The organism is Hamadaea sp. NPDC051192 (assembly GCF_040682475.1).
GTDB classification, from domain to species: Bacteria; Actinomycetota; Actinomycetes; order Mycobacteriales; family Micromonosporaceae; genus Hamadaea; species Hamadaea flava.
This window is the reverse complement of record NZ_JBFBAZ010000024.1, coordinates 1-55,889: the sequence shown is the minus strand read 5'-3', so window position 1 is coordinate 55,889 and position 55,889 is coordinate 1. Positions and strand designations below refer to the sequence as shown.

Here is a 55,889-nt window from a genome sequence, read left to right as displayed (position 1 = left end):
TCGCCCGGGTCCGCGCGCTCGGCCGGCGGTCCGTCGCGCCGGTGCCGCCGGTGTTGCGGGTCGCCGACGTCGAACTCGACCCGGCCCGCCGGACGGTCACCCGGTCCGGCCGGCCGGTGCCGCTCACCGCCAAGGAGTTCACGCTGCTGGCGTACCTGATGGCCCGGCCCGGCCGGGTGGTCTCGGCGGAGGAGCTGCTCGACCACGTGTGGGACGAGGCGGCCAACCCGTTCACCACCACGGTGAAGACGACGCTCGGCCGGCTGCGGGCCAAGCTCGGGCCGCCGCCGATCATCACCACGATCCGGGAAGGCGGCTACCGTGCAGGCTGACCGGCCGCGACTGCGTACGCGGCTCGCTGTGCTCTATGCCCTGACCGCGATCGCGCTCGGCGCGGGACCCTTGGCCGTGGTCGGCCTCGGCGCCTGGTCCGGTGGATCCACAGAGGAATACGGCGCGCCGCCCGGGCCGCCGGACAACACCCTGGCCGTGCTCCTCGCCGCGCTGCTCGGACTGCTCGTGGTCGCTCTCGCCGCCGGTCCCATCGGGTGGCTCCTCGCGGGCCGCGCGGTCCGCCCGCTCCACGAACTCACCACCGCTGCCGGGGGTGCGGCCGCGGATCGGCTGCCCGGCCACGGCGAACTCGGCAAATACCAGGAGTACGCCGACCTGTCGGCCACGTTGACCAGCTTGTACGCCCGCCTCGACAGCGCGTACGCCGCCCAGCGGCGGTTCGTCGCCGACGCCTCCCACGAGCTGCGTACGCCGTTGACCGTCCAACGTGCCCTGATCCAGGTCAAGCTCGCCGACCCCGAGGCGGACGCGACGTCCCTCCGCGCGGTGTGCGAAGAAGTGCTCCGCCTCGGGGACCAACAGGAGCGGCTGGTCGGGGCCTTGCTGGCATTGGCGCAGGGGGAGCAGCGCCCGGTGGCCGCCGAACCGGTCGACCTGGCCCGGCTCGCCGCCGACGCGGTGGCCGCCCGCCGCTCCGCCGCCGAAAGCCGGGGCCTCACCGTACGTGCGGACATCCAACCGGCACTGGTGTCCCGGGCCGATCCGACGCAGCTGTCCAGCCTGATCGGCAATCTGCTCGACAACGCCGCCACCTACAACGTGGATGGTGGCCGGATCGACGTCGCCACTCGCTTCACCGCCGGGCGTACGGTCCTCACCGTCGCCAACACCGGACCGATCGTGCCGCCCGACGCCGTCGGCCGGATCATGCAGCCGTTCCAGCGCCTCAGCCCCTACCTTCAAGCCGATCAGCAGCCGGCCGACCATCCGCAGACGAACTCTGGGCTGGGACTGGCGATCGTCCGTGCCATCGCGGGCAGCCACGGCGCCGACCTCCACGTTCGCCCCAATGTGGACGGGGGACTCACCGTCACGGTCGGCTTTCCCGCAACCTGAGCACGCTTGGTGACAAGACGTCACTCGACGCGCGGGTGCACCCGGCAGTTGGTGTGCAGGTACTGCGCGCTACCGGTACCGCCGGCGAAGTCGTAGATCGCGACCGTCTGGGTGTCCTCCAGCTCGTCGGTCGGCGGCACCAGGAAGTGTGTCTCGCTGACGGCCAGCAGCTCGTACGTGACACGATCGGGCTTGCCGAGGAACTCCGCCTGCATCGGATCGATCCCGAGGGTCAGGTGGAGCTTGCCGTCCTCCGCGGTCACCTCGAACCGGGCGCCGGGGCGCTCGTAGACCCCGGCGTACCGGGTCGGGTCGAGAGTCAGCGCCGGGTCCGGGGCCGGGAGATCCGGCACGCCCGGCAGGCCGAGGTCGGTCAGGATCTCGGTGAACACCGTGCGGTAGAAGCTTTCCCGGGGTCCGCCGTTGGTCAGCAGCACGATGGCCGTGTTCGCCTCGGGCAGGATGCGCAGCCGGGAGTTCTGCCCGATCGTGCTGCCGTCGCTGGCGTACACCGTCTGGCCGTGCCAGTCGCACACGATGAGCCCGAGTGCCCACTCCGGCCCGAACATGTAGGGGTCCGGCACGGGCACCCGCGACTCCTTCATCTCCCGGACGCGCTCCGCCGAGAGGATCCGCTTTCCGTTGGGTGCCAACCCTTCGGTGAGGATGACGTACGCCATCGCGAGCACCTCCCGGACCGTCGAGGTGACGTTGCCGCCGGGGCCGAAGGCGCGCGGCAGGTAGTCCACCGGCGTGACGATGGGGTCCTCCGTCAACGACACGGTGAGGTGACCGGTCGCCGCCCGGCTCTCGTCGACCTGCTCGCGCCGGCTGCCGGTACTGGTCAGCCCCAGCGGGCCGAAGACGCGGTCGCGCATGACGTCGTCCCAGCGTTTGCCGTCGTGGACCTCCAGGATGCGGGCGAGGACGGCGTACCCCAGGGCCGCGCTGTAGCCGTGCGTGTGACCGAGCGGGAAGACCTGCGGCGCGTCGGCGACGGCGTCGACCATCCGCTCGTAGACGTCGTCGTCCTCGCCGGGATCGCCGTACGCCTCCTCGATCCCGTTGGTGTGCTGGAGCAGGTGCCGCGGGGTCACCGTGGCGCTGACCTCGGGATCGGCGACCGCGAAGCCCGGTAGGTAGGTGCGTACCGGGGTGTCGAGGTCCACCGCACCCTCGTCGACGAGTTGCAGGAAGGCCAGCGCGGTCCAGGTCTTCGTCATCGATCCGCACTGGTAGACGGTGTCCGTCGTCGCGGGCTCCCCGGTGACCACGTTCGTGACGCCGACCGCGAACTCGGTCAGCTCGCCGTCGCGGAGTACGCCGATCGCCGCGCTCGGGATGGCGTACGCCGTGAGCAGGTCGCCGATCCGGGCGGACAGGCCGGGCACGTCGATCGTCATCGGGGGAGCCCGACCGCGTTCGCGGCGTCCGCCTCGGCATACTCCGTCGTCGCGTACGCACCGGTGAAGCTCTCGAAGAAGTCGCGTACGCCGGCGACGGAATCGTGCGTGATCACGTTCACCGCCTTGGCCCCGTCCTTGCTGGCGACCGCCAGCACCCACTTCGCACCCTTGGGCAGCTTCGAGTGCGCCTTCTTCAGCGCGCCCCAGAACTTGGCGTCGTCCGAGACGGTCGACACGGCCAGCACATGCATCACGGTTTCCTTTCCGACGTTCCCTCCGGAGGTCTCCGGCTACGGAAAAGCTACGTTGCGTTTCGGTATAAGGCAACGCTGTGAAGTGAGAAAACCCTTGCCAGAGGCCAATCATTGCAACAGAATTGTCGGTGAACGCAACATCCGGCCACGGACGTTGCACTGTACTGTGAGTGAACGCAAGAGAGGAGACGCCGGTGCCGGGAGCCAGGCTGACGCCGGAGGACCGCAGCCAGATCGCGCGCTGGCTCGCCGACGACCTCGGGTACGCCGAGATCGGCCGCCGCCTCGGCCGCCCGACCTCCACGATCAGCCGCGAAGTCGCGCGCAACGGCGTACCCGGGGATTATCTGGCCGACCACGCGCAGGAGGTCGCCGGCGACCGGGCGCGGCGGCGCAAGCCCGCGCGACCGCCCGAGCCCACCGCCGCCGGGACGGAACCGGCCCGCGAGTTCGTGGACGAGTTCGCGGTCCTGCTGGCCGCGACCGGACTGCCGCGGATGACCGCGCGGGTGTTCGTCTGCCTGCTCACCGCGGACGCCGCCGGTCTGACCTCGGCGGACCTGGTCGCGCGGTTGCACGTGAGCCCGGCCTCGGTGTCGAAGTCGATCGCTTACCTCGAAACCATGGACCTCGTCGTCCGCCGACCGGACGTGAGCGGCCGCCGCGAGCGGTACGGCATCGACGACGACGTCTGGCTCCGGGCGTGGCAGGCTGACACGGGCGCGCACACCGAGATCGCGACCGCCACCCGGCGCGGCATCGAGATCTTCGGCGAAGGCACGACGGCCGGGGCCCGGCTAGCCCGGATGGGCCAGTTCTTCGGCCGCCTCAGCGAGCACATGAGCGGCAGCACGCTCGCCGAATCCGTCGTCTACGACGCGCTGACCGTGCTCGCCGCCCTGATGTACGCCGCCCGCCCGCTCACCCCGGCCGACCTCGCCGCCGCGCTCGGCTGGCCGCCGGAGCGGGCGACCGCCGCCCTCGACGCGATCGACGGGCAACCCGCGATCGCCGATCCCTTTGCGCTGCAAGCGATCGGGCCCACCTATTCGCTCATCCCGCGGCCGGACCGCCTCACTCCCGCCCAACGCCAGGCGCTCGTCCCACACTGATCATGCGAGGTTCGCGAAGGCGTAGACGATGAGGATGAGGAAGGGGAGCGCGCCGCAGATCCAGCTCACGGCGGCGACTCCGGCGACGATGCCGTGAGTCTTACGGGAAGCGGGGCCGGGGAACAGCCCGCCCGCGAGCGCGACGGCGGCGAAGGCGGGGAGCGTCGCGATCAACCAGGTCAGATATGCGCCCTTCGCGCCACCGCCCCGGCCGCCGCTGAGGTAGTCGGGCACGACGTCGCCGAAGATCCCGGCGAGCGCCGCCACCACCACCCCGTGCCCCAGCACCAGGCCCGCGTTCCGCCAGCCCAGCCGCACGGGTCGGCCCACCCGGCGCGCCCACCCCGACAACGCGAGCGTGCCGACCGGCACCGCGATCGCGTACCAGCTGATCAGCAGGAAGCCGACGTCCTGCCATCGCTCGCGCGCCTCGCGGAGCGCGGTGACGTCGTCGGCCGCCAGGGCGACTCCGACGGTGGCGGTCACCGACGCGGCCAGGGCCGCGATGCTCAAGCCGATGCGCAGGTGACGGTACGCGGGCGTGGGGGTCTCGCTCACGGCAAGATCGTACGCAGCCGGATCGCCTTACGGGACGCGAGTGGCGAGGGTGCCGGCCAGCTCGTCCATCTGCCGGGCCAGAATCGTGGGCTGCTGTGTGGTCAACCGCGTCTCCAGATCCATGAGTAGGCCGGGTCAGCGGCGCAGGGTCTCCAGCGTCCGCCGGGATGCCGTCAATTCCGCGTCATAGCGGACCGAGTCTCGTTCGGCGAGGATGCGGTGGATCTCGACGGCCCGCCGGGCCGCGTCGCGACGGTCGGGCAGGGTCTTGCGGCCGGCGCGCACCTCGGCGAGGTTGCGCAGGGCCACGGCGTGATCGTGCTGGTACCGCCGGTCGTCCCGCGCCATCGAGTCGTAGAGCCCCACGAGGCGCAGGGCCACCTCGTACTGCCGTTCCTTCTGGTGCAACTCGTTCAGGCACAGCGCGGCCTGGAGGAGGATCTGGCCGAGCCGTGCCCGGTCGGCGACCGTCGCCGGTGGTACGCGCTCCAGGGCCTCGGCGGCGGCCTCGGCCGACAGCAGGGCGTCCGTCCACGCGTCGAGCCGGGCCTGCCGGTGGGACAGGTCGAGCAGCGCGCCCGCGTACTCGGGGAGGTAGCGGGCCGCGTCGTCGGCGGCGAGCATCCGGTACTCGTCGGCGGCTTCGCGCGCGGCGTCCGCGGCGGCGTCCCGGCTGGCCGCTTCACGGCCGCTGTTCGCGAGGTACTCCGAGAGGTCCCGCAGGCACTCCGCGATCTCCGCCATGCCGTCGATCCGGGAGAACTCCTTGAGCAGCCGGGCCTGCGCCACGGACTCCTGCGCCGCCGGCAACGCCTCCTCGGCCCCGGCTGCCTCGGCCTGCCGCTTGGCGAACCGGCGCAACGCCCGGACCAGTTTGCGCATCTGCTCGGGATTGCCGCCCATCGCGACCGGTCGGCGGTGCGCGACCGCCTGTTCGGCGTACGAGCGGGCCAGGTCGCGGCCCAGCGCGCCGATCGGCAGATCGGCGACCGCGTCGAGGGTGTCGGCCAGGTCGGCCGGATCGCGGGCTTCCCCGTCGCCGGTCGCCTCCCGATGCAAGGCGACCGCCCGTTCGGCGGCGGCCGCCGCCTCCGCGCCCCGGTTCGTCTCGGCGTAACAGGTGCACAGGAGCATGGCGACCGCGGTCCGCTCGTCCAGCCACGGCCGGGCCGGGCGCTGATCGGCGGCGTACTCGGTGGAGGCCCGGCGCGCGTACGCGATGGCGGTATCCCAGTTGCGGAAGGCGGCGAAGCAGCGCGCGGCCTCGTGCAGGGCGACCGCGTACGGGCCTCGGTAGACGTCCGGTTCGCGGGGACCGAACTGGTCGTACAGGACGACGATCCGGGCCGCGACGTCCGCCGCGTCCTTCGGCCGGTTCGCGCCCATCAGCAGGTCCCGGTGCAGGCTGAGGGCCCGGACCTGGTCCGTCGCCGGGATGTCCGCCGGATCTGTCTCCACCGCCCGGGAGACGAGGGTGAGGCTCTCGTCGCGCCGGCCGAGGTGGCTGAGCGCCACGGCCGCGTTGGTGTAGGCGGCGGCCAGGACCCGGTTCGCCGCACCGCCGTCGCCTGGCTGTCGCGGGGCCGGCTGCGTCGACAGCAACCCGATCGCCTGCTGCGCGATCTGGGCGGCTTCGGTGTGCTGGTCGCGGGTGGCGTGGATCGCGGCCCGGTTGACCAGTGCGGCGGCGAATTCGGTCCGGAGATCAGTCCGTCCATCGTGGAGTGCCCGGGTGTACGCCGTCAGCGCCTGATCGGCGGAGTGGGCGGCTTCCCGCCAGCGACCGGCCTCGGCCAGCCGCAGGCTCAAGGTGTGCTGGGCCAAAGCCAGTTCGGCGAGGACCGAACCCGGGGCGGCCTTGTCCGCCTGGGTCAGCGCCTCGATGGCCTCGGTCGCGGCGTCGAGCGCGGCGGCGGGCTGCCCGGCCTCGCTGAGCCGGACCGACAGCGCCATCGCCGCCGAGGCCAGGGCCGGCAGCTCCGAGGCGGGGTCTGCCTCGGCCGCTTCACGGCACAACCGCAGCGACCGCCGCAGCGCGTCGAGGGTGGCTTCGGCTCCCCGTAGCTGGAACTGTGCCTGAGCGACCGCGTCCAGGCAGTCGATCAGCAGCGGCCGAGCCGTGGCGGGTTCGACGGCGTACATGCGCTGGGCGGCCCGCACGGCGTCCTCGCGCGCGGCCAGCGAGGCCGTGGCCTGCCCGTCGTCCCAGAGCACCTCGGCGAGCTGGGACGCGGCGTCCACGAGCCGGCCCGACAGGTCGAACCGTGCGTCGGCCGTCGACTCGCCGTCGACCAGCACGTCCAGTACGCCGACCGCCTCCCGCAGCGCCGCCAGCGCACCCGGCAGATCGCCTGCCTGGACGGCGTACGCGGCCTGCTTGGTCAACGCGTCCGCCAGCTCGGGGCGCCCGTGCGTACCGGTCGCCTCGGCGAGCGTGCGGTAGACGCCGGCGGCCTGCCCGGCGAGGTCGGCCGCAGCGGTCGGCCGCCCGGCCCCGGCCTGCAGCCGGGCGTACAACTGACGGCTCTCGGCCAACGAGATCACGTAGCCCGCGCCGCGGTCGCCGGATTCGACGAGCCACTGATACTGCTCGACGGCCCGACCGGCGAGATCTGCCGCAGCCGTCGCCGAACCGACCTCGGATCGGAGCACGGCGTACGCCGCCAGCTGCGCGGCGAGCGCGGGCCGAACCCGATCCTGGCCCTCCTCCACGGCGACCTCGTACGCCGTGATCAGCCGTTCGTGCAGCCGCCCGGCGACCTCGGCGAGCGGCCCGGCGGTCGCCGGCACCCGGTCGAGCAGCGTCCGGCAGAGGTCGTCGGTGAGATCGCTGTCCGGGTCGTCGACGATCCGCTCCACGATGGCCAGTGCGGCCGGCTGTGCGTACGCCGCCTCGATCAGTGCGGGGCCGAGTTCGCGTACGCGGTCGCCGGCGAGCTTGCCCACCCGGTCGAGCAACGCGGCGTCCTCCGTGGCCGACAGCAGGGACAACGCCCGGCGGGCCTGCTCGGGTTCCACCGAGGGCAGCATCGCCTCCAGCAGCGACGACCCCGCCCAGCTCTGCGCGATGTGTTCCAGCAGCAGCGGCCGGGGCCGCAGCGTGCCCCAGAACGGTCCGTCGGCGTCGTCGGGCGGAAAGAGCCCGCGAATCCAGGCCGCCGTGTCACCGATCACCGACTCCGCGACTCCGCGCATCGTCATCCGCAGGGTCTGCACTGCGGTCGCCTCGTCGGCCGCGCCGAACAGCAGAGCCGCCGCCAACCCCGCGGACCACGACGTCTTCGCGTCGGCCGGGAGCGTCTCGGTCGCCTGCCGCCACCGGAACTCCTCCTCGTCGAGCAGTACGCCCACCGCCGACCGCCGGTCGTCCGACGCCCCGGTCAGCAGGCTCGCGAGCGCGGCCATGTGGAGCTGGAGCGCGTCGCCGGCGTCGGGAGTGGCGGCGTACCGGCGTGCGCCGGCGACGAGCCAGCCGTCGGGTCCGGGCAGCCACGGCTCGGGCGGTAGGGACAGCAAGCCGCCGAAGGCGATGGTCGCCTCGGTGAGCCGCTGCGCCATCGCCTCCGCGTCGGTGGCGAGCGGGCCGAGCCGATGCACCCGGGCCTCGAACAGCAGGTCGAGGGCCGGATCGGGCGGCAGCGACGGATCGGCGGCCAGTAGGAGCACTCGCACCCTGCCGCCCGTCGGCAGCACCGTCCGGGCGAGCGCGGTGATCGCCGGCAGATGCCGATCCGCGTCGGCGATGAGGAACACCGGTAACCGGGAGTGCGCCACGCTCTCCAGCCAGTCGCCGGCCAGCCAGTCGCCGGCCAGCCAGTCGCCGGCCGGACGGTCGGCGAGTTCGCCCACGGCCCACCCGGCGTCGCGCAGACTGTCCGCGACGTGGCGGGCGAGCCGCCGCTTGCCCTGCCCAGCCGGCCCGACCAGCAGGGCGCCGGAGCTGGGACGCCGTTCGCCGCACCACTGAAGGATCTGATGCGTCAGCAGTTCCCGGCCGTGCATCGGGACGACCGCGTGTTCCGGCAGCAGCAGCGTGGCGGGCCGGCTGATGTCCAGGTCAGGTCGCCAGCGCCGGATCGTCCCGGCGAGTTCGACGGGTTCGAGGCGGATCCGCCGTCCGGCCGCCTGGTCGACGATCGCCCGGAAGTCTTCGTCGGCCAGCAGCGGGGCGACCGGCCGCACCAGGGGCCGGCGTCTGGGCTCACCAGGGCGGGCCAGCACGCCCACCAAGATCTGTCCACTATATACAGCAGAACCGGCGGGCAATTGGTCGGAGAGAGCGGGCCGGCATTCTCGCGAACCGTCCGGAAGGGTGGCTGAATTATTGATCTCGATCGCGACCGGATGATCTCCGTCCAGCACCGACGTGATCCATTGGTCGCTACTCGTGAGTACGCCCCATCGGGTGATGAACGCGCTATTCACCCATTCGTGATCGATGATCTCTAATAGCGCGACCGCGGATTCCGCGCCGTTGCGCGGCCAGATCCGTTCGGCGGCGTACCGGTGGTCCGAGCCGGCCGGCGTGACCGTCGGCGAGGCGCCCGGAGGACAGACGTCCGAGCTGGTCAGCACCATGCGAGGGGCGATCAGTACGCCCGCTCCGGCGTATGGGGAGCCGTCGGCGGTCCCGATCCGGACGCGGCCGCGGTCTGCTTCGGACATCGAGAACCTGCTTCCGAGAGAACGTCGGTGACTCTCATGCCGACGCGTATGGTAGACCGCGTCACTCGTCCCGGCGGTGCGTCGGCGAGTCGTGATGACGACTGATGGGAATACGGAACTCTGCTCTAGAGTGCGGCGCATGCCTCGCCAGCCGGGAGATGTGCGCGCGCAGACAATCATGATTCCGATTGACCCGCCCGGCGTCGCGGCCCGAGCCGGGCGACGCCGGTACGCCGACCGCCGAATGGACGGCGTGGATCGCTTGCGCGATCCGGAGATCCGCCGATTGCAGGCCCTGCTGAGCACCGAGTCGACCGGGCAGAGCGGCGGCGGCCCGGGTGGCGACGGTGCGGCGGCCGATCTCGTCCACGGGCTCACCCAGCAGCTCGCCGAATCCGCCAGCCGCGGCGACCTTCCGGTGCTCCAGCGCTTCCTCGGCGCGGTCGTAGAGAACGACTCGCTGGCCAAGGCGCTGGCCGAAGTGGAGGGCGCGACCAGGTTCGGCAGCCTGATCGAATTGGCCCGCCGCCGTAAGGGCGCCAAGGCGCTGCATCAGGCGGTCAACGACGGGACGCGGACGGCCGACGAGATGCGGGCGGCGATCCGCGCGCAGCCCTGGGTCTTCGGCGGTCGCTACATGCCGCCGGTCGACCTGCAGGACATCGAGATCCTGACGACGGTCGACCTCGCGCTGATGCGCTCCGATGGCGCGATCCACCTCGTCACCATCGGCCCGGCGAACGTGCCCGACCTGATCGGCCGCGCCGACGACGGTCTGCGGGTCGGGCCGCTGGTGGACAGCCTGGTCCAGAAGACGATGAACTACCTGCACACGGTGGAGGCGCAGGAAGGGCTGATCCGCGAGAAGCTCGGCGTCGAGTCCAAGCGGGCGCTCGCGACCGTCCTGATCGGACATCCGGCCTACGCGACCGAGAAGGTCAAGGACGGCGTCCGCAACACCCTGCGTACCTTCAGCAGCCGGCTGGTGGGTCTGGAGATCATGACCTACCAGGAGCTGATGGCCAGTGTGGACCAGACCCTGGACCTCTACGAGCGGGGCGAGCTCGACCCGTTGGAAGGCTAGCGGCGCAGATCCCACCGGCGCACGGCCGCCTCGGCCCGCACGGTGACCTGATGGTCCGCGCCCAGCACCGCCCTGGCCCGCACGAACACCTGCTGATAGCGCCGCAACGCCAGCGCGGCGTCGGTCGCCTCCAGCCGGACCGCCTCGTTGAAGAGCGCGACGAGTCCAGCCTCGTCGTCCGGTTCCGGCATCTTCCGGTCGTACGCCGAAAGCGGCGTACCGGTCTGGTCGGTCGTGGTCTCCCTCTCCGGGAACGGGTTCGGCACCAGGCGAGCGGTTCTCGGCGCGACGCGGCCGGGGGCCAGCACCCGCGACGCCGCGCCCGCAGCGTGGGCGGCCAGCTGGAAGAACCACCAGCGGACCGCCGGGCGGAGCCGCGCGTACGCGGTGAAGGCGAGCCCAAGCGCCTGCAGGCTCAGCCAGTACTGAAGCTGCCATGCACCGGTGGACCCGGTCCGGGTCCGCGACACCGTCCGGGCGAAGGTTTCACACAACGCCGTCGTCACCGCGAACGGCGGTTCCGGTCCGTCACCCCGCCCGAGGTCCAGCAGATGCCGGATCAGCGGTCGCCAACGGTCCTCGTCCAAGCCGTCCAGCCCGCCGCCGACGGCCGAGAGCAGCATCGTCACCAGATCCCGGGTCAGCGACCCTGTCTCCCGGGCGGTCGCGAGATCGATGATCCGATACGCCCCGAGATCGGGTACGCCGCCCGGCGTCACCGGGATCAGGACGTTCAGCAGATGCAGGTCGCCGTGCGTACGCCCGCTCAGCACGTCGATGCGGGGCGGGGCGCCGTCCCACCAGTGCCCGGCGGCTGACGGCAGTGGATTGGGCAGGACCGGTCCGGCGGGATCGACCATGAGCCAGGCGTCGCGGATGTCCAGCAGTCCCGCTCGCCGGGCCCAGCCGTTCAGCGTTCCGCCGGACGCGACGGTGGCGCCGACCTCGTCCTGGAGGAACCGGCTGACCGAGACCGACGGCCGGGACAACCGGTGGTCGTTCCAGGACCCGGTCACTCCGTCGAGCACGAGCGCGCAGGCGTCGGCCAGGCGCTCGGGTGGGACTTCGGCCAGCGGGACGGTCGTGCCGCCGTCGGCCGCCAGGTCCTGGAACATCAGCACGTGGCCCGACTGGGTCGTGAGCGCGTCGAACCGCTGCCCCACCAGGTGGTCGCGGGCGAAACCAGTGGGGTCGTCGTCGAGGAAGAACCGATGCCGGGCGGGTTCGCCCGTCGGCCAGCCCGGCGAGGACGGGTTCTCCGGCCACGGCGGGATGCGTTTGACGAGCACCTTGTAGGAGACCCGGCCCCGGTCGACCAGGAGGCTGTGCAGGGACGCGCCGGAGTAGCCGTCCGACGACCGCCAGGGCGGCCGCGGCACGCGTACGCGATGGCCGTTGGCCCGGCACCAGCCGCGGACGGCGTCGGCGCTGTCCCTCCCGAGATAGTCGGCAAGCTGCCGGAACTCGTCCGGTTGCTCCATGGCGGGGACCTTAGCCGACCGCCGGGATTCCACTATCGGCAATCCGACGCTCCGTCCGCCGCCCGGGGGATGGCCGCGTGGAGGACGACGGCGTTCGATGGCTCGCGTGACAGTGCTTTCGCGGACGTTCGGGAGGATCGCGGCGCCGATCGTGATCGGCTACAGCTGGCTCGTGCTGGTCTACCTCATGGCGCGGCCCGGCCTGCCGTCGTTGTCGGCGGCGACCGGCGTCGTCGGCGTCCTCTACGAGGTCGCCCAGACGATGGGCAAGTACCTCGGCTTCGTCGCCGGGACGATCATCGCGTTCGGGCTCGGCTGGGCGACGATCTGGCTGGTGATGATCGGGCTGCGGGTGCTGCCCGTGCCGAAGGAGGTCCGGGAGATCCAGCTACGCCGGCCGGAGCTGGGCGACCGGCGACCCTCCTACGGCAACTTCCGCGAGGAGCCGACCACCGAATACGTGGTGCACGGGGTGGTGCCGCCCGAGCTGTACAGCCTCGGCCCGTTCGTCGACGACTTCCGCTGGATGTGCACGCAGGTCCAGATCTTCGTGGCGGCGCCCTGGCCGCTGGCGGCGCTGGCCGGGTACCTGTCGGCGGTCCAGTCGCGGTGGTGGCTGGTCGCGGTCCCGATCATGCTCGTCCTGCTGTTCTCGGGGTACCGCCGCTACATCCTGGCCTGCCGCATGCTCAGCCGGGCCGGGCTGGCGTACGCCGAGCAGATGCACGCCGAGGCCGAGCGGCGCTGGTTCGAGGGGCGCGAACGGGCCGCCTGATCCTCAGCTTTACCGTCATAAGCCGCATACCTCCTCATATGCTGACCCATCTGCTGAGAAGATACGGGGGTGACCGACCCCAGCCGACGACGCCGCTACCGCGCGGGCGCCCGCGACGTACGCGACGCGCTGCTGGGCCTGGTGCCGACGGCGGTGGCGCTGCTCGTGGCGTCGTGGCTGGTGGACGGCTTCGAGCTGACTCCGTGGTGGGCCGCGATCGTCCTGGCCGCCGCGACGGGCGTGGTCGACGCGGTCGCCCGGCCGCTGCTGCGCCTGCTGGCCGGCCGGGCCGGGGCGGTCATGGCGCTCACGGTCGGCCTCGTCGTGCAGCTCCTCGTGCTGTGGGTCGCCGTGCTGATCGTCCCGGGCGCGTCCATGAGCGGCGTGGGCGCGTTCCTCGGCACGCTGTTCGTGGTGGCGATCATCCTCGCGGTGACCCGCTGGCTGCTCGGCGTGAACGACAGCTCCTATCTGGTTTCGGACCTGATCCGGCGCGGTACGCGACGTCATCCCACCGACGCCGGTGACGGCACGGAGGGCGTCGTCGTGGTGCAGATCGACGGGATGCCCTATCCCGTCCTGCGGTTCGGTGTGCTCTCCGGCGACCTGCCGACCCTCGCCCGCTGGGTCCGGTCCGGCAGCCACGACATGGCGCAATGGTGGGCGCGCGTACCGTCGACGACGCCGGCCAGCCAGGCCGCGCTGCTGCACGGCACCAACGACGGCATCTGTGCCTTCCGCTGGTACGACAAGGAACTGGGGCGGCTGGTGGTCACCAATCGCCCGGCCGACGCGGCGCTGGTGGAGTCGCGGCTGTCGGACGGGCGGGGACTGCTCGCCGGCGGCGGCGTCAGCGTGTCCAACATGTTCAGCGGCGACGCCGCCACCTCGCTCATGGTGATGAGCCGCGTCTCCGGTACGCAGGGCCTCGGCCCCGGCCGGGCGTACCTGCGGTTCTTCGCCAGCCCGTTCGTCTTCGCCCGGGCGCTGGTGCTCACCGTCGGAGAGATGATCAAGGAGCTGTACCAGGGACGCCAGCAGCGCCTGAGGGGCGTCGAACCACGCATCCGCCGGCACGGTTCGTACGTCGCGCTGCGAGGTGCGACCAACGCCGTGCTGCGGGACCTGAACGTGGCGCTCGTGGCCGAGCACATGATGGCGGGCGCGCCGGTGATCTACGTCGACTTCGTCGACTACGACGAGATCGCCCACCACGCCGGGGTCGCCCGAGCCGAGTCCCTCGCGGCGTTGCGCGGGGTGGATCGCGTACTGAGCACATTGGAGCAGGTCGCGGCGGCCGCGCCGCGTCGCTATCGGTTCGTGGTGCTCTCCGACCACGGTCAGAGCCAGGGCGCCACCTTCCTCCAGCTCACCGGCCGAACCCTCGAAGCCGCCGTGCGGGAGCGCATCGGGGCCACCCCGGCGGCCTCGGTGGACGAGACGCAGGCGGTGGAGGCGTGGGGCCCGGTCAACGCCATGCTCACTCAGGTGCTCAGCGTCACGCGTACCACCTCGCAGTGGAGCGCCCGCCGCGAACAGCAGGCGGGCGGCGCGGGCATGGTGCTCGGACCTCGCCACGATCTCAGCGCCATCGGCCGCCCGGAGCTGGTGGTGGCCGGGTCCGGCAACCTCGGGCTGGTCTGGTTTCCGCGGCTGCCGGGCCGCGTGCCGTGGCGGACGCTGGAGCGCGAGTTCCCCGGCCTCGTGCCGGGACTGCTCACCGAGCCCGGGATCGGATTCGTGGTCGTGGACAGCGAGCGCGGTCCGCTGGCGATCGGACCCGCGGGCGTCCACGTGCTGACCGACGCGGTGATCGAGGGGACCGACCCGCTGTCGCCGTTCGGGCCGCGCGCCGCCGCGGACCTCGCCCGGGTGGCGGCCATGTCGACCGCGCCGGACATCATCGTCCACTCGACCTTCGACGACCGGACCGGCGAGGTGCACGCCTTCGAGGAACTGGTCGGCTGCCACGGCGGCCTGGGCGGCTGGCAGAACCGGGCCGCGCTCGTGCACCCGGCCGACTGGCCGCTGGACGACGACCTGCTGGACCGGTCCGTCGACGGCGAGGCCGTCCTCTACGGCGCGGACGTGGTGCACCGGCAACTCGTGCGCTGGCTCGAACGGTGCGGAGTACGCGCCGCCAAGCCGGACGAGTCATGAGGATCACCTGGCTGGGGCATTCGGCGGTGCTCCTCGAAGTCCCCGGTCTGCGCCTGCTGGCCGATCCGCTGGTCCGCCGCCGGATCGGCGGACTCGTCCGAGCCAAGCCGTTGCCGGAGGTGGCTGTGCACCTGGCTCGGCGTGATCCGCCGGTCGACGCCGTGCTCGTCTCCCACCTGCATCACGACCACTGCGACCTGCCGTCCTTGCGGGCACTGCGCGCACCGGTCGTCCTCGCGCCGCCGAGAGCGGGCGCGTGGCTGCGCAGCCAGGGCGTCGACGGCGTGATCGAGGCGACCGTGGGCGGCAGTACGCATCTCGGCGCGGGAGTCACCGTGACCGCCGTTCACGCCGAGCACCAGGGTCGCCGCGAACCGCGCGGGCCGTCCGCCGTGGCCGTCGGCCATGTCGTCGACACCCCGGACGGGTCGGTCTGGCTGGCCGGCGACACCGGGCCGCATCAGTCCTTCCGCGATCTCCGGTACGCCACCCGGACCGGACGGCTCGACGTGGCGGTCGTCCCGGTGTGGGGCTGGGGTCCCACCCTCGGGCCGGGCCACCTGGATCCGCGTACGGCGGCTCGGGCGGCCGTGCTGTCCGGAGCGTCGCAGGCGATCCCTGTGCACTGGGGAACGCTGCATCCGTTGGGACTGCGGCGATTCATGGGATCCGTGCTGACTCAGCCGGGGCCGCTGTTCGCCGAGGCGCTCTACGGCACCGGAGTCCGGCCGCACGTCCTACGCGTCGGCGAGCACCTCGACGTCCAACCGATCAGCTAGCCGATCACTGCGGGGGCGGGGCGGTGCTTTCGCGTACGGTCAGCGTCGTACCGAGTTCGAGCCCGACCTGCGGCGTGCGTTCCCCCCGGCCGAGCGCTAGCGCCAACTCGGTCGCGGCGACCGCCATCTCCGTCAGCGGCTGGTGGATCGTGGTCAGCGGGGGATCGGTCAGCGCCGCGATCGGCAGGTCGTCGAAGCCGACCACACTGAGATCCGCCGGTACGCGCAGCCCCGCCACCCGGGCGGCCTGGTAGACGCCGAGGGCCTGCAGGTCGTTGCTGGCGAAGATCGCGGTGGGCCGGTCGGGCCGGCTCAACAGGGTCTGCGCGGCCGTGTAGCCGCCTTCGCGGGTCAGCTCGGCGTGCACCACCAGATGCGGCACGAGCAGCCGTCCCGCCGTCTCCAGCGCCGCGCGGTAGCCGTCGAGCCGGGCGCGGCAGTAGAGCTGGTCACCGGGCCCGGCGATCATGCCGATCTGGCGATGGCCCAGTTCGAGGAGATGGCGCGTCGCCGTACGCCCGCCGTTCCAGTTGGTGGCTCCCACGAACGGCACGTCCTCGGGCAGTTCGCCGCTCGGGTCGAACACCACGAACGGGATGCCCTGCGCCTTGAGCTGACTGCGTTGCTCGCCGGACAGCTGCGCCACAGTGACCACACAGGACGGACGGCGGGCCAGGGCGTCGTCGATCCAGTACCGGATGGCGCCCCGATGCGGCCCGAACTCGGTCAGCACCACGCCCATGCGGTGCTCCCGGGCGACCCGCTGCACCCCGTGGATGATCTGCAGGCCCCACTGGTGTTCCAACTCGTCGAAGACCAGCTCCATCAGCTTGTTCGGGTTCGGCCCGGTGCTGGGCTTGCGGTAGCCGGTCTCGCTGATCACCGCCTCGACCCGGGCGCGGGTGTCGGCCGCGACGCCCCGGCGGCCGTTGATGACCTTGGACACGGTCGGGATCGACACCCCGGCCGACTCCGCGATGTAGGAGATCGTCACCGGGCGGGCGTCGTCGTCGGCGTCGGGCACCTGGCTCTCCTCCTTCCCGCGCCGTGCGCCGGTCCACCCGGCCGGCGTCCTCGTGAACGCGGCTGCGCGGCGGACCGGCGTACGGCGCAAAGGATACTGCCAAGCGGTCCCCGCTAGGCCGCTTCGGCGGTGGGCTCGGCGGCGGGCTCGGCGGTGGGCTCGGCGGGCTCGTAGTCGAACCAGTCGAACCGCACCGTGCCGGCGGCCGCGTACATGCCGATCACCCGGCCGGTGAAGCCACCGGCGACCTCCGTCGACAGGTAGCGGCCGTCCAGCTCGGCCAGCACGTCGAAGGCGCCGTCGGCGTACTCGACACCCAGGCGCAGCCGATCCGGCTCCTTGCACGGGTTCCAGTCCGCCGGGTCGGTCGCGAGCACGTCGACCCGCAGCCGGACCTTCTCACCTGGCACGGCCTTCTCACCTGGCACGGCCTTCCCACCTGGCACGGCCTTCTCACCTGGCAAGGCCTTCTCACCCGGCATGGCCTTCGACGCGACGGTGGTGCGTACCGAGCCGAGCCGGGCGAGCACGCTCACCTGGCCGTCGCCCGCCTCGATCTCGTAGTGGTGCCGCTCGTCCAGGCGTACCGCCAGGCCGCCACGGCCGTCCGCGGTGTCGATCAGGGTCCGCGCCCGGCACGACAGGTGCTGCTGGCGACGGCCGACGAAGATCACCTCCGGGTGGTCCAGCGAATCGCCTCGGGCCCGCAGCGTGAGCCAGCCGCTCCGTTCGGCCAGCGACCAGTACGGCGCCGGCCGGGAGCGTACGGACACCCAGCGCGGATGCAGCCGCTCGGCGTCGAAGTCGTCCCGGACGGGCGGTGCGGGGACGGGCGACGGCGGCCATGGCGGGACGGCCGTCGCCGGGGCGACCTCGCCGACCACGGGCCAGCCGTCGACCCAGGTGACCGGGGCGAGGAAGGTCTCCCGGCCGAGCACATGCCAGCCGGGTGTCCCGCCACGCGGGCGTACGCCGAGCAACACCAGCCACCACGACCCGTCGGCGGCCTGGACGAGGTCGGCGTGGCCCGTGTTCTGGATCGGCCGGTGGGTGCCCCGGTGCGTGAGGATCGGATTGGCCGGGCACGGCTCGAACGGCCCGTCCGGCGCGGGGCCCCGGGCGATGGACACGGCGTGTCCCCGCTCGGTGCCGCCCTCGGCGATCATCAGATACCAGTAGTCGCCGACCCGGTAGAGATGCGGGGCTTCCGGCGCCTGGGCTCCCGGCGTACCGGACCACAAGCGGACCGGCTCGCCGATCGCCTGCCCGGTCGCCGGGTCGAGCTGCACCTGCGTCACCCCGGCAGTGGTACAGAAGCAGCGGCCATGCTCGTCCCAGGCCAGATCGGGATCGATCCCGACCACGCCCGGCAGCAGCGTCGGCTCCGACCAGGGTCCGGCCGGATCGGTCGCCGTGACGAGGAGGTTGCCGACCCCGACGTTGGTCGTGATCAGCCAGAACCGGCCGTCGTGGTGACGCAGCGTCGGTGCGTACACCCCGGCCGACGACGGCATGTCCGCCGTCAGCACGAGTTGGCTCGGCCGGTCCAGAGCGTTGCCGATCTGCTCCCAGTGCACCAGGTCGCGGCTGTGAAACACCGGTACGCCCGGGAAGTACTCGAAGCTCGAGCACGCCAGGTAGTAGTCGTCGCCGACCCGGCAGACGCTGGGATCGGGGTGGAACCCGGCGATGACCGGGTTCGCGAAGGTCTCGTCGGGCCAGTCGCTCGCGGTGGCGGCGACGGCCGGGGCCGGCTGGGGAGTCGAACTCACGCGCAGGGTTCCTTTCACTGTCCGGTGCCGTGCTTCTCGCGGATGCCCTCGTAGAACTTCCGAAGGTCGTCGCCGCCCTGCTTGCGCCAGGCGGCGACGGCGGCCCGGTAGTCGTCGATCGACTTGCGACCCGACCGCACATCCTTGATGGTGTCCTCGACCTGCTGGCCGATCGAGGCGTACTGGGCGGGCTCGGTGACGTTCATCGCGAAGAACATCGGCCGGACCGCGTGCTTGACCGCGTCCGCCTGCCAAGCGGCGTAGTCCCTGACGACCTGGGTGAACCCGTTCTTGACCAGCGACACCTGCGGCCCGCTGACGAGGAACTGGTAACTGGTCGCCACATCCTTGGAACCCTGCTGGGTCAGCACCGGATTGCCCCCGGTCATCGTGTAGTCGACGTCCGCCGCGCCGAAGTTGACCAGCAGATACTCCTTCGACCCGTACGGCGCGGCGAGGAAGTTCGCGATGGCCAGCGCTTCGCGGATCTGCTTGTCCGACAGCTTCCTGTTCAGGTAGCTGAACCAGCCCGCGCCGGGGCCGAGCTGGATCTGCGGCGTACCGCCGGTGGCGCTGAAGACCTTGACCAGCTGGCGGCTGTACGCCGGATTCGCCGCGGTGCCGCCCTTGTGGTCGTCGCCGTCCATCGCGCCGGTGCCGCCCGCGCCGATGGCGACCTTGCCGCTCCAGAACCGTTGCTGGCCGTTGCCGGTGTTGCCGGCGAGCGCGTCCGGGTGGACGTAGCCGGCCTTGGCGAGCCGGGCTGCGAACGACATCGCCTCGACGATCCCGTCGGTCTCATACTGGTGGACCAGCTTGCCGTCCGGTCCGGGATTCCAGGTGCTGACCACGCCGTACGGGAAGAGCAGGAACGGCCACAGGTCGTCGAAGGCCCAGCGGCCCGCGTTCGCGTCCGTCAGCAGTTTGCCGGCCGAGAACAGGTCATCGGCCGACTTCAGGTCCGGCGAGACTCCGGCGGCTTCGAGCAAGTCCTTGCGGTAGAACAGATATCCCGGGAAGTTGTTCGGCGAGGAGAACGACGGGATGCCGTAGAGCTTGCCGTTCCACACCCCGGCCTGCCACGCCGCCGACGGGATGTTGGCCAGGTTCGGATACTGGGCGACCTTGTCGCCGGACAGATACGGGGTCAGGTCGACGAACTGCTCGACCGCCGTGCCGAGGTTCAGCTTCTGGTTGCCCCAGGACGGGATCTGGAGCCAGTCGGGCAGTTTGCCCGCCGCGAACAACGCCGGAAGGGTGTCCACATAGGTGTTTCCGTCGGCGGGCTGCATCGTCATCGTCGAACCGAGGGCGGCGTTCACCGCGTCGTAGTAGGTGTTACCGCTTGACGGTGGAATGGCGCCCCACAACGGCGTACGCGTGGAGAAGACACCGCCGGACCCGGGTATCGCGGCGACCGTCTGGGCCGGAGTGGCGGGATAGCTGAGGAAGGCCGGATCGGACGCGGCGCCGGTGGCGCCGGTGACACTGGGGATGTCCGGCGTGACCGAGGTGCTCGGGATGTACTTGGGCAGGGCCCGCTTGAGCTCGTCGGCGCCGGTCGTGCCGGGGGCGTTGGTCTTGTCGCCCGGACCGCAGGCGGTCAGACCGCCGGTCGCCAGCGCTCCGGCGGCGGCTGCCGCACCGGTGAGGACGGCCCGCCGGGAGAGTCGCGTTGCTTCGGGAAACGACGTCATGGAAACCACCTTGAGGAAGAGGGGGAGCCGGTGGCGGCCTGGCAAGACCCAAGCCGGGCCGCCACCGGCAGCTGCGGAGGCCGGCCCGCCCTGGCTGGGTTTCAGCCGGTCGCGCGGGCCGAGCCGTTGAGGCTTCAGCCGGTTGTGCAGGCGGAGCCGTTGAGGGCGAAGCTCGTCGGGCTGGCGTCGTTGCTGGACCAGGTGCCGGTGAAGCCGATCGACTGGGAGCCGCCCGCCGGGATGGTCGCGTTGTAGGCGGCGTTGACGGCGGTGACCGCGGCCCCGGACTGGGTGACCGTGGCGTTCCACGCGTTGCCGACCCGGGTGTCGCCCGGGAACGTCCAGGTGAGCCGCCACCCGGTGATCGCGCTGCTCCCGGTGTTGGCGACGGTCACGTTCGCCACGAGACCGCCCGGCCACTCGCTCGACTTCACGTACGCGACTCGGCACGAGCCGCCCTGACTCGGACTGGTGCTCGGACTAGTGCTCGGCGACGCGGATGCCGAAGCCGAGGCGGAGGCAGACGCCGACGCGCTGGGACTGGTGCCCGTCCCCGGGTGCAACTGCACCACGACGATCGAGTACGCCGGCACGGTCTGCGTCCCGGAGCTGCCGGTCGTGGCCGATCCGATGCCGGACGCGTTCTTCAGGTACGAGTAGACCGTCGGGCTGCCCGCCGCCGCGGTGAATCCGCTGTAGGAGAGGCCCACCGACACATCGTTGTTCGGGTCCTTGTTGATCAGCATGACCGACAGGTCGGCGTTGACGCGCTTGACCGCGTGCGCCGACAACAGTGACGACGAGCTGGTGGCCTGGACGAGCGAGTCGCCCGGACTGAACAGCTTCGTCATCAGCTGGATGCCGTAGTACGGCGCGAACGGCGTGTTCGCCGCCGGCTCACAGGACGCGCCGCTGGAGACCACGCCTCCGTCGTTGTAGTCGGTCGCGCCCTGGATCGTGGTGACCTTGCTGCAGTCGGTGCCGTTGCGCAGGTTCCACCAGTCCATGGTGAACGCGCCGTTCTCGAGCCAGGACAGGTAGGTGTCCGGGGCGTACAGCCCGGCGGGGGAGGTGTCGACGGCGTACTGCGAGTTGCCCTCGGTCACCGCGATGCCGACGTTGGGCGCGTTCGTGCCCGCGTACTGGGTGATCAGCGTACGCAGGGTGCTCGTCATCGCCGGGATCTCCGCCTGCGGCTTGCCCAATAGCTCGGCTTCGCTGGTGCTGTACGGGTAGTGGTGCACGATCACGTAGTCGATGCGGGACCCGGCGATCGACAGGACGGTGTGGTTCCAGTCCATCGTGTCGCCGGACCCGATCACGCCGTCGGGCCAGTTGTTGGGCGTCGTCAGCACCGCACCGATCTTGATCGTCGGGTCGACCGCCTTCATCGCGGTGATGAACTGCAGCAGGTTCGTCGCGTACGCCGCCGGGCTCTTGTCCGCGTGGTTGTCGGTCTCCCACTGCGCGCCGTAGTGGCCGTTGCCGTACAGCTCGTTGCCGATCTCCCAGTACTTGATGCCGTAGCCCTTGGTGACGTTGGCGTAGCGCACCCAGTCGGCGGCCTCCTGCGGCGTGCCGGAACCGTAGTTCGCGGTGATGATCGGCTGCGCGCCGGCCGCCTTCACGGTGGCGACGTACTTGTCGAACTCGGTGTTCGGCGCGACGTAGCCACCGCCTTCGACGGTGTGCGTCTGCCAGTGATATCCGTCGGCGTACCCGCCGCCGGGGTAGCGCACCAGTTTCATGCCCGCGTTGGCGAGCAGCTGGGTCGTCTCCGGATCGTTCATCCGGCCGTCCCACACGGCCACGTTCATGCCCACGGCTTCGGTGGGAATGGTGGCCAACCGCTGGCCGGCGTTGACCGACACGGTCGCGGCCGTCGCGGCGGCAGCGGGCAACGTGACCGCGGCAGCGGCGCCGGCGGCGATCGTCAGGACGGCGAGGGCGGGAGCGAGGGACCTTCGGAGGTTCGTGGAGCCGGACATGGGGCCTCCCAAACGAGAAATGGGCGTTTCTCGGCTTCGGACGATCGAGGGGGCACGACGTTGTGTCCAGTTAGGGCAGAATGCCTGGAAACTTTCTCGACATCGGTCCGATAGTTTCTGGAGACTAGTGTCGCCGGGCCGCTGCGTCAACGAGTTCGATATCAGCGAGTTCCATTCAGGACGCGCGCGGAAATCCTTGGCACGGCGTGGTCCGCGTACCTACGCTGCGGCTATGACGCCCTTCGATCTGACGACCGGCTCCGACACCGACTGGGCGGACGTCTACCGGCTGCACGCGAACCATCGCACCCAGGCGGCGCCGGCCGAGTCCATCACCACCGAGGCCGACTACCGCGCCCGGCTCAGCCACCTGCCGCCCTCGGCCCACGCCGCCGCCTGGGCCCATCGGGCCCCCACCGGCCACATCGTCGCGTTCGCCTGGGCCGTGCTCCACTCCGCGCGTACCGTCTGGGTCTCGGACCTGATCGTCGCGCCTGAGCACCGCCGCCAGGGGCACGGCCGCGCGCTGTTCACGCTCGTCAAGGGGTACGCCGAAAGCAGGGGCTGTCGTTCGGTGGCCGGTTCGGTGCTCACCGAGCCCGGCCGCGCCTTCGTCACCGCCCTCGGCGGGCGCGAGTCCAATCGCAGCCGCCGCAGCGTCTGGCACCCGCCGCTGGACGCGGACCTGCGCCGCGACCTGCCGGATGGTTACCACCTGCGATCGTGGATCGGTGCGACCCCGGACGACCTGCTCGACTCTTTCGTCCGCGCCCGGGCGGCGATCAACGACGCGCCCCGCGACGCCGCGATCGACGACGAAGTCTGGACGCCCGAACGCCTCCGCGAAATCGAAAAAGCCGCCGCCGACCGGGGCAACGAAGTGCGGGTCACCGCCGCCCTCACCGCCGACGGGACGGTGGCCGGCTTCACCGACCTACGCGTGACCGGCACTCAGGCGATGGTCGACGACACCGCCGTGCTCCCCGAGCATCGCAACCGACGGCTCGCCCAAGCCGTGAAGTACGAGTCGCTCCGTCTCCTCGTTGCCGACCATCCAGCGGTCGCTACCGTCTCCACCAGCAACGACGCAACGAACGCGGCGATGATCGCCGTGAACACGAAGCTCGGCTTCGTCGAGACGGCGACCTGGACGCACGTCCTCGTCACCGTGTGATCGCCATCGTTTGATCGTCACTGTGTGATCGTCACTGTGCGATCGTCACTGTGTGATCGTCAGTGTGCGATCGTCATCGTGTGATCGGCAGCTCGCCGATCAGCTTCTCGACGCGGTTGCGGATGTCGTCGCGGATGGCGCGTACGGCGTCGAGTCCTTGCCCGGCCGGATCGTCGAGCACCCAGTCCTCGTGCCGCTGACCCGGGAAGTAGGGGCAGACATCCCCGCAGCCCATGGTGATCACCACCGAGGACGCCTCAGAGTCCTCGGGCGTGAGGATCCTCGGCCGCTGGCCGGTGATGTCGATGCCGACCTCGGCCATCGCTTGCACCGCGACGGGATTGATCTGATCGGCGGGCGCGGACCCCGCCGACCGGACCTCGACGGCGTCCCCGGCCAGCGTACGCAGAAAGCCGGCGGCCATCTGCGAGCGCCCGGCATTGTGGACGCACACGAACAGCACACTGGGCCGGTTGGTCATGACGGGCTCCTCACGGGAGATGCGTTCGCGGTTTGGCGGTCGGCGAGAGGTTCGACGGCGGGTGCGGCGACGACGGCGCTCGGCTGCGGGTAAAGCACTGCTACGACCGCAAGCCCAACGGCGGCGCCGATGATCTGGAACGTGACGAAGGCCGGGACCGAATTCGGGCTGATCCCAGCGAAGGTGTCGGTGAAGGCGCGGCCGACCGTGACGGCTGGATTCGCGAAGCTCGTGGAGCTGGTGAACCAGTACGCGGCGCCGATGTAGGCACCGACCGCGACGGGGGCGAACTGCGTCCGACGTGAGCGGATCAAGGCGAAGATCAGCACGATCAGGCCGCCGGTCGCGACCACCTCGCCGAGCCACAGGTGCGGCGCTGTCCGGGTCGTGGTCGCCCATGTCACCGCCGGCAGGCCGAACATCAGGTTGGCCAGTACCGTCCCACTCACCGCGCCGAAGACTTGCCCGACAACGTATGCAGCAGCCTCGACCGTACCGATCGCGCCGATGTCCCGGCGATGCGACCACCAGTCGGCGAGGGTGACGACGGGATTGAAGTGGGCTCCGGAAACCGGACCGAGGACGAGGATGAGCACCGCGAGCGCGAGCATCGTGGCGATCGAGTTCTCGAGCAGCCGCAGTCCGGCGTCGCCGGGGGAGAGGCGGTCCGCCATGATGCCGGATCCGACGACGGCCACCACGAGGAGCATCGTCCCCAGGTATTCGGCGATCAGCCGGCGAGCCTGGACGGGGCGGCTGATCATGGGTGGTGCTCCTCGACCGTGGGGGCGAGTCGTCCGATGCGGTCCGCGAGATCCGCATACGCCGCCTCGAAGGCTTCGGCGGTTCCGACCGGCACAGGGTCGGGGACCGACCAGTGCAGCCGGGTTCGGTCGGCGGGCAGCGTCTCGTGGACGTGATCGCACACCGCGATCAGCAGATCTCCGTCGGCGGCGACCTCGTCGAGCCGGTGCGTCGCGGTGGGGTCGAGCCGGAGTCCGTGACGCCGGGCGGTGCGTACCGCCTGCGGATTGACGCGATCGGCTGGCTCGGTCCCGGCCGAGGCCACCGGGATGGCGCTGTGCCCGCCCCACAAGGCGGCGGCCAACTGGGATCGCGCGGAGTTGCGCGTACACACGAAGACGACCCGTGGTGGGGCCGCCAGCCGAGGAGGGTGGAGCGCGGTGAGCGCTGCCGGACGCAGTTGCAGGTAGCTGCGCCGGCGATCGTGTTCCGACCGGCGACGCTCGATCACCCCCGCGTCGGTGAGCACACCGAGGTGGTGCGCGACGAGGTTGGTGGGCATCCCCAGGTGGACGCCGATCTCGCTGGGAGAGGCGTCGCCGATGGCGAGGATGTCCGAGATCGCGAGGCGAGCCGGATCACCGAGGGCGGCGTGGACCTTCGCCCGCGCTTCGAGGGAAGGAAGCTCAACGTTCATTGCCTCAAAAATTACTGAGGTAATGTGCTGGTGTCAATGAGCCCCGGTGTCGATCGGCCGGGGTCAACCAGAAGGCCCGGCCTCCCCCGAGGTGGCCGGGCTCATCTGCGGTGTGTCGGGCGAACTGGTTGCCATCTCAGGCGACCTGATCGGGTGGGTCCGGGCGGACCGGGTTGGTGTGTCAGGCGACGTCGAGCAGGGCGGACAGGGCGCCCAGCTTGGCGCGATCGGCCCGGTAGTACACCCAGGTGCCGCGCCGGTCGGACGAGACGAGGCCCGCCTCGCGCAGCGTCTTGAGGTGGTGGGAGATCGTCGGCCCGGACAGCTCGAACGCCGGAGTGAGGTCGCAGACGCAGATCTCGCCGTCGGCCGCCGAGGCGATCATCGACATCAGCTGCAGCCGGACCGGGTCGCCGAGCGCCTTGAACGCCGGGGCGAGTTCGGCGGCGGCTGCCGCGTCGACGGGCTGTGCCGCCAGCGGTGCGCAGCACGTGCCGTCCTCGGCGACCTCGATGAGCGGAAGCAGCTGTTTCGACATACCTCTAGTTTGACAGACGTCGAACGGTCCTGCCAGACGCGGTGGCCGGGGCCACATCGTCAGCCGCAGCAGGATCCGCCGGACGCCTTCGCGCCGACCTCGACGAGGGGCAGCGTCGCCAGCCCGCCGCTGACTCCCGTGGCGAGGCCGCGTTTGATCTCGACCGCCGTCGGGGCGGGCGAACTGCCGCAGCAGCTCGCGCCGTCGTCCTCGCCGAGGGCGGCGCTGGAACTGCATACGCCGGTCTCGGGCAGCTCGAGGTGCACGTCGCGGGCCGCCTCCCAGTCACCGGCGAGCGCGGCGACGACCGAACGGGCCTGTTCGTAGCCGGTGGCGAGCAGGAAGGTGGGCGCGCGACCGTAGGACTTCGCTCCGACGACATAGAACCCCGGTTCCGGGTGGCTCAGCTCGTCGACGCCGTGCGGCGGGACGGTGCCGCAGGAGTGCTTGTTCGGGTCGATCAGCGGGGCGAGCGTACGCGTGGAGCCGAGGATCGGGTCGAGGTCCAGGCGTAGCTCCGACGCCGCGGTGTGGTCGGGCCGGGCGCCGGTGGCGTTGACGATGACGGCCGCGTCGACCTTGCGCCCGTCCGCCGACACGAGCCCCTGCTCGGTGACCTCCGCGACGAGGAACCCGGTGTGCACGGCGAGCTTCCCCGCGTCGACCAGCGCGCGTACGCGGGTGCCGATCGCACCGCGGGCGGGCAGCTCGTCCGCGGCCCCACCGCCGTAGGCGCGTGACGGGTTGGGGGCGCGCAGCAGCCAGTGCACGGTGGTGCCCGGCTCGGACTCGGCCAGTTCGGCGAGGGCGAGGAGGGTGCCGGTCGCGGAGTGCCCGGCACCGATTACGGCGACGGTCTTGCCCGCGAACTCGCCACGCAGCCGGCCGAGGACGTCGGGCATGCCGTCGAACACCCGCCCGGCGGCGTACGCGCCGACCTCCCCGTTAGCCGGGATTCCGTTGCCGCCCACCGGGTTCGGCGTACGCCACGTGCCGGACGCGTCGATCACCGCCGACGCTGTCAGCTCGGTGCCGTCGGCGAGCCGGATCAGGTACGCGGACGTCTCGCGGCCGGTAGTGCGTACCTTGTCGAAGCCCTGTCGCGCGATCGCCGTGACCGTCGCGCCGAACCGGAGGCGCGGCGCGATCGCCGGGTGCGCGGCCAGCGGCGCGAGGTAGCTCGCGATCAGCTCGCCGCCGGTCGGCAGCTTCTCGGCGTCGGGCGCCGTCCAGCCGGTGGCTTCCAGCAGGACGCGGGCGGCGGGGTCGGTGTCGAACCGCCACGGGGAGAACAGCCGCACGTGCGCCCATTCGCCGATGGCGGCGGCGACGGTGTCACCGGCTTCCAGGACGACGAAGTCGAGTCCTCGGGTCGCGAGGTGGGCGGCGGCGGCCAGGCCGACCGGCCCGGCCCCGATCACGGCGACTGGGGGAGGTGTGGTGGTGCTCATGAGGTCCCCTTCCCGGCACTTCGGCCGAGCTGTTTAGAAAATTCTCGAACCAACGTTGTTTAGAGTGCCCCCTAATTAGGTGTCTGTCAAATCAGAAGCTCAGATCGGCGGCTCAGCCGCGCGGGGCGTACATGATCACGGCCACCCCGACCAGGCAGATCAGGGCGCCGATGAGGTCGTACCGGTCCGGCCGGAACTTGTCGACGATGACGCCCCAGGCCAGCGAACCGGCGACGAACACCCCGCCGTAGGCGGCCAGGATGCGGCCGAAGTTGGCGTCGGGCTGGAACGTGGCCACGAACCCGTACGCGCCGAGTGCGACCACGCCGGCGGCGATGAACCACAATCCACGATGTTCCCGCCAGCCCTGCCAGACCAGCCACGCCCCGCCGATCTCGAACAGCGCGGCCAACACGAACAGGGCGATGGAGCGCGTGATCGTCATGGGCGCAGGATATCCGCGCAGATCACGAGGCTGGCGTACGCCAATCGGCGGTCAGCATCGGGGCTCGCCTCGGACGAGATCGGCGAACGGCAGGGGACAGCAGTCGGTGGTGGCGCAAGTGGCCAGGTCGTCACAGCCCGCCTCCAGCGCCGTACGCAGGCTGGCCGCGATGACCTGGAGGTCGGCGATCTTCGCCTCGATCTCGGTGAGCTTGGCCGACGCCCGGTGCTGCAGACTGGAGTCACCGCGACGGCTGTGCCGATGCGTACCGAGGTCGACCAGATCGGCGACTTCGTCAAGGGTGAATCCCAGGCGCTGCGCGGTCTTGATGACGCGCAGCGTGGTCAGCGCCTCGCGTGGATAGAGCCGGTGGCCGCCGGGGCTGCGGCGAGGTTCGGTCAGCAGGCCCCGGCGCTCGTAGTAGCGCAGCGTCTGCGGGTTGACCCCGGCGGCGTCGGCGAGTTCGCCGCTACGCAGACCCGGGCTCATGCCCGGCTCCGGACGGCGGCCGCCCGTGCTTCGAGCGCGTCCAGCACCTCGACGTGCCCGGCCGGGACTTCGACGTCGAGGCGTACCACTCCTGGCTCGGGTGTGCCGACGGTGAAGGTGAAGAAGGAACAGCATCGCGTCTCGCGGTCGGCGAGATCGCGTACCACTTGGGCAAAGCCGGCATCGCCGGCCAGGACGACGCGCAGGCGCCGAGGCGCGAGCCGTTCCCCGGCGCGGACCGAGGCGGTGAACAGCGCGTCGAATTCCGCGAGGCGCAACGGCTGCTCGGCGGTCGGCAAGGTGCACGCCTCCGGAACCCACCCCAGGTCAGCGGGGATCTGATCGGTCATGGTCCCACGGTAAACCCGTACCTGGGTACCGGATGCAAGAGCGGCGCCGAACGAATCCGTTCGCCCGCGTGTCGGCCGGGTCGGCCGTGTGGCCGGGGCGCATGCTGGCCCTGGTGGGCGCGTCGTGATGCGCGCGAGCGGACTTCGGGGGACGGATGCGCGCCGACGATCGGCTGTTGTGGCGGACCGAACGGTGGTTCCTCCGGCAGGGCCTGCCGCAACTCATCGAGGGCTACGACTTCCGCCAGGTCGTCGCGCGGATGCTGCCGTTCCTGGCGTTCACCGCGCTGCTCTGGCTGGACATGTTCGCCGCGATCAGCCCGTGGACCGCGGGGCTCATCGGCGCGATCGTGGCATTGGCGGTGTGGGGGTGGCTGACCCGGTTCGGCCGGCGGCCCTCGCCGCGACTCTCCACCCGGACCGCCGTCCTGCTGCTGGCGGCCCACGCCCTGATTCCGCCCGCGATGTTCCTGCTCGCGGCGATGCTCGGCTGGATCGACGTGAACCTGTACCTGCTCGGCGGCCTGGTCGAGGTGTCCGTGGGGGCCGGCGAGGACTTCACGGACGCGGACTTCCGGGCGATCGTGCTCACGGTGACGGCCACCTGGGTGCTCCTCGACGCGGCGCTCATCGCGATCGGCTACGTGATCACCAGCAACGGGTTGTTCGCGCTGACGCTACGGGCTTTGCGGCACGCCGGGCAGGACCTGCGCCAGACGGTTCGGCTCCAGGGCCGGGCGCTGCCGGTGGTGATGTTCGCGACCTTGTTCCTGTTCTTCACCAACGAACTCTGGCAGGCCTGCAACCGCCTCGGCTGGGCCCGGATCGGCCTGCTGGTCGGGGTGTTCGCACTGATCGCCAGCCTCGCCGTCGGCGTACGCCTCAATCAGGAGGCGGCCCGGATCGAACACGACTTCACCCCGGCCGGAGTGGCCGACGCCTGCCGGGGTACGCCGCTCGCCCATCGCGCGACGAGCATCAGCGGCCTGGCCCCGATCCCGCTGCGTCCCCGGCAGCGCATCAACGTGCTGTTCGTCCTCGCCGTACGCCAGCTCGTCCGGGCGGCGATCGTCGGTGCGGGCCTGTTCGCGATCCTCATGGTCTTCGGCCTCGTCGTGGTCTACCCGGCGATCGCCCAGAAGTGGATCGACGCGCCCGTGGCGTACTCGAAGCTGTTCCCGGGGCAGCCCCTGGCGATGTTCAAACTGGCGATGCTGCTGGCCGGGTTCGGCGGGATGAACTTCATGGTCAACGGGATGAGCGATCCGGACGACCGCGCCGAGTACTTCGCCCCCAGCGTCGACGAGCTACAACGAGTCCTCGGCGTGCATGCGGCGTACACGGAGCTGCGGCATCAGGCCCAATAGCGCGTCAAGCGCTTCAGGTCCGCTAAGCGCTTCAGGCCCGATTAGCGCGTCAGGCGCGATAAGCGGTGGCGCGTCTTCGGCCGAGCGGGCACGATGGCTCTATGACTACCACTGGCAGCTCCGTGAACGTGATCGTCGTTCGGTGATCACCCGTCGACGTATCCGTTGGACTGCCAGGAGAGACTTTGAACCCCATCGACATATCGCGCCACCCTGCCCTGGAGATCGCCTGCGACGAATCAGGCTGGGAAGGTAGCAACTTCGCCGCCGCGAACTCCGGCGTCATCGCGTACGCCAGCGTCCGGTTGTCCGTCGACGACGCCGAGGCGTGCGTACGGCTGCTGCGCGGCCGAACCGAGCGGCAGCACCACGAATTCAAGGCCGGCCATCTGATCCGGAACACGGACGGAGCCGGCCTCGCCGCGTTCCTCGGACCGGACGGTCCTGTGCACGGCCGGGCCTGGGTCCATCTGACCCACAAGTCCTGCTTCATCATCGGCCGCGTCCTCGACATCTTCCTCGGAGACTTCGCCGACACGGTCAGCCTGGGCCTGCGGCCCGATCCACGGCTGGCGGCCCGGGCGACCGAGCTGTGCCGATCCGGCCGGGAGATCTTCGGCCGCGAACGGTGGCAGGCCTTCCTGTCCGCCACCAACCTGGTGCTGCGCGAGAACCGGCACCCCAAGGTGCACGGGCCGGTGGACGCCTTCTTCGACCAGGTCGACGCCCTGCGCGCAGCGGCGGCGAAGACCGCCGACGGTTGGCTCGCCGAGCTGCTCGGCGACCTGGCCGACGCCCGGCCAGGCGGCTACGCAGCGCGCATCCGGCTGATCGAGAACCACGTCCTGCGACCCGTGCTGGAGCCGCTGCTCCCGGCGCTGGCGCGCACCGTCCTGCACTGGAGCGCCGGTACGCGGCCCATCGCGATCGTCCACGACGAGCAGTCGGCGCTGACCGAACGACGGATCCAGCGACTCGAACACGTGCTGGCCGAACCGCCGCTGGAACTGATCCGGCCGCCCGTCCAAGGCCGGTTCCTCCAGTTCCGCCAGACGGACTCGCGTACCGAGCCCCGCGTCCAGGTCGCCGACGTCCTCGCCGGGGTGACCCGCAAGATCGCCTCCGGTGGCTCGCTCCGGGCGAACCATCCAGAGCTGGCCGAGCTGATCCAGCCGTACCTCGATCCAGCCTCCTGCTGGTGCGCTTGGCCGGCTGACCGAGCGGCCTAGCCGCGGAATGTGATGGTCATTCGCCCTCCGCATGCGCGCGGCGGTCGTTTCGCGGGCCCGGTCGTTTCGCGGGGCGGTCGTTTCGTGTGGCGGTCGTTTCGTGTGGCGGTCGGTTCGCGGGGCGGTCGCCAAGCGCAGCGGTCATTTTGCTGGGCGGTCGCCAAGCGCAGCGGTCGTTTTGTGCGGCGGTCGTCTCGCTGGGCGGTCGTCTCACGCAGCGGTCGTCTCACGCAGCGGTCGTCTTGCGTGGCGGGCGTCTCGTACGGCGGTCGTCTTGCGTGGCGGGCGTCTCGCGCGGCGGTCGTCTTGCGTGGCGGGCGTCTTGTACGGCGGTCGTCTCGCGTGATGGGCGTGTCGCGCGGCGGTCGTCTTGCGGGACAGTCGTCTCGCGCGGCGGTCGACTCACGCAGCGGTCGACTCACGCAGCGATAGTCCGCGCGGCTGTCGTTTCGCGCAGGGCGGAGGGCGGATGACGGCTCGAGCCGGCCGGAGCTCGCGAAGGCAGGGCACATGGGGCCGCCCTGCGGCGCGCGCCGTGGCTGACCGCGTCAGCATCGCCGGTGGAGAGTATTCCGTACCGGTCTTCGCAACGGGTCGACGAAGGCGGGCGGGAGGAATTCGGGGAAGCCGTCTGGTCTCATGCGGACTTCCCAGTGCCCGTGGTGAATCTCGCGGTGGTGGAACCCGCAGAGTAGGACGCTGTTGGCGAGGCAGGTGTCTCCGCCGTCTGCCCATGATCGGATGTGATGGCCGTGGCACCACTGTGGCGGTCTGTCGCAACCGGGGAAGGCGCATCCCTTGTCCCGCAACACCAACGCTCGGCGCAGCGGCCCGTCGATCAGACGTCGAGCGCGGCCGACATCGAGGACTTGGCCATCGCCACCGAGCACCGCGGGAATGATCATCGCGTCGCAGGCGAGGCGTCGCGCGGTTTCCGGGGTGAGCAGGTCGCCGGTGTCGAGCAGTCCCGCACCGACCTTGGCTTGGAGCGCGTCCCAGGGCAGGGTGATCGTCAGGTGCGGCTTCTCGCCACCGTTCTCGGGCAGCTCGCCGGCGTTCATGATTCGCTGGCACACCTCGATCAGAGCATCAGCCCGCCGCGCACCGGCCGAACGCAGATCCGGCTCGCCCGGCAACACCCGAGCCGCAACGCGACCGCCGTCTGCCGCATCAGCGCCACATCCCGCGCCCGCGCAGCTCGCATCCGCGCCCGCACAGCTCGCATCCATGCCCGCGCAGCTCGCATCCGCGCCCGCGCAGCTCGCATCCATGCCCGTGCAGCTTGCGTCCATGCCCGCGCAGCCCGCGCCCGCGCCACCTGCCACCGTGAAACTGCCGGTTGCGTTCGCGCCTGCGCAGCTCGCGTCCGCGCACGCGCCCCTGCAGCCCGCGCCCGCGCCACCTGCCACCGTGAAACTGCCGGTTGCGGCCGCGCCCGCGCAGCCCGCCACGGTGAAGCCGCCTACAGCGTTCGCGCTCGCGCAGCCTGCGCAGCCTGACATGGCGAAGCTGCCTGCTTCCTGACCGCCATCGAGCCGGGCGGCGGCGGCGGTTGGTGCGGGCTTTCGCGGCCCGGACAACGGATCCAACGCGGTCCGCACGATCGCAGCCATTTCGGCGTCCAGGATGCCGCGGATCCGGTATTCGCCTTCGCCGTACGGGATGAGAGTGAAGTCGCGGCGGTCGTAGGCGGAGCGTTCGGCGCGTTCCAGATCGCGGCGGAGGCGTTCCTCGGCGATCTCCGGCGCGACCAGCTCCAGGATCTGCGACCGATGGTTCTCCAGCGTCTCCGGCCGCAGCCGGTCGTCGGCAGCCAGCTTCGTCAAAACGTCAGCGGCCTTCGCCTTGCCCGCCTCACCTACCGCCGACGGCAGATCGTGCACCGTCTTCGCGATCACCCGCGCCTGGTCGACGGTGATCTGCCCGGCTGCCAATGCGTCCTCGACGACTGGCGTCTCGGGCAAGAGCTTGGCCAGCTTCGTCCAACCGACAGCATCCTTGTGCCGCATGGCCAGGAGGTAGGTCAGCCAGTTCGCGGTGCCAGTCGCGCCCGCGTTGTAGGGGATCTCGCGACTGTCGGCGGTGCCGATCAGCGTCAGGAACCGCGCCGACAACTGCTGGATCGCCGTATGAACCCGGCGGACCTCGTCGGTGATCTCGGCGTCCGAAAGTGTCCACAGGGGACCGGCCGCCAGCTCGGCGACATCCGCCTCCACCTGCGCCAACACCCCGACCACAGGTCAACATTAGAACAACCGTCCGACACCTTCCAGGGGGTCAAGGTCACGAGAATGTGCCACGATGGATCCACATTGGAAGGTCACAAATCGACCGCGCGGAGGCGGCGTCCGTCCTACGCTGAGGTCATGGTTGACCAAAGCCGCCCCGCCCAGGTGGACGACGTGCACGAGCTGGCGCTCGCGATGCCGCACGTGACCGTCGAGAACGGCACCGGCGACAATGCGATCTACCAGGTGGGTGGGAAGTCGTTCATCTTCTTCCGCAATCCGCGGCCGGACGCGTACGACCCGGAGACCGGCGAGCGCTACGCCGACGTGATCGTCTTCTGGGTCGGCTCCGACGCGGACAAGCAGGCACTCGTCCAGGACGAGGAGTCGCCGTTCTTCACGACGCCGCACTTCAACGGGCACCCGTCGGTGCTGATCCGGGCCAGTCGACTCGGGGAGATCTCCCGGGCCGAGCTGGCCGAGGTCGTCCAGGACGCCTGGCTGGCCCGAGCCTCGGCCCGCCGCGCGTCGGATTGGCTGGCCCATCGGGCGGGCCACGATGACTGAGCTCGCCCCGGAGTGGTGCGTCGTCGGCACCTTGCTGCCCTACCCGTACAGCCCGACCGGGCCGCAGGCCGAACTGCGCGGTCAGAAGATCTTTCCGGCCGGAGCCAAGCTCTACGTGCTGGGCGGCTTCGCCGGCATGGGCTACGAGACCTTGACCGTCCTCGGGTACGCCCATCGCCGCCGGAGCCCCGTCAAGGCGCACCTCAGGGCCAAGTACGTCGGAGGCTTCCGGGCGCAGCTGGTGTATCGGCCGGTGGTGTTGCGGGCCATTCACCGGGCGGAGGCTGAGGACGGCACGTGCCACCGTTGGCTGTTCGAGTATCGCGAGCACAGCCGTGTGGATCTGGCGCCGTCGGATCCAGCGACCGGCGAACGACTGGCGCGTGTGGCGGCCGACTTTCAGAAGCGGCTGCACGGGCCGGCGCCCGATTCGGCCGACGAGCGCGGATAGCCCCCGGCTTCCAAGGCGTCGCTCAGTCGTGGGAGCCGTAGAGCCGGCGACTGATCAGCAGCGTGATGACGCCGAGCAGGATCGCGGCCGCGCCGAAGAAGAGCATCGGCGACAGCGAGGTCCCCGTGTTCGCCAGGGCTGGTCCGGACGGCGCCGGCGAGACGGCTGGGGCTGGCGAGCTGGACGGTGAGAGCGACGGCGACGGTGACGGCGTGAGTTCGGTCTCCACCGTCACATCTCGCTCGGGTGATACGACCCGTCCGTCGTCGCCGGTGGCGGTCGCGGTGTTGGTGATGGTTCCGGCCACCACGTCCTCGGCCGTCACCGGGTAGCTTCCCGTGCAGGTCGTGCGGTCGCCGGGCGATCCGGCCGGGGCGAGCGAGGTGCTCTCGCAGACGACTTCGGCGACCCGATCGTCGGCCACCTTGATGTCCGGCACCGGTACGCCGGTGACGTTGGCGACGGTGTACGTGTACTCGACGGTGTCGCCTTCGCGGTACACCCGGCTCGTGTCCGCCGACTTGGCGAGGTCCAGCATCGCGAGCGGTTGCATGGATCGCACTGTCACGTTGCCGATGAGATGGATGTCGGTGAACAGGCCGGTGGACGCGCCGAAGCCGAACTTGTAGGTGTCCGGGACCGGGGTCGGCGCGTCGAAGTCCAGCACTCGCTGCGCGCCCGCGCCGTCATTGAAGTCGATGTCGACGGAGACGTGCGGTGTGGGACCTGGGCTGATCTGGATGGTGACCGTTCGCTTGGACGGCTGGAGCAGCTGGGCGGCCTGCTCGGCGGTCGTTCCCGGCGGGAACGCGGTCAACGGTCCCTGCAACTGTCCGGGCAACGTCGACGGCCAGGGGCCGGTGGTGGTGAAGTTGCTGGTCGTCGCGGTCAGGAAGCAGTACCCCTCGGTGCCGTGGCCCGGACCTCGGACGGTGACCATGTTCTGGCCCGGCGCGGGTACGCGGAACGGCGTGCCGGCCGGGGATGTCCGGGCGCAGCCGCTGCCGCGCCGTTCCCAGTCGCCGAAGTAGTTGCCGAGGACGTCGAAGCCGACGCCGAGGTATCCCTGGTCGACGCCGGCCAGGAACGGGTTGGCCGGGTTGTCGTCGGGCAGCTTCTTGCCGTAGCCGAGGCTGCCGCCGAACGCCCCAGGGGCGCTGAGCCCGCCCGACCCGTCGACCAGGAAGAAGGAGATCCCGTCCGCCGGGGTGGCGGGGGTAGTGGAGCCGTACTGGTACTGGTCGAACGTGACCTCGATGCCTTCGGAAGCGGGCAGGGCCTGGTCGAAGAGGACTGCGCCGGACTGGTCGTTGAGGTCGTCGGTGAGCCGGAGGAAACCGAACGGCGCCCCGCCCGCCGGGGGGACCGGCCCGACCGCGGACCCGCAACCGCCCAGCGGATGCAGCCCGTCGCCGATGCCGGTGACCGGCGGCGCTCCGGTGAGACAGGCGGAGCCGTACCCGGCGAACCGGGCGTCGGCGGCCGCGCCGGTGAACGGCTCGTCCACCAGCAGTGTTCCCTCAGCCGGAGCCGCCCAGCCGACTCCGCCACCGGTCAGGACGGCGATCGCCACCGCGATGCCGCCGACCAGTACGCGACGAAGACGCGAGATTGATTCCGGTTGATTTTGTGGCATATGCCCACATTAGGGGGTTCCCTCCGTGCGAACCGTGGGGAACACGCGTACCGGGCGTCCTTTCGCCGTGACTTCCGGAAGGCCCGTCAGCGACTTCAGGAGTGGGCGTCAGCGGGTGACCGGCAACCCGGCCCGGGACCACGCATGCATCCCGCCGGACAGGTTGGCGACCTCCCGGCCCTCGGCGGCCAGGTATCGAGCGGCCTGGGCCGAGCGCATCCCCGACTGGCAGACGGTGACGACGGTTCGGCCCGTGGGCAGCTCGGCCGACCGCGCGGAGAGCTGGCCGAGCGGGATGTGGCGCGCCTTCGGCGCATGTCCCGCTCGCCACTCGTGCTGCTCGCGTACGTCGAGCAGGATCGCTCCGCCGCTCTGCAACTGCTGGGCCTCGGCTGCGCTGACCGTCCGGTACGGCTTGGCGAACAGGCCGGTCAGCCACTTGGTGAAACTCATGCGGGGGCCTCCTCCGTGCTCAGAGCGAGCCCGGCTGGCTGCCGGTCACCGTGGTCCGGCCCGCGCGCTGCCAGGCGCTGGTGCCGCCGATGACCGAGACCGCGTCGAGGCCGGCTCGGGTGAGCAGGCTCACGGCCGCCTTGCTGCGATTGCCGGCCGCGCAGATCAGGTAGATCCGCTCGGCCAAGGGCAGTTCGGAGACCTGCTGGGGCAGCCGGCCGAGCGGGATCAGGCGGGCGCCGGGCACGTGGCCGCGCACGTACTCCTCCGGCTCGCGGACGTCGACGACCACCGCTCCGGCGGTGTGCGCGGCGATGAAGGCCGCCAGATCGATCTCGGACATATGATTCCCTCCAACTCTGATTTCATACCCCCAGGGGTATCGCTACCAGGAACAATAGCCCGGCCGGGCGGCCGATCGCCACGGCGGTCCCCGATACCCCCCGATGTATCGTTCAAGCAGCTGGTTCGGGAGGGGAAGCGTATGCAGATCGAAGGCGACACCGTCGGCGACGTGGTTCGCCGCCTACGCCGTGCCGAAGGCCAGATCCGGGGTGTCATCGCGATGCTCGAAGACGGTCGCGACTGCGCGGACGTGGTCACCCAGCTCGCGGCCGTGTCCCGCGCCCTCGACCGGGCCGGATTCAAGATCGTCGCCAGTGGGCTCCAGCAGTGCATGTCGGCCAAGAACGACGGCTCCGACCAAGCGGCCGACATCGCGCAGATGGAGAAGTTGTTCATGTCACTCGCCTGAGGTTCGCCCAACCGGAGGGGGTGGTCGGCGCGTTCTTCTGGCATGACGCTCTACCACTTCTACTGGGGCGAGGCGTACGACGAGCTTCAGCTGGCTTTCCACCTCCGCTCGGCGGACTATCCGACCGAGGGCGCGTTCCAGGCCGCCGAGGCCGAGGCCAGCGCGTTCATGGACGGCTTCGTCGGCGAGCGGGAGAGTGGGCCCTACCACTTCGACTCCACCGGCGGCCCGCGCGAGGCCCGGCCGGACGGCATCAGCTGGGCGGCGTTCCGCCAGCGCCACGTGGTCGAGGGCGCGCCCACGCCGTTCCGCCGCCGACGGCCGCCGGTCTAGCGCCGGCTCAGCCGCCGGTCTAGCGCCGGCTCAGCCGCCGGTCTAGCGCCGGCCCAGCCACCGGTCTAGCGCCGGCCCAGCCACCGGTCTAGCGTCGGTTCAGCCCCATCTGCCGCCGGCTCAGTTGTCCGGCGTGGTCAGCGAAGCCTGAGTTGTACGCCGCAGACGCGGCCGGAGACGCAGCAGCGGCAGCGCACCGCGGGTGGCCCACAATGCGACCGCGATGTAGAGGATCTGCTCCGGGATGCGCTGCCACAGCGGAGTCGCCTGGGCACCATCGAACGGGACCTCGGCGACGGCGGCGTACACGTTGGCGGGGAGCATGATGACGAACAGCAGGGCGAGGCAGTAGCCGGCCGCCCGGCGGGTGCGGCCGACGATCAGGCCGAGTGCGCCCAGGAACTCCAGTACGCCGGTGAGGTAGACCATGGCGGACGGGAACGGCACGACCGGCGGGACCATCGCCCGCAGATCGTCGTGGGTCGGCATCACGGTGACGTCGCCGGGGACGAAGTGTGCGCTGGACGTCATGAACAGCATGATCGCCAGGGCGTGGGCGGCGGCTGTGGGCCAGGTCGTGAAGCGGCGTACGCCGAGCGCGCCGAGCCCGCGAAACACGGCGAGCGCGATCAGCAGGACGAGGATTGTCATGGCGGATCTCCAGAACTAGTCAACGTCAAGATATGGTCGAACCTAGCTCCGGTACGCTATCTTGTCAATGACAAGTTGAGTCGATGTCGAGGAGAGAACGCCGTGACCAAGGCCGGATACCACCATGGAGACCTCCGCCGCACGATCGTCACCGCCGCCGTCGCGGCGATCGGCGAGTCCGGTCTCGACGGGTGGAGCCTGCGGGAGCTGGCCCGCCGGGCCGGGGTCTCCCACGCGGCTCCGGCGTACCACTTCGGCGACAAGGCGGGCGTGCTCACCGCCATCGCCGCCGAGGGATTCGGCCTGCTCGCCGACGCCCTGGAAGCCGCGGAGACGGACTTCCTCGCGGCCGGGGTGGCGTACGTGGGATTCGCCGTCGGCCACCCGGTGCACTTCTCCGTGATGTTCCAGCCGGCCCTCTACCGGCAAGACGACGAAGCCCTCCAAGCGGCCGAGACCCGGGCGGCCGAAGTGCTCCGCAAGGGCTCGGTCGCGGTGCCAGGCGCGGCGGCCCGGCCGGCGGACGCCACCCTGGCCGCGTGGTCGATCGCGCACGGCTTCGCGAGCCTGTGGATCAGCGGCGCGCTGCGCATGCCGCCGGACGCCGATCCCGTCGAAGCGGCCCGCCCCGTCCTGCGTACGCTGCTCGCCCGCTGACCGGGCGCTCGAGACTTCGCCCGCTGACCGGGCGCTCGAGACATCGCCCGCTGACCGGGCGCTCGAGACAGCTCAGAGCCGAAGTTCCAGCGTCAGCTCGTCGTGGAGGGCGATGCTGTACTCGCCCGTCAGCGGGATGGCCGGCTTGATGAGGCGAGCGGCGTCCACCGCACCCGGGCTGACGCCGACGATCCGCATCCCTCGCCGCTGGTAGAACCGCAGCGCGTCGAGGTTGTCGTTCGTGGTGACCAGCCACACGCGCGGTGCGCCGGCCTGGCGGGCGACTTCGGCGGCACGGCTCAGCAAGGCGCCGCCCACGCCAAGGCCCCGCACCTGGGCGTCCAAGGTGACGATCTCCAGCCCCTGCGTCGAGAGCGCGTAGGTGAGCAGCCCGATCACCTGGCCGTCTCGTTCGGCCAGCAGCGCCGGAAGGTCTGCGGCGTCGTACACCGTCGAGTGGGCGACGACGACCGTGCCGCCCCAGGACGCGGTGAGCAGGTCGACGATCGCCGGACGGTCAGCGGCCGAAGCTGACCGGATGCGGACAGGCGCCGGGGCGGACATGATCAGTCGCCGAGGTCGAGTTCGTATGCGGCGGTGAAGCCCAGCACCTCGCGGGCGGGCCGCAGATCGATCGGCACGGCCCGGCCCGGCAGGTCCGCCCGGCGCGGTACGCCGGGATGGAAGCGGTCGAGCAGCTCGGCGGTCGGGTAGGGGACCACCGTGCGGGGTGCGGCGACGTAGAACACCGGGGCGCCGGAGACCGGAGCGCCGAGGGCGAGGTACGCCGCGCGGGCCGCGTCCCCGGTCTCCAGATAGGACCAGAGATCCCGGGCGCCCAGTTCCGGCCGCTCGGCGATCTTCGCGGCCCAGCCGGGGAGGCGTTCGTCGGAGCCGCCGACGAACGGGTAGCGCAGCGCGACGACGGTCATGCCGTGCCGGTGGGCCATCATCGCCGCGGTGAGTTCGTCGGTCTGCTTCGACAGGGCGTACGGGTCTTCGATCTCGGTCGGCATCGCCGGATCGATCGGCACGTACGCCGGATGCAGCAGCGTACGCGCGAACGGCAGCCCGGTCGCGGCGTAGCTGCTGGCGATGACGGCACGCCGGACGCCGGCCCGGCCCGCCTCCTCAAGGACCGCGAAGGTCGCCGAGACGTTGGCGGTGAACACCTCCTGCGCCTCGTTGCGTTCGGGGGTCGGGATCGCGGCGAGGTGGATCACGCCGTCCACCCCGGCCAGCGCCGTACGCACGAGCGCCGGATCGGCGGCCGAACCGGTGAAGACGCGGTCGGCCGCCAGGTCGCCGGGATCATCGAGGACCAGGGCGTGCGCGGCGACCCCGTGCTCGGCGAGCCGGGCGAGCACCGCCCGGCCGATCCGCCCGGCCGCGCCCGTCACCAGTACGCGCGAGATTGTCATGCGGGTAAGCCTCTCACCAGTTGGTGAAGGCGCCGTCGGTGGCGCGCAGATGCGGGCGCTCGGCCGCCCGCGCATGCAGCTCCCGGGCGGCGGCCCGGTCGATGTCGACGCCGAGGCCCGGCCCGGTGGGGATCTCGGCCCGGCCGGGACGCACCTCCGGCCGCTGGGTGAAGACCGCCGCGGTGACCGGTTCCGGATCGTTCTGGTGCTCCTGGACCCCGACGTTCGGGCAGGCCAGGTTGAGGTGCAGCGACGAGGCGGCGGTCACCGGCCCGAGCGGATTGTGGGTGGCCAGCTTGATGTAGTGGGCTTCGGCCATCGCGGCGATCTTCTTCGCCTCGGTCAGCCCGGACGCCACGCCGACGTCCACCCGCGCGTAGTCGATCAGATCCTGTTCGAGCAGCCGCTGGAACTCCCATTTGGAGCCGAACTGCTCGCCCGCCGCCAACGGCACGCCGGTGCGCGTCCGGAGCATGCGGTAGCTGTCCAGTCCCTCGCTCCGAAGTGGATCCTCCACGAAGTACGGTCGCGCCGATTCGATCTCCCGGCACAGGGTCACCGCCTCCGGCGGGTCCAGTCGCGTGTGGACGTCCAGGATCAGTTCGATCTCGTCGCCGACCGCCTCGCGTACCCGATGGAAAAGCTCGATGCCCGCGCGCATGCTCGCGCGCTGGTCCAGCCGGTCGCCCTCCTGCGGCACCGCGAACCGCAGGTGCCGCCACCCCCGGGCCACCAGGTCCGCGGCGCGGTCCAGGAGCACGGAAACGTCGTCACCGAGGTGGGTGTAGCAGGGCACGAAGTCGCGATTCGCGCCACCCAGCAATTGATAGATAGGTACGCCCAAAGCCTTGCCCCGGATGTCCCACAGCGCCACGTCGAGGGCGGCGATGGCCGCGCCGAGGATGCGGTCGGCCGGGAAGAAGCCACGGCGGAACATGACCTGCCACAGATGCTCGACCCGCATCGGGTCCTCGCCGATCAGCAGCTCGCCGAGGTGGTCGATCCCACCGGCGACGGCCCGTTGCCGGGACCGGATGCCGACTTCGCCGAGTCCGTAGACGCCCTCGTCCGTATCGACCACGACGAGCATCATGCTGTCGCCGTGATCGGGCAGGGTCAGGATCTCCCACCCCGTGATCTTCATGCCGTGTCCTCCCCAGAGAGCGATGAAAACGTTCCCGCAAATCATGGGAGCGTTCGCGGAACAAGGTAAACGGCTGCGCTGACCGGCGTCAACAGCAGGGATTTTTCCGTGGCGTAACGCCCTTGACACTTGCGGGAAGGTTTGCAACGATCCTCGGGCATCGGATCATGCGAGGAGGGGTGAGGGTGGCGGTCACCATTCGTGAGGTCGCCAGCGCGGCGGGAGTATCCATCTCCACCGTCTCGCGGGCGTTCACCGCCCCGGACCAGGTCGGCGAGCGTACGTTGCAGCGCATCCTGGAGGCGGCCACCCGGCTGGGCTACTCGCCGAACCCGGCGGCGCGATCGCTGCGCGGCGGGCGTACCGGGACGCTGGGTCTGGTCATCCCCGACATCGCCAACCCGTTCTTCCCGCCGATCTTCAAGGCGATGCAGGCCCGCGCCCGCCGGCAGGGCTACACCCTGCTGGTCGCCGACAGCGACGAGCGTGAGGCCGACGAGATCGAGACGATCGCGGCGGTCGTGAAGAAGGTCGACGGGCTGCTGCTGTGGGCGTCCACATTGCCCGACGACCGGCTCGTCGAGCTGTCCCGGCAGGTGCCGCTGGTGCTGGGCAACCGGCACGTCGACGGGATCAGCGAGGTGCACGTGTCGCTGGCCGCCGGGCTGACCCAGGCCGCCGAGCACCTGCGGGCGTACGGGCATCGCCGGTGCGTCTTCGTCGACGGGTCCCGCCCCGAGCTGTCGCGGGGCAAGTCCATCCGGGAATCGTTCGCCGCACACGACCTCGCCCTGATCGAACTCGGCCCCTACGAACCGCGCTTCGAGACCGGCGTCCACGCCGCGACCCTGGTCGCCGCCAACGAGGCGACCGCCGTCGTGGCCCACAACGACCTCGTCGCCCTCGGCATCCTGCACCAACTGTCCCGGCTCGGCATCGACGTGCCCGGCCGCGTCAGCGTCATCGGCATCGACGACACCCTGCTGGCCACCACCGCGACCCCGTCGCTGACCACCATCCGCATCTCCGCCGAGGAGATCGCCACGAAGGCGGGCGACCTGCTCGCCGAGACCGTCGCCGATCCCGATCAGCCCGCCCGCAAGGTCGAGATCGGATCGCGGCTCATTCCCCGGGCGTCGACCGGTCCGGCCGCCGCCTGACATCTGAACATCCGCAACGGCAGGGGCCATCGGCCCCGAGCCGGCAGCCTTTCGCGTCCCGCGTACGGACGCCCCACCCCTGGGAGTGCGACATGAGAACCACCCGACGGTCCGCCCTCGCGCTGTTCGGCGGCGCGGCGGTGGCCGCGTTGACCGGCTGCGACTCGCTCAAGCCCACCAGCGACGGCACGGGCGACACGATCGTCCTCCGCGTGCAGGGGATGCCGCCGGCCACCGAGAAGGCGAGCCTCGACCAGTTCACCAAGCTGGTCGCCGACTTCGAGAAGGCCAACCCGGGCATCAAGATCGAGGGCTCGACCAACGTCTGGGATCCGATGACCTTCTCGGCCAAACTGGCCGGCGGCAGCATCGAGGAGGTCATCAGCGTCCCGCTCACCGAGCCGCAGGGGCTCATCGAACGCAAGCAGGTCGCGTCGCTCACCGGCGACCTGCGCGGCTGGGACCACTACCGGGAGTTCAACCCGCAGGTCCTCAAGCCGATCAGCGACGCCGCCGGCGACGTGTACGGCGTACCGGAAGCTCCGTTCGCGCTGGGCCTGGTCTACAACCGCGCGCTGTTCACCCAGGCCGGGCTCGACCCGGACAAGCCGCCGACGACGTGGGCCGACGTCCAGGCGTACGCGAAGCAGATCGCCGCCAAGACCGGCAAGCCCGGCTACGTCCAAGAGTCCAAGGACCACCAGGGCGGCTGGCAGCTCACCATGATCACGTACGCGCACGGCGGCTCGATGGAGCGCCTCGACAACGGCAAGTACGTCGCGGACTTCAACAGCGCGCCGACCAAGAGCGCGCTGAACCTGCTCAAGACGATGCGCTGGACCGACGACTCGCTGGGCCGCAACCTGCTCAACAACCAGAACGACGTGATCAAGGCGTTCGCCGCCGGTCAGGTCGGCATGTTCCTCGGCACGCCGGGCACCTACCGGCTGGCCAAGGTCACCTATGGCATGACGAACACCGGCGACTACGGCATCGGCGCGATGCCCCAGGCGGGCGGCAACGCCACGCTGTCGGGCGGCAAGATCTACATGGTTCCGGCTTCTGTGTCGGCCGCCAAGCGAGCTGCCGCGGTCAAGTGGCTGCTGTTCGCGTACGCCCAGCCGCAGTATGACCCGGCGGTCGCGGCGGCCAACGCCAAGGCGCTGGCGGCGGACCCGAAGGCGGCCGTCGGCGTACCCACGTTGCCGCTGTTCAACCAGGCGCAGCAGGACAAGATCACGGCCGCGATCCAGCCGTACGTCAACGTCGAGCTGGCGCACTTCGCGCCCTACCTGACCGGGACGCCCGCGCTGGCGCTGCGCCCGGAGCCGGCGGTGCAGGCCCAGGCCCTGTATGACGCCCTCGACACCGCGATCCAGGCCGTCCTGACCGACCGGAACGCCGACATCGACGCCCTGCTGGCGAAGGCCGAGTCCGACGTGAACGCCAAGCTCGCCGCCGCCCAGAAATGAGTGCCGACCTGACCGAGGCCCCGGCCCGGTCCACCGAACGCCCCGGCGGCGCCACCGCCGCCGGGGCGGCCCGGTCGCGCCGCCGCTCGGCGTGGCGGGCCGACGCGATCGCGTTCGTCCTGCTCATCCCGGCGTTCGTGGTGTTCGGGCTGTTCTCCTGGTGGCCCATCATCCGAGGCCTGCTGATCAGCTTCCAGGAGACCAACCTGGTCGAGCCGGCCCGCTGGGTCGGCCTGGACAACTTCCACGCGATCTTCGCCGATCCGCTGCTGGGCAAGGCCGTCGGCAACACGCTGCTGTTCGTCGGGCTGGCATTGCTGATCGGCTTCCCCGCGCCGCTCATCCTCGCCGCGATCATGTCGACGGTACGCCGGGCCGGCGGCGTCTACCGCTTCCTGGCGTACCTGCCGGTGGTCATCCCGCCGGTGGTGTCGGTGCTGCTGTGGAAGTGGTTCTACGACCCCGGATCAGGTCTGTTCAACGCGGTCTTCGGGCTGGTCGGGCTCGGCCCGTACCCGTGGTTGCAGTCGCCGGACTCGGCGATGCTCAGCCTCGTCCTGGAGTCCACCTGGGCGGGCATGGGCGGCGCGGTACTGATCTACCTCGCCGCGATGGTCGGCATCCCAGCCGAACTGTACGAGGCGGCCGAGAGCGACGGCGCCGGCATCTGGAAGCGGATCTGGCACGTGACGTTGCCCCAGTTGCGCCCCACCATCGGCCTGCTGCTGCTGATGCAGCTGATCGGCACGATCCAGGTGTTCACCGAGCCCTACGTCTTCACCGGTGGTGGACCGCAGGACTCGACGGTCACCGTGCTGCTGCTGATCTTCCGGTACGCCTTCCAGAACGGCGCGTACGGCCAGGCCGCCGCGCTGTCGTTCCTGCTCGCCATCGCGCTGGCCGTGCTGTCGGCGGTGTACCTGCGCGCCACCCGAAGCTGGAGCCGCTCGTGAGCACGACCACCTTCATCTCCACCCACGAACGGCGGCGGCCGGGCACCCGGTTCGGGCTGCGGACGATCCAGCTGCTCACCCTGCTGGCATTGGTCCTGTTCGGACTCGGCCCGCTCTACTGGACGGTCAAGGGAGCGGTGTCGCCGCCCGCCGAGCTGTCGGCCGACCCGCTGCGGCTGTGGCCGGCCGACGCCCGGCCGGAGAACTTCGGCACCGCGCTGAGCGACCTCGGCGTGGGCGCGTACCTGGCGAACACGTTCTGGATCGTCGCCGGTTCGTGGGCGGTGCAGTTGTTCGTCGCCGTGACGGCCGGCTTCGCTCTGTCGGTGCTGCGGCCCCGCTTCGGCCGCTACGTGTACGCCGCCATCCTGGCCACGATGTTCGTGCCGTACACGGTGTCGATGGTCAGCTTGTTTCTGACCGTGATCGACGTCCCGGTGCTCCACCTCAACCTGGCCAACACGTACTGGGCGATCTGGCTGCCGGCCGGGGCCAACGCCTTCAACGTCCTGCTGGCCAAACGCTTCTTCGACGCGCTGCCGGCCGAACTGTTCGACGCCGCCCGGGTGGACGGCGCGTCCACCTGGACCCTGCTGCGCCGGATCGTCCTGCCGATGAGCCGTCCCGTGCTCGCCGTGATCAGCCTGCTCGCGGTGGTGCACAGCTGGAAGGACTTCGTCTGGCCGCTCGTCGTGCTGTCCGACCCGGCCCGTCAGCCGATCAGCGTCGCCCTGGTCAACCTCGCCGAACAGGCGCCGCAGGACCTGCTCATCGCCGCGATGGCGATGGCGCTGCTCCCGCCGGTGATCGTGTTCGCCTTCGCCCAGAAGTACGTCGTCGCCGGACTCGGCTTCACCGGCGTCAAGGGCTGACGCACCACTTAAGGAAAGTCCCCCGAAAGTCGCCGTCCCCTCGTCGTCCCCGGAAGGAAACCAGCGATGCTTCGTCGCCGCACCCTCCTGCAAGGCGCCGCCGTCGGCGTGACCGGCGCGGTGCTGCCCGCCGTCGCCGCCCACGCCGATCCGATCACCGTCTCCGCCGACGGCATCACCCTCACCGCCAACGCCGACGGCAGCATCACCGTCAACGACGGAAGCGCCGACCGGATCACCCTGACCCACTTCCTGTTCAAGGACTCCGTGCTGGGCACCCAGCGCACCTTCGGCGGTACGCCGTCGCTGATCACGCTGCCCGACGGCCGTCCGGCCATCAAGGTCGCCTACAAGTTGCCCGCGTCGGCGTCCGCGCTCACGATCACCGGCACGTTCGACGTGACCGGGCATCGGGCGCACCTTCGGTACGACGTCAGCGGCTCGGCCACCCTCACCCCGACCGGGTTCATGATCGGGCGGACCGTGCTGAATCCGACCGCCGCGGAGGCGTACACGGCGTTGACACGCTGGACCCGCGATGCCGGCGGCGGGATTCCTTACGAGGTCAACGCCGGCGGCCTGTACGCCGAGACCTGGTCCGGCGCCAGCGGCTACTTCCGGCTGGCGGCCACTACGCCGGCGTACACGAACGCGACCTGGCTGCACGCCCCCGGGACGGCGACCGGGACGAGCAGCGCGACCACCGAGGCGACCCTGGTCCTGGGGGAGTTGCGGCCGCAGGCCGCGGCGACCGTGGCCGATCAGAGCGCGCTGGGTGCGGAGATCTGGACCGACCAGGCCTTCAACCTGTGGGACGCGGGCGGTCAGTCGATGGCCGTGCACGCGCAGGTCGTCAACGGCGGAACCACCGCGCGCACGGTCACCGTCGGGTTCTGGGCGCGCGACTTCGACGGCGGGCTCGTCGCGAGCCAGACCGTCACCGCCGAGCTGGCCGCCGGGGCCGCATGGAGCGGGGACTTCACGGTGACCGCGCCGCCGCAGGGCATCCTGCTCACCGAGGTCACGGCGACGGCAGGCGCGGACGAGGCGCTGGCCCGCACCACGCTGGCGGTCCTGCCGCCGTACGCCTACCAGGCCGGTCAGGACAGCATGTTCGGCATCTCCAATTATCCGTGGCTGCTCGCCCCGAGCCAGGCCGACGTGGCGAGCCTGTTGCAGCGCATCGGCGTCAAGTGGATCCGGATCGCCTACGACGGCGCGCCCGGCATCCCGGTCGCCGATCTCGACGACCTCGGGATCTTCCACAATGTACAGAAGGGTGGCATCCCGATCGGCGGCACGGCCGAGGCCAAGGCGGCTTGGGCGGCCGAGATCACCGCGCTGTGCACCGCTGGCGGCGCGCGCTACTACGAGGCGGGCAACGAGCTGAACCAGCCGTGGATGTCGGGCCAGGGCGCCGCCCAGTACGCCGACGACGCGCTGATCCCGTTGCGGGCCGCGATGGCCGACGCTGGCGCGACCTTCAAGGTGATGAACTGCGGGCTCGGCGGGCTGGACTACAACTGGCTGGCGAACTTCCAGGCGGCCGGCGGCTGGCCGCGCATCGACGCGCTCGCCTTCCACCCGGGCCGGGGCAACTTCACCCCGGACTACGCGCCCGACCCGTCGACCTGGACGCAGGGCTCGACCGGCAGCTACTGGAACTTCCTCGGCTCGATCCGCAAGGCGCGTGAGCTGGTCGCGGAGTACGACGCGGCGGCCGGCAAGACGACGCCGACCGAGCTGTGGCTGACCGAGGCGTACGCGTGCACGAAGCCCAACGCGTGGTGGAACGACACCTATCGGCACGCCGCCGAGAACGTCCTGCTGTCGCTGGCGCTGGCCAAGGCCGAGGGCGTCCGCGGGGTCAACTGGTACCAGTTGCACGACAGCACCATCCATCATCCGCAGGCGGCCGAACCGGCCAACGGCGAGTTCCACCACGGGCTCATGAACCGCGACACCAGCGCCAAGCCCTCGCTGCTGGCGTACGCGACCGCCGCCCGGGCGCTCGACCAGGCGACCTTCGACCGCTGGGTGGCCTTCGACGATCCGGATCTGCACGGGCTGGCGTTCAGCACCCCGGACGGGCCGATGTACGTGCTGTGGAGCCGCAAGGACGGGTACATCTTGAACGCCGACCACGCCACCGGGACGAGCGCGTACGCCGCCCAGGAGACGTGGGTCGACACGTGGCAGACCAAGACCACGGTGCGGCTGGCCGCCACCGGCACGCACGTCCGCCAGGTCGACTGCGTCGGCCGGGAAACCCTGCTGCCCAAGACCCAGGGCCGGGTCAGCGTCGTCCTCGACGGCGCGCCCCGGCTGTACTACGGACTCTGCACGAACCTCGGTGAGGACTGCTGATCATGCGAAACGAACACGCGCACCACGACGTCACCGTCATCGGGGGAGGTCTGGCGGGGGTCTGCGCCGCGATCGCCGCCGCCCGGCTCGGGCGTACCGTCGCGCTGGTCACGAACCGGCCGGTGCTGGGCGGGAACTCCAGCAGCGAGGTGCGCGTGTGGGTGGTCGGGGCCACCGGGCACGGCAAGAACCACTACGCCCGCGAGGGCGGCATCATGGGCGAGCTGTTCCTGGAGAATCAGTACCGCAATCCGGAGGGCAACCCGTACTTCTGGGACGCGGTGGTGCTCGACGCCGTGCGCGCCGAGCCGAACATCTCGCTCTACCTCAACACCGACGTACGCCTCGTCGACGCGAGCGGCCCCGAGGATGCCCGGGTCGTCGAGGCGGTCACCGGCTGGATGATGGGCTCGGAACGGCTGATCCGGTTCACCTCGCCGGTGTTCCTCGACTGCACCGGCGATGGTCTCGTCGGGCACTTGGCCGGGGCGCGGTACCGGATCGGCCGCGAGGGCCGCGCCGAGTACGGCGAGCCGTGGGCGCCGGAGGTGGCCGACGACATCACGCTCGGCAGCACGCTGCTGTTCTACACCAAGGACGCGGGGGAGCCGGTCCGTTACGTCCCGCCGTCGTTCGCCAAGGACATCACCACGACCTCCATCCCGGAGCGGCGCATCATCAAGGCCGGGGACAACGGCTGCGCGTACTGGTGGATCGAGTACGGCGGCGAGCTGGACACCGTGCACGACAACGACCGCATCCGCGACGAGCTTTGGTCGGTCATCTACGGGATCTGGGACTACATCAAGAACTCCGGCAAGTTCGACGCCGACACGATGACCCTCGAATGGGTCGGCGCGCTGCCCGGCAAGCGGGAGTACCGCCGGTTCGTCGGCGACTACGTGCTCACCCAGCACGACATCCTCGGCCAGACCCCGTTCGACGACCGGATCGCCTTCGGCGGCTGGTCCATCGACCTGCACCCGCCGCAGGGCATGTACGCCACCGAGGCGGGCGCGAAACAGCGGTACGCCGACGGCGTCTACCACATCCCGTACCGCAGCCTGTATTCGGTGAACACGACGAACCTGCTGTTCGCCGGGCGGGACATCTCGGCCAGCCACGTAGCGTTCGGCTCGACCCGGGTCATGGCGACCTGCGCGACCCTGGGTCAGGCGGCGGGAACAGCGGCCGCCCTGTGCGTGGCCGACGGGGTCGGTGCTCGGCAGCTCGATCGGGGACTGTTGCAGCGGACCTTGCTGCGGGCGGACGCCTCGATCATGGGCTTGCCGCTCCTGGGGGACGGGCTGCAGGGCATCGCCTCGGTGACAGCGTCCTCGACACTGTCCACAGTAGTGACGACCGATCCCGGTGAGCCGTGGGCGCTCGCCGCGGACGCGGGGATCGTCGTGCCCGTCGATCCGGCGCTCGACGGCGTGCGGCTGCTCGTCTCCGCGACCGAGGCGACCGAACTGCGGGTGGAACTCCACGACCCGGAGCTGGGCCAGAACTACGTGCCGCGCCGGTTGGTCACCGCGGCGAAGGTCGCCGTGGCGGCGGGGGAGAAGCAATGGGTGGACGTGCCGCTGGCCTGGCGGCCGGACACGCCCGGCAACGCGTTCCTCGTCGTCGCCGCGAATCCGGCGGTCTCCCTCTGGTCGGCCGGTACGCCGACGCCGGGCGTGCTGTGCCTGACGCGAATCCCGTTGCGCCCGCAGGACGAGGCCCCGCAACTGCTTCGCGAGTGGACTGACGCCCCGCACTTCTGCGTCGACGCCGGCCCGACGACCGCGTACGCGCCGGAGAAGGCGGTCGACGGCTATCAGCGGCCGTTCGGCGGCCCGCACATGTGGGTCTCGGCCGAGCTGCCCGCCTCGCTCACGCTGGATTGGCCGGAGCCGATCACGGTCGCCCGCATCGACGTCCTCGCCGACGACGACGTCAACGTGGACCTCATCAACCTGCACCATCACCGCACTCCGGATGCGATCATGCCGACGCTCGTCCGCGACTACCGGATCGAGGCGCGGAACGCGGCCGGCGAGTGGCAGGTGATCGCGGAGGTCACCGGCAACCGGCAGCGCCGTCAGGCGTTCCACCTGCCGGAGGCGATCGTCACCGACGCGCTGCGGGTCGAGGTCACTGCGACGAACGGCGTACCACGCGCACACCTGGCGGCGATCCGCGTCTACGGCCCGGAAGGGTCGGCGGCGGGCTGAGCCGTGAAGCCGTGGAGCATCGCCTGCAGGCCGGTCTCGAAGTGGTCGTCCGGTGCGGTCTCGTCGGCGGTCTGCGCGAGCAGGTTGTACTTCGGGCTGCCCTTGGCCGGCTTCTTGCTGCGCCGGTCGGCCCCGAGCTGAAGCACGGAGACGCTGAGCGCGTGCCCGACGGTGTACTCCCGCAGGCAGCGGAGCATGCGCAGGGCGGTCGCCGGTTCGACGCCGCCGTCCTGGAGCTTGGCGATGGTGCGTACGCCGGTCTCGATCGACGCCGCCGAGCGCACGGGCCGGGTGGCGAACACGGGAACGGCGTACGGGTGCCGCAGCAGCACCTCGCGCAGTCGGCGGCAATACTGCGCGGCCAGGTCCGGCCAGGCCGCGTCCCACGGGAGTGTGTCGGCGTCGACCTCGGCGAAGAGGACGTCGGCGATCCCGTCGAACAGCGCCTCCTGATCCTCGAAGTGCCGGTACGCCGCCATCGGGTCGACGCCGAGCACCGAGCCGAGCCGGCGCATGGAGAACTTCCGGAGTCCCTCCGCGTCGATGAGGGCGAGGGCGGCCTGGGCCAGATACTCGCGGGTGAGCACCGGACGGGTCGGGATCGGCGGTAGTGCGGGGATGCTCATCGGGGGAACCCTTCGAGGATCTCCTCGAGCGTCTCCTCGAGCATCTCGGTGAACTCCTGCGGCTGCTCGAGGTAGGACGTGTGGCCGCCGGGGAACTCCAGACAGGGCACCCCGACCAGATCGGCCAGCACATGAGCGGGCCGGTGGTACGGCTTGCCGAGGCTGTCTCGTCCGGTCGCGAGCCGCCACGGAACACCGGCGTCCTCGAGCGCGGGCAGATCCGGCTGGTAGGTCAACCCGATGACGGGGAACTCGCGGCGCATCAACAGATCCGCGTTGCCGAGCTGACGGGTCATCGAACTCGGCTGGGCGCGGGTCACCCGGCGTATCGCCGCCCCGATCGGCAGCGCGATCCGGGAGCCGCCCGCCACCAGCGCCTGCCCGATCGGGGAGCGGAACAGCCAGGGCGGCTCGTCCATGATCATCGCGCCGAAGGCCGCGTACGCCCGCAGCGGGCTCTTCTCCCGGGCGATCCGGTCGATCTCCAGCAGCTCGCGGCGTTCGGCGCTGTCGGCGGGCAGGATCGAGACCAGCGGTGGTTCGTGGACCACCGCGCCACACAGCCGATCGGCGTGGTGGGCGAGGAGTTCCAGCGCGATGATCGCGCCGCCGCTGTTGCCGAAGGCGTACGCCCGCTGCACGCCGTAGTGGTCGAGGACGGCGACTGCGTCGGTTGCCTGCGTCGCCACACTGATGTCGGCATCGGCGTCGGGACCGGTGAACGGGCTGCGCGAGTTGCCCCGGCGGTCGTAGCCGAGCACGGTGTAGTGCCGCGCCAGCAACGGGACGACCTCCGCGTACATCCCCGCGTCGCCACCGCCGCCCGGGATGAGCAGCAGGGGCGGTCCGTCGCCGGTGCGCTCGGTGTACAGGCGCGCGCCGGGCACCGGCACGTACTCCGTGATCATGTCTCACCCGTGATCATGTCTACACCCGTGATCATGTCTACACCGTAGCTCGCGTCTACGGTGTAGACAACTCCGCCCGGCTCGGGAACGCGATCTCGACCATGAGCCCGCCGCCGGGTCGCGCGGACGCGGTGAGCTGCCCGTCGTGCGCGGCCACGATCGCGCGGACGATCGACAGGCCGAGCCCGTGCCGATCGTCGTCGGCGACGCGGTGCAGCCGCTGGAACGGCTCGAACAGGCGCTGCACTTCGTCCGGCGGGATCACCGGCCCGGTGTTCGAGACGACGAGCACCGCCAACCCGGTGTCGGTCCGGGTCGCGACCTCGATCACGCCGCCCGCCACGTTGTAGTGGAACGCGTTGTCGCACAGGTTGGCCACCAGCCGCGCCAGCAGCGCCGGATCGCCGAGCAGGTACGCGGGCCGTACCGACTTCTTGACGCGCACCTCTTGGCGGTCGGCCGCCGCAGCCCGGTCCAGCAGCGCCTGCTCGACGAGGACGGCGAGGTCGACCGGCTCGGCGTGCTCCCGGCCGTGCGTACCGCCGTGTTCGCTGCCCGCCAGCGTGAGCAGCGACTCCAGCAGCCGTCCGCGCTCCCGGTTGACGGCGAGCAGGCGTTCGAAGTTCGCCCGGTACGCCTCCACGGTGGCGTCCGGGTCGATCAGCGGCTCCTCGATGAGCGCGTGCTCGACCGTCAACGGCGTACGCAGTTCGTGCGCGGCGTTGGCGACGAACCGTTTCTGCCCGTCGAGCGCCGCTTCCAGCCGGGCGAGCAGGCCGTCGATGGTGTCGCCGAGCTCCTTGAACTCGTCGCGCGGCCCGGCCAGGGCCAGCCGTTCGTGCACATTGGACCCGGAGATCTGCTGGAGGCGTCCGGTCATCTGCCGCACCGGCCGCAGCATCCGGCCCGCGTACAACCAGCCGAGGCCGAGCGACAGCACGGCCATGATCGCCAGCGCGATCCCGCACACGAGCACGAGGTCGGCCCGGAAGTCGAGGAAGACGGCCGGTGGTACGCCCACCGGGCCCGACCCGGCGGGCGGGGCGCCGGCCGGGGCGGGAGCGTCCGCCGGGGGCAGGTCCTGGGCCAGGACGAAGACGATGCCGAGCAGGATCACGCCGGACAGGACGGCCATGACGCCGTAGAGCGCGGTGAAGCGGCGGCGAAGCCGGTGCCGGGGCGTCATGACACCCGGTAGCCGGAACGGTTCAGGGTCTCGATCACCGGCGGGTCGCCGAGCTTGGCCCGCAACCGGTTGATCGTCGCCTTCACGGTCGTGGTGAACGGATCGGCCGCCTCGTCCCAGACCCGGTCGAGTAACTCCTCCGCCGAGATCACCCGGCCCTGGCCGGTGAGCAGGTATTCCAGCACCGCGAATTCCTTCGGGCTCAGCGACAGCCGCGCACCGGCCCGGGTCGCGATGCGTTGCGCCGGGTCGAGCCGCAGATCGCCGTGCACGAGGATCGGCGGCGCCGCCGGAGTGGTTCGCCGGCCCACCGCCCGGATGCGGGCCACGAGTTCGGCGTACGCGAACGGCTTGGGCAGGTAGTCGTCGGCGCCGAGGCCCAGCCCTTCGACCCGTTCGGCGATCGTGCTCGACGCCGTCAGCATCAGTACGCGCGTCGGCGCCGCCCGGCCGACGAGGGCGCGGCAGACGTCGTCCCCGTGGACCTCCGGCAGATCCCGGTCCAGGACGACGACGTCATAGTCCACGACGCCGGTGCGTTCCAGCGCGGCCGCGCCGTCGTACGCGACGTCGACGGCCATGCCCTCGCGCCGCAGCACCCGCGCCACCGAGTCGGCCAGCTCCGTCTGGTCCTCGACCACCAGCACCCTCATCGTCCGAGGTTATCGGGGTGGCCGTCACAACGGGGTCACAGCGGCGCGGACCGTGCTGTGACCGCCCGCTGTCTAGAACTGCTCCCATGACACCCATCATCGAGACGCGGGATCTCGGCAAGCGCTACCGCCACAAGGCGGCGCTGACCGATTGCACGCTGCGCGTACCGGCTGGGCGAATCGTCGGCCTGGTCGGCCCGAACGGCGCGGGGAAGTCCACCCTGCTCGGGCTGACCTGTGGCCTGCTCGCCCCCACCACCGGAACCATCGCCGTCCTGGGCGACCGGCCCGCCGCCGGAGCGGCGCAGCTCGCCAAGGTCGGCTTCGTGGCCCAGGACGCCCCGGTGTACGCCGGGCTGTCCGTCGCCGACCACCTGAAGCTGGGCCGGAAGCTGAATCCGCGCTGGGACATGGGCCTGGCCCAGCGGCGCGTGCAGCAGCTCGGCCTCGACCCCGCGCAGAAGGCGGGCCGGCTCTCGGGCGGCCAGCGCGCCCAGCTCGCCCTGACCGTGGCCGCCGCCAAACGCGCCGAACTGCTGATCCTCGACGAGCCGGTGGCCTCGCTGGATCCCTTGGCGCGCAGCGCTTTCCTGCGGGATCTGCTGGAGTTCGTCGCCGAACTCGGGGTCAGCGTCGTGCTGTCCTCGCACCTGCTCGGCGACCTCGAACGGGTCTGCGACCACCTCATCGTGCTGGCCGCCGGCCGCGTACAGCTCGCCGGGGACGTCGGCGACCTGCTCGCCGAGCACTACCGGCTCAGCGCCGACCAGGCCGACCCGGCGATGCTGCCGGCCGGTGCGGAGATCGTGCACGCCGACGACTCGGCGCGCGAGACCACCGTCGTGGTTCGCAGCTCCCAGCCGATCGACGGCGCGACCCACGCCGACCTCGAAGACGTCGGCCTGGCGTACATGACCCGGGCGGCCCTGGCGTCCGCCCGGGGAACGGCGGAAACGGGGGTCCGGCGATGATCTGGCTGACCTGGCGGCAGTTCCGCACCCAGGCGACGGTCGCGGTCGCGGCGCTGGCCGCACTGGCGATCTATCTCGTCATCCTCGGCAACCAGATGCGGCACGCGTACACCGCCGACATCGTCGGCTGCCTGCCCGAGGCGTGCACGGCGGCCCGGCGGGACTTCGAGGACGCGTACGGCGCCCCGGTCGCGCTGATCGGCGCGCTGCTCCTCGGCGTACCCGCGCTGATCGGGGTGTTCTGGGGCGCGCCGCTCATCACGCGCGAGCTGGAGGAGAAGACCGACCGGATGGTCTGGAACCAGAGCATCACCCGGACGCGCTGGCTCGCGGTCAAACTCACCCTCCTCGCCCTGGCGAGCATGGCGGTCACCGGACTCTACAGCCTGCTGCTGACCTGGAGCGCCAGCCGCTACGACCAGCTCATCGGGGGCCGCTTCGCCGCGCTCACGTTCGCGTCGCGCAATCTGGCCCCCATCGGGTACGCCGTCTTCGCGTTCCTGCTCGGCACGACGATCGGCCTGCTCGTCCGGCGTACGCTGCCCGCCATGGCGGTGACCCTCGCCGTCTTCGCCGTCGTCCAGGTCGTCCTGCCGATCGCCGTACGCCAGCACCTCATGTCGCCGGTGACCACGACCGTCCAGCTGGACCAGACGGCGATGGAGCGCTCAGACTTCATGGGCGTCGGACCGGACGGCGCCCGGATCGACGGCTACACCGCACCAGGGGCGTGGTCGCTGACCACCACGAGCAAGCTCTACAACTCCGACGGTACGCCCTACACCGCTCAGCAGTCCGAGCAGTGCCACCAGAACGACCAGCAGGCGAGCATGGCGTGCACCGCCCAGCAGAACGTCCACTTCAGCTACACGTACCACCCGGCCGATCGGTACTGGCGGTTCCAGTGGATCGAGCTGATCCTCTTCGGCGGCCTGTCGCTGATCCTCGCCGGGTTCTGCCTCTTCCGCATCCGCCGCTACTCCAACTGACCCCACCGGCTCCCGAGAGTGCTAGATCCTCGAGCGCTGGATCAGGGATCCGGGTCGAATCATGCCCCAAGATTCGACCCGGATCCCT

At 70.9% G+C, this 55,889-nt stretch carries 52 protein-coding genes (1 of these 52 running past the window's edge); 23 read left to right on the top strand and 29 right to left on the bottom strand.

Annotated elements, in window-relative coordinates; genetic code table 11:
• Together AB0M47_RS13320 and AB0M47_RS13315 are read left to right on the top strand one after the other, a co-directional pair.
• Positions 1–332, top strand: partial view of a response regulator transcription factor gene (locus tag AB0M47_RS13320; protein ID WP_363412500.1) — the 3' portion only. It extends 325 nt beyond the left edge of the window; the window shows 332 of its 657 coding nt (coding positions 326–657); the start codon falls outside the window, past its left edge; it ends in the stop codon at positions 330–332.
• A complete protein-coding gene (locus AB0M47_RS13315; RefSeq protein WP_363412498.1) occupies positions 322–1,410 on the top strand; it encodes a HAMP domain-containing sensor histidine kinase in 1,089 nt (362 codons plus the stop codon). Before AB0M47_RS13320 ends, AB0M47_RS13315 begins: the two co-directional genes overlap by 11 nt.
• 20 nt (positions 1,411–1,430) lie before the next feature.
• Here the strand turns inward: AB0M47_RS13315 and AB0M47_RS13310 are convergent, their stop codons facing one another.
• Positions 1,431–2,813 carry a serine hydrolase gene (locus AB0M47_RS13310; RefSeq protein WP_363412496.1) on the bottom strand — a complete coding sequence of 461 codons (1,383 nt, stop codon included), beginning with the start codon at positions 2,811–2,813 and terminating at the stop codon, positions 1,431–1,433.
• The gene (locus AB0M47_RS13305; RefSeq protein ID WP_363412494.1) at positions 2,810–3,067 is read right to left on the bottom strand and encodes a hypothetical protein; all 258 of its coding nucleotides are present in this window, start codon (positions 3,065–3,067) and stop codon (positions 2,810–2,812) included. The genes AB0M47_RS13310 and AB0M47_RS13305 overlap by 4 nt, the downstream gene beginning before the upstream one ends.
• A 173-nt stretch (positions 3,068–3,240) precedes the next feature.
• Here AB0M47_RS13305 and AB0M47_RS13300 point away from each other — a divergent pair, with 173 nt between their 5' ends.
• A complete protein-coding gene (locus AB0M47_RS13300; RefSeq protein WP_363412492.1) occupies positions 3,241–4,182 on the top strand; it encodes a MarR family transcriptional regulator in 942 nt (313 codons plus the stop codon).
• Here the strand turns inward: AB0M47_RS13300 and AB0M47_RS13295 are convergent, their stop codons facing one another.
• Together AB0M47_RS13295 and AB0M47_RS13290 are read right to left on the bottom strand one after the other, a co-directional pair.
• Entirely contained in the window at positions 4,183–4,740 is a 558-nt protein-coding gene (locus AB0M47_RS13295) for a hypothetical protein (protein WP_363412490.1), read from the bottom strand.
• A gap of 135 nt (positions 4,741–4,875) precedes the next feature.
• The gene (locus AB0M47_RS13290) at positions 4,876–9,405 is read right to left on the bottom strand and encodes a hypothetical protein (RefSeq protein WP_363412488.1); all 4,530 of its coding nucleotides are present in this window, start codon (positions 9,403–9,405) and stop codon (positions 4,876–4,878) included.
• A gap of 178 nt (positions 9,406–9,583) precedes the next feature.
• Here AB0M47_RS13290 and AB0M47_RS13285 point away from each other — a divergent pair, with 178 nt between their 5' ends.
• A complete protein-coding gene (locus tag AB0M47_RS13285; protein WP_363412486.1) occupies positions 9,584–10,489 on the top strand; it encodes a hypothetical protein in 906 nt (301 codons plus the stop codon).
• Here AB0M47_RS13285 and AB0M47_RS13280 read toward each other — a convergent pair.
• On the bottom strand, positions 10,486–11,970 hold the full coding sequence (locus tag AB0M47_RS13280) for a hypothetical protein (protein WP_363412484.1): 1,485 nt from the start codon (positions 11,968–11,970) through the stop codon (positions 10,486–10,488). The two genes, AB0M47_RS13285 and AB0M47_RS13280, sit on opposite strands and share 4 nt — an antisense overlap.
• 106 nt (positions 11,971–12,076) lie before the next feature.
• Between AB0M47_RS13280 and AB0M47_RS13275 the strand changes: the two genes are divergently transcribed.
• The 3 genes from AB0M47_RS13275 (at position 12,077) to AB0M47_RS13265 (ending at position 15,684) form a co-directional block, all read left to right on the top strand.
• Complete coding sequence (locus tag AB0M47_RS13275; RefSeq protein ID WP_363412482.1) at positions 12,077–12,745, top strand: hypothetical protein; 669 nt, start codon at positions 12,077–12,079, stop codon at positions 12,743–12,745.
• 69 nt (positions 12,746–12,814) lie between these two features.
• A complete protein-coding gene (locus AB0M47_RS13270) occupies positions 12,815–14,905 on the top strand; it encodes a phage holin family protein (protein ID WP_363412480.1) in 2,091 nt (696 codons plus the stop codon).
• The gene (locus AB0M47_RS13265; protein ID WP_363412478.1) at positions 14,902–15,684 is read left to right on the top strand and encodes an MBL fold metallo-hydrolase; all 783 of its coding nucleotides are present in this window, start codon (positions 14,902–14,904) and stop codon (positions 15,682–15,684) included. The genes AB0M47_RS13270 and AB0M47_RS13265 overlap by 4 nt, the downstream gene beginning before the upstream one ends.
• A 4-nt stretch (positions 15,685–15,688) precedes the next feature.
• Here AB0M47_RS13265 and AB0M47_RS13260 read toward each other — a convergent pair whose 3' ends face one another.
• The 4 genes from AB0M47_RS13260 to AB0M47_RS13245 form a co-directional block, all read right to left on the bottom strand.
• Positions 15,689–16,708 (bottom strand): LacI family DNA-binding transcriptional regulator, encoded by a 1,020-nt coding sequence (locus AB0M47_RS13260; RefSeq protein ID WP_363412477.1) that lies wholly within the window; start codon positions 16,706–16,708, stop codon positions 15,689–15,691.
• Between the two features lie 113 nt (positions 16,709–16,821).
• The gene (locus tag AB0M47_RS13255; RefSeq protein ID WP_363412475.1) at positions 16,822–18,480 is read right to left on the bottom strand and encodes a glycoside hydrolase family 43 protein; all 1,659 of its coding nucleotides are present in this window, start codon (positions 18,478–18,480) and stop codon (positions 16,822–16,824) included.
• Between the two features lie 14 nt (positions 18,481–18,494).
• Positions 18,495–20,177 (bottom strand): extracellular solute-binding protein, encoded by a 1,683-nt coding sequence (locus AB0M47_RS13250; RefSeq protein ID WP_363412473.1) that lies wholly within the window; start codon positions 20,175–20,177, stop codon positions 18,495–18,497.
• Positions 20,178–20,311: 134 nt separating this feature from the next.
• Positions 20,312–22,165 carry a cellulose binding domain-containing protein gene (locus AB0M47_RS13245; RefSeq protein WP_363412471.1) on the bottom strand — a complete coding sequence of 618 codons (1,854 nt, stop codon included), beginning with the start codon at positions 22,163–22,165 and terminating at the stop codon, positions 20,312–20,314.
• Between the two features lie 232 nt (positions 22,166–22,397).
• Here AB0M47_RS13245 and AB0M47_RS13240 point away from each other — a divergent pair, with 232 nt between their 5' ends.
• Positions 22,398–23,339, top strand: coding sequence for a GNAT family N-acetyltransferase (locus AB0M47_RS13240; protein WP_363412470.1), 942 nt, complete (start codon positions 22,398–22,400; stop codon positions 23,337–23,339).
• A 73-nt stretch (positions 23,340–23,412) separates the two neighbouring features.
• Here the strand turns inward: AB0M47_RS13240 and AB0M47_RS13235 are convergent, their stop codons facing one another.
• From AB0M47_RS13235 to AB0M47_RS13200, 8 genes are all read right to left on the bottom strand, one after another.
• Positions 23,413–23,820: an arsenate reductase ArsC gene (locus tag AB0M47_RS13235; RefSeq protein ID WP_363412468.1), complete on the bottom strand. Its 408-nt coding sequence runs from the start codon at positions 23,818–23,820 to the stop codon at positions 23,413–23,415.
• A complete protein-coding gene (locus tag AB0M47_RS13230; RefSeq protein ID WP_363412467.1) occupies positions 23,817–24,584 on the bottom strand; it encodes an MIP/aquaporin family protein in 768 nt (255 codons plus the stop codon). Before AB0M47_RS13230 ends, AB0M47_RS13235 begins: the two co-directional genes overlap by 4 nt.
• On the bottom strand, positions 24,581–25,261 hold the full coding sequence (locus tag AB0M47_RS13225; protein WP_363412465.1) for an ArsR family transcriptional regulator: 681 nt from the start codon (positions 25,259–25,261) through the stop codon (positions 24,581–24,583). The genes AB0M47_RS13230 and AB0M47_RS13225 overlap by 4 nt, the downstream gene beginning before the upstream one ends.
• Positions 25,262–25,442: 181 nt before the next feature.
• Complete coding sequence (locus AB0M47_RS13220) at positions 25,443–25,799, bottom strand: metalloregulator ArsR/SmtB family transcription factor (RefSeq protein ID WP_363412463.1); 357 nt, start codon at positions 25,797–25,799, stop codon at positions 25,443–25,445.
• A gap of 59 nt (positions 25,800–25,858) precedes the next feature.
• A complete protein-coding gene (locus AB0M47_RS13215) occupies positions 25,859–27,250 on the bottom strand; it encodes an FAD-dependent oxidoreductase (protein WP_363412461.1) in 1,392 nt (463 codons plus the stop codon).
• A gap of 112 nt (positions 27,251–27,362) precedes the next feature.
• Positions 27,363–27,695, bottom strand: a complete 333-nt coding sequence (locus tag AB0M47_RS13210; RefSeq protein WP_363412459.1) for a YnfA family protein — start codon at positions 27,693–27,695, stop codon at positions 27,363–27,365.
• A 51-nt stretch (positions 27,696–27,746) separates the two neighbouring features.
• A complete protein-coding gene (locus AB0M47_RS13205; protein ID WP_363412457.1) occupies positions 27,747–28,184 on the bottom strand; it encodes a MerR family transcriptional regulator in 438 nt (145 codons plus the stop codon).
• The gene (locus AB0M47_RS13200; RefSeq protein ID WP_363412455.1) at positions 28,181–28,534 is read right to left on the bottom strand and encodes a hypothetical protein; all 354 of its coding nucleotides are present in this window, start codon (positions 28,532–28,534) and stop codon (positions 28,181–28,183) included. The genes AB0M47_RS13205 and AB0M47_RS13200 overlap by 4 nt, the downstream gene beginning before the upstream one ends.
• Before the next feature lie 155 nt (positions 28,535–28,689).
• On the opposite strand from AB0M47_RS13200, the gene AB0M47_RS13195 reads away from it, so the two are divergent.
• Both AB0M47_RS13195 and AB0M47_RS13190 read left to right on the top strand, forming a co-directional pair.
• Positions 28,690–29,901, top strand: coding sequence for a hypothetical protein (locus AB0M47_RS13195; protein WP_363412453.1), 1,212 nt, complete (start codon positions 28,690–28,692; stop codon positions 29,899–29,901).
• Between the two features lie 185 nt (positions 29,902–30,086).
• Positions 30,087–31,130: a hypothetical protein gene (locus AB0M47_RS13190; protein WP_363412451.1), complete on the top strand. Its 1,044-nt coding sequence runs from the start codon at positions 30,087–30,089 to the stop codon at positions 31,128–31,130.
• Positions 31,131–31,678: 548 nt separating this feature from the next.
• Here AB0M47_RS13190 and AB0M47_RS13185 read toward each other — a convergent pair.
• Positions 31,679–33,346, bottom strand: coding sequence for a DUF222 domain-containing protein (locus AB0M47_RS13185; protein WP_363412545.1), 1,668 nt, complete (start codon positions 33,344–33,346; stop codon positions 31,679–31,681).
• A 150-nt stretch (positions 33,347–33,496) separates the two neighbouring features.
• Between AB0M47_RS13185 and AB0M47_RS13180 the strand changes: the two genes are divergently transcribed.
• Together AB0M47_RS13180 and AB0M47_RS13175 are read left to right on the top strand one after the other, a co-directional pair.
• Positions 33,497–33,925 (top strand): MmcQ/YjbR family DNA-binding protein, encoded by a 429-nt coding sequence (locus AB0M47_RS13180; RefSeq protein ID WP_363412449.1) that lies wholly within the window; start codon positions 33,497–33,499, stop codon positions 33,923–33,925.
• Positions 33,918–34,376, top strand: coding sequence for a hypothetical protein (locus AB0M47_RS13175; protein ID WP_363412447.1), 459 nt, complete (start codon positions 33,918–33,920; stop codon positions 34,374–34,376). The genes AB0M47_RS13180 and AB0M47_RS13175 overlap by 8 nt, the downstream gene beginning before the upstream one ends.
• A 22-nt stretch (positions 34,377–34,398) precedes the next feature.
• On the opposite strand, the gene AB0M47_RS13170 is transcribed toward AB0M47_RS13175, so the two are convergent.
• From AB0M47_RS13170 to AB0M47_RS13160, 3 genes are all read right to left on the bottom strand, one after another.
• Positions 34,399–36,012: a hypothetical protein gene (locus AB0M47_RS13170; RefSeq protein ID WP_363412445.1), complete on the bottom strand. Its 1,614-nt coding sequence runs from the start codon at positions 36,010–36,012 to the stop codon at positions 34,399–34,401.
• A 108-nt stretch (positions 36,013–36,120) separates the two neighbouring features.
• Complete coding sequence (locus AB0M47_RS13165; protein WP_363412443.1) at positions 36,121–36,465, bottom strand: rhodanese-like domain-containing protein; 345 nt, start codon at positions 36,463–36,465, stop codon at positions 36,121–36,123.
• Between the two features lie 19 nt (positions 36,466–36,484).
• Positions 36,485–36,808, bottom strand: a complete 324-nt coding sequence (locus AB0M47_RS13160; RefSeq protein WP_363412441.1) for a rhodanese-like domain-containing protein — start codon at positions 36,806–36,808, stop codon at positions 36,485–36,487.
• Between the two features lie 141 nt (positions 36,809–36,949).
• Here AB0M47_RS13160 and AB0M47_RS13155 point away from each other — a divergent pair, with 141 nt between their 5' ends.
• Together AB0M47_RS13155 and AB0M47_RS13150 are read left to right on the top strand one after the other, a co-directional pair.
• Positions 36,950–37,219, top strand: coding sequence for a metal-sensitive transcriptional regulator (locus AB0M47_RS13155; protein WP_363412439.1), 270 nt, complete (start codon positions 36,950–36,952; stop codon positions 37,217–37,219).
• Between the two features lie 42 nt (positions 37,220–37,261).
• Positions 37,262–37,552 (top strand): hypothetical protein, encoded by a 291-nt coding sequence (locus AB0M47_RS13150; protein ID WP_363412437.1) that lies wholly within the window; start codon positions 37,262–37,264, stop codon positions 37,550–37,552.
• 120 nt (positions 37,553–37,672) lie between these two features.
• On the opposite strand, the gene AB0M47_RS13145 is transcribed toward AB0M47_RS13150, so the two are convergent.
• Positions 37,673–38,203, bottom strand: a complete 531-nt coding sequence (locus AB0M47_RS13145) for a hypothetical protein (RefSeq protein WP_363412435.1) — start codon at positions 38,201–38,203, stop codon at positions 37,673–37,675.
• Positions 38,204–38,305: 102 nt separating this feature from the next.
• Between AB0M47_RS13145 and AB0M47_RS13140 the strand changes: the two genes are divergently transcribed.
• The gene (locus AB0M47_RS13140) at positions 38,306–38,860 is read left to right on the top strand and encodes a TetR/AcrR family transcriptional regulator (RefSeq protein ID WP_363412434.1); all 555 of its coding nucleotides are present in this window, start codon (positions 38,306–38,308) and stop codon (positions 38,858–38,860) included.
• A gap of 72 nt (positions 38,861–38,932) precedes the next feature.
• Here AB0M47_RS13140 and AB0M47_RS13135 read toward each other — a convergent pair whose 3' ends face one another.
• The 3 genes from AB0M47_RS13135 to AB0M47_RS13125 are packed head-to-tail and all read right to left on the bottom strand — an operon-like array spanning position 38,933 to position 41,425.
• On the bottom strand, positions 38,933–39,424 hold the full coding sequence (locus AB0M47_RS13135) for a GNAT family N-acetyltransferase (protein WP_363412432.1): 492 nt from the start codon (positions 39,422–39,424) through the stop codon (positions 38,933–38,935).
• A 2-nt stretch (positions 39,425–39,426) separates the two neighbouring features.
• Positions 39,427–40,281 carry an NAD(P)-dependent oxidoreductase gene (locus AB0M47_RS13130; RefSeq protein WP_363412430.1) on the bottom strand — a complete coding sequence of 285 codons (855 nt, stop codon included), beginning with the start codon at positions 40,279–40,281 and terminating at the stop codon, positions 39,427–39,429.
• A 13-nt stretch (positions 40,282–40,294) separates the two neighbouring features.
• Positions 40,295–41,425 (bottom strand): mandelate racemase/muconate lactonizing enzyme family protein, encoded by a 1,131-nt coding sequence (locus AB0M47_RS13125; RefSeq protein WP_363412428.1) that lies wholly within the window; start codon positions 41,423–41,425, stop codon positions 40,295–40,297.
• Positions 41,426–41,610: 185 nt separating this feature from the next.
• Here AB0M47_RS13125 and AB0M47_RS13120 point away from each other — a divergent pair, with 185 nt between their 5' ends.
• From AB0M47_RS13120 to AB0M47_RS13095, 6 genes are all read left to right on the top strand, one after another.
• Positions 41,611–42,585: a LacI family DNA-binding transcriptional regulator gene (locus AB0M47_RS13120; protein ID WP_253753318.1), complete on the top strand. Its 975-nt coding sequence runs from the start codon at positions 41,611–41,613 to the stop codon at positions 42,583–42,585.
• A gap of 92 nt (positions 42,586–42,677) precedes the next feature.
• Positions 42,678–44,057 carry an extracellular solute-binding protein gene (locus tag AB0M47_RS13115; protein ID WP_363412426.1) on the top strand — a complete coding sequence of 460 codons (1,380 nt, stop codon included), beginning with the start codon at positions 42,678–42,680 and terminating at the stop codon, positions 44,055–44,057.
• Positions 44,054–45,010, top strand: coding sequence for a sugar ABC transporter permease (locus AB0M47_RS13110; RefSeq protein ID WP_363412424.1), 957 nt, complete (start codon positions 44,054–44,056; stop codon positions 45,008–45,010). Before AB0M47_RS13115 ends, AB0M47_RS13110 begins: the two co-directional genes overlap by 4 nt.
• On the top strand, positions 45,007–45,882 hold the full coding sequence (locus tag AB0M47_RS13105) for a carbohydrate ABC transporter permease (protein ID WP_253753312.1): 876 nt from the start codon (positions 45,007–45,009) through the stop codon (positions 45,880–45,882). The genes AB0M47_RS13110 and AB0M47_RS13105 overlap by 4 nt, the downstream gene beginning before the upstream one ends.
• A 66-nt stretch (positions 45,883–45,948) precedes the next feature.
• Entirely contained in the window at positions 45,949–48,249 is a 2,301-nt protein-coding gene (locus AB0M47_RS13100) for a hypothetical protein (protein WP_363412422.1), read from the top strand.
• A gap of 2 nt (positions 48,250–48,251) precedes the next feature.
• Entirely contained in the window at positions 48,252–50,468 is a 2,217-nt protein-coding gene (locus AB0M47_RS13095) for an FAD-dependent oxidoreductase (RefSeq protein WP_363412420.1), read from the top strand.
• On the opposite strand, the gene AB0M47_RS13090 is transcribed toward AB0M47_RS13095, so the two are convergent.
• Genes AB0M47_RS13090 through AB0M47_RS13075 form a run of 4 tightly spaced genes read right to left on the bottom strand, consistent with a single transcriptional unit; the run spans position 50,438 to position 53,841 of the window.
• Positions 50,438–51,094: a TetR/AcrR family transcriptional regulator gene (locus AB0M47_RS13090; protein ID WP_363412418.1), complete on the bottom strand. Its 657-nt coding sequence runs from the start codon at positions 51,092–51,094 to the stop codon at positions 50,438–50,440. The two genes, AB0M47_RS13095 and AB0M47_RS13090, sit on opposite strands and share 31 nt — an antisense overlap.
• Positions 51,091–52,002, bottom strand: a complete 912-nt coding sequence (locus AB0M47_RS13085) for an alpha/beta hydrolase (protein ID WP_363412416.1) — start codon at positions 52,000–52,002, stop codon at positions 51,091–51,093. Before AB0M47_RS13085 ends, AB0M47_RS13090 begins: the two co-directional genes overlap by 4 nt.
• Positions 52,003–52,057: 55 nt before the next feature.
• Positions 52,058–53,188, bottom strand: coding sequence for a HAMP domain-containing sensor histidine kinase (locus AB0M47_RS13080; protein ID WP_363412414.1), 1,131 nt, complete (start codon positions 53,186–53,188; stop codon positions 52,058–52,060).
• On the bottom strand, positions 53,185–53,841 hold the full coding sequence (locus AB0M47_RS13075; protein ID WP_363412412.1) for a response regulator transcription factor: 657 nt from the start codon (positions 53,839–53,841) through the stop codon (positions 53,185–53,187). The genes AB0M47_RS13080 and AB0M47_RS13075 overlap by 4 nt, the downstream gene beginning before the upstream one ends.
• Before the next feature lie 86 nt (positions 53,842–53,927).
• Here AB0M47_RS13075 and AB0M47_RS13070 point away from each other — a divergent pair, with 86 nt between their 5' ends.
• Both AB0M47_RS13070 and AB0M47_RS13065 read left to right on the top strand, forming a co-directional pair.
• Entirely contained in the window at positions 53,928–54,812 is an 885-nt protein-coding gene (locus tag AB0M47_RS13070) for an ABC transporter ATP-binding protein (RefSeq protein ID WP_363412410.1), read from the top strand.
• Complete coding sequence (locus tag AB0M47_RS13065) at positions 54,809–55,801, top strand: transmembrane transport protein (protein WP_363412408.1); 993 nt, start codon at positions 54,809–54,811, stop codon at positions 55,799–55,801. The genes AB0M47_RS13070 and AB0M47_RS13065 overlap by 4 nt, the downstream gene beginning before the upstream one ends.
• The last annotated feature ends 88 nt before the right edge of the window (positions 55,802–55,889 follow it).

What these genes read in the sequence shown, in the direction of transcription:
- AB0M47_RS13310 (WP_363412496.1), bottom strand. Translation starts at nt 2,813, where the DNA reads ATGACGATCGACGTGCCCGGCCTGTCCGCCCGGATCGGCGACCTGCTC.
- AB0M47_RS13305 (WP_363412494.1), bottom strand. Translation starts at nt 3,067, where the DNA reads ATGCATGTGCTGGCCGTGTCGACCGTCTCGGACGACGCCAAGTTCTGG.
- AB0M47_RS13290 (WP_363412488.1), bottom strand. Translation starts at nt 9,405, where the DNA reads ATGTCCGAAGCAGACCGCGGCCGCGTCCGGATCGGGACCGCCGACGGC.
- AB0M47_RS13285 (WP_363412486.1), top strand. Translation starts at nt 9,584, where the DNA reads ATGATTCCGATTGACCCGCCCGGCGTCGCGGCCCGAGCCGGGCGACGC.
- AB0M47_RS13280 (WP_363412484.1), bottom strand. Translation starts at nt 11,970, where the DNA reads ATGGAGCAACCGGACGAGTTCCGGCAGCTTGCCGACTATCTCGGGAGG.
- AB0M47_RS13265 (WP_363412478.1), top strand. Translation starts at nt 14,902, where the DNA reads ATGAGGATCACCTGGCTGGGGCATTCGGCGGTGCTCCTCGAAGTCCCC.
- AB0M47_RS13250 (WP_363412473.1), bottom strand. Translation starts at nt 20,177, where the DNA reads ATGACGTCGTTTCCCGAAGCAACGCGACTCTCCCGGCGGGCCGTCCTC.
- AB0M47_RS13245 (WP_363412471.1), bottom strand. Translation starts at nt 22,165, where the DNA reads ATGTCCGGCTCCACGAACCTCCGAAGGTCCCTCGCTCCCGCCCTCGCC.
- AB0M47_RS13240 (WP_363412470.1), top strand. Translation starts at nt 22,398, where the DNA reads ATGACGCCCTTCGATCTGACGACCGGCTCCGACACCGACTGGGCGGAC.
- AB0M47_RS13235 (WP_363412468.1), bottom strand. Translation starts at nt 23,820, where the DNA reads ATGACCAACCGGCCCAGTGTGCTGTTCGTGTGCGTCCACAATGCCGGG.
- AB0M47_RS13230 (WP_363412467.1), bottom strand. Translation starts at nt 24,584, where the DNA reads ATGATCAGCCGCCCCGTCCAGGCTCGCCGGCTGATCGCCGAATACCTG.
- AB0M47_RS13225 (WP_363412465.1), bottom strand. Translation starts at nt 25,261, where the DNA reads ATGAACGTTGAGCTTCCTTCCCTCGAAGCGCGGGCGAAGGTCCACGCC.
- AB0M47_RS13220 (WP_363412463.1), bottom strand. Translation starts at nt 25,799, where the DNA reads ATGTCGAAACAGCTGCTTCCGCTCATCGAGGTCGCCGAGGACGGCACG.
- AB0M47_RS13215 (WP_363412461.1), bottom strand. Translation starts at nt 27,250, where the DNA reads ATGAGCACCACCACACCTCCCCCAGTCGCCGTGATCGGGGCCGGGCCG.
- AB0M47_RS13210 (WP_363412459.1), bottom strand. Translation starts at nt 27,695, where the DNA reads ATGACGATCACGCGCTCCATCGCCCTGTTCGTGTTGGCCGCGCTGTTC.
- AB0M47_RS13205 (WP_363412457.1), bottom strand. Translation starts at nt 28,184, where the DNA reads ATGAGCCCGGGTCTGCGTAGCGGCGAACTCGCCGACGCCGCCGGGGTC.
- AB0M47_RS13200 (WP_363412455.1), bottom strand. Translation starts at nt 28,534, where the DNA reads ATGACCGATCAGATCCCCGCTGACCTGGGGTGGGTTCCGGAGGCGTGC.
- AB0M47_RS13195 (WP_363412453.1), top strand. Translation starts at nt 28,690, where the DNA reads ATGCGCGCCGACGATCGGCTGTTGTGGCGGACCGAACGGTGGTTCCTC.
- AB0M47_RS13180 (WP_363412449.1), top strand. Translation starts at nt 33,497, where the DNA reads ATGGTTGACCAAAGCCGCCCCGCCCAGGTGGACGACGTGCACGAGCTG.
- AB0M47_RS13175 (WP_363412447.1), top strand. Translation starts at nt 33,918, where the DNA reads ATGACTGAGCTCGCCCCGGAGTGGTGCGTCGTCGGCACCTTGCTGCCC.
- AB0M47_RS13170 (WP_363412445.1), bottom strand. Translation starts at nt 36,012, where the DNA reads ATGCCACAAAATCAACCGGAATCAATCTCGCGTCTTCGTCGCGTACTG.
- AB0M47_RS13165 (WP_363412443.1), bottom strand. Translation starts at nt 36,465, where the DNA reads ATGAGTTTCACCAAGTGGCTGACCGGCCTGTTCGCCAAGCCGTACCGG.
- AB0M47_RS13160 (WP_363412441.1), bottom strand. Translation starts at nt 36,808, where the DNA reads ATGTCCGAGATCGATCTGGCGGCCTTCATCGCCGCGCACACCGCCGGA.
- AB0M47_RS13155 (WP_363412439.1), top strand. Translation starts at nt 36,950, where the DNA reads ATGCAGATCGAAGGCGACACCGTCGGCGACGTGGTTCGCCGCCTACGC.
- AB0M47_RS13150 (WP_363412437.1), top strand. Translation starts at nt 37,262, where the DNA reads ATGACGCTCTACCACTTCTACTGGGGCGAGGCGTACGACGAGCTTCAG.
- AB0M47_RS13145 (WP_363412435.1), bottom strand. Translation starts at nt 38,203, where the DNA reads ATGACAATCCTCGTCCTGCTGATCGCGCTCGCCGTGTTTCGCGGGCTC.
- AB0M47_RS13135 (WP_363412432.1), bottom strand. Translation starts at nt 39,424, where the DNA reads ATGTCCGCCCCGGCGCCTGTCCGCATCCGGTCAGCTTCGGCCGCTGAC.
- AB0M47_RS13130 (WP_363412430.1), bottom strand. Translation starts at nt 40,281, where the DNA reads ATGACAATCTCGCGCGTACTGGTGACGGGCGCGGCCGGGCGGATCGGC.
- AB0M47_RS13125 (WP_363412428.1), bottom strand. Translation starts at nt 41,425, where the DNA reads ATGAAGATCACGGGGTGGGAGATCCTGACCCTGCCCGATCACGGCGAC.
- AB0M47_RS13115 (WP_363412426.1), top strand. Translation starts at nt 42,678, where the DNA reads ATGAGAACCACCCGACGGTCCGCCCTCGCGCTGTTCGGCGGCGCGGCG.
- AB0M47_RS13110 (WP_363412424.1), top strand. Translation starts at nt 44,054, where the DNA reads ATGAGTGCCGACCTGACCGAGGCCCCGGCCCGGTCCACCGAACGCCCC.
- AB0M47_RS13100 (WP_363412422.1), top strand. Translation starts at nt 45,949, where the DNA reads ATGCTTCGTCGCCGCACCCTCCTGCAAGGCGCCGCCGTCGGCGTGACC.
- AB0M47_RS13095 (WP_363412420.1), top strand. Translation starts at nt 48,252, where the DNA reads ATGCGAAACGAACACGCGCACCACGACGTCACCGTCATCGGGGGAGGT.
- AB0M47_RS13090 (WP_363412418.1), bottom strand. Translation starts at nt 51,094, where the DNA reads ATGAGCATCCCCGCACTACCGCCGATCCCGACCCGTCCGGTGCTCACC.
- AB0M47_RS13085 (WP_363412416.1), bottom strand. Translation starts at nt 52,002, where the DNA reads ATGATCACGGAGTACGTGCCGGTGCCCGGCGCGCGCCTGTACACCGAG.
- AB0M47_RS13080 (WP_363412414.1), bottom strand. Translation starts at nt 53,188, where the DNA reads ATGACGCCCCGGCACCGGCTTCGCCGCCGCTTCACCGCGCTCTACGGC.
- AB0M47_RS13075 (WP_363412412.1), bottom strand. Translation starts at nt 53,841, where the DNA reads ATGAGGGTGCTGGTGGTCGAGGACCAGACGGAGCTGGCCGACTCGGTG.
- AB0M47_RS13070 (WP_363412410.1), top strand. Translation starts at nt 53,928, where the DNA reads ATGACACCCATCATCGAGACGCGGGATCTCGGCAAGCGCTACCGCCAC.
- AB0M47_RS13065 (WP_363412408.1), top strand. Translation starts at nt 54,809, where the DNA reads ATGATCTGGCTGACCTGGCGGCAGTTCCGCACCCAGGCGACGGTCGCG.